Annotated in this window: 46 protein-coding genes; 23 read left to right on the forward strand and 23 right to left on the reverse strand. The window is 68.5% G+C overall.

Annotation, left to right across the window (positions count from 1 at the left end; all coding sequences use genetic code 11):
* Nucleotides 1–28 precede the first annotated feature (28 nt).
* The 4 genes from LDL21_RS26950 (at nt 29) to ileS (ending at nt 4,946) form a co-directional block, all read left to right on the forward strand.
* Nucleotides 29–331: a YggT family protein gene (locus tag LDL21_RS26950; protein ID WP_067497489.1), complete on the forward strand. Its 303-nt coding sequence runs from the start codon at nt 29–31 to the stop codon at nt 329–331.
* Nucleotides 332–391: 60 nt separating this feature from the next.
* Nucleotides 392–1,255: a DivIVA-like cell division protein Wag31 gene (wag31, locus tag LDL21_RS26955; RefSeq protein WP_225282265.1), complete on the forward strand. Its 864-nt coding sequence runs from the start codon at nt 392–394 to the stop codon at nt 1,253–1,255.
* An 86-nt stretch (nt 1,256–1,341) separates the two neighbouring features.
* The gene (locus LDL21_RS26960; protein ID WP_225282266.1) at nt 1,342–1,542 is read left to right on the forward strand and encodes a hypothetical protein; all 201 of its coding nucleotides are present in this window, start codon (nt 1,342–1,344) and stop codon (nt 1,540–1,542) included.
* Between the two features lie 269 nt (nt 1,543–1,811).
* Complete coding sequence (gene ileS / locus LDL21_RS26965) at nt 1,812–4,946, forward strand: isoleucine--tRNA ligase (RefSeq protein WP_225282267.1); 3,135 nt, start codon at nt 1,812–1,814, stop codon at nt 4,944–4,946.
* A gap of 460 nt (nt 4,947–5,406) precedes the next feature.
* Here the strand turns inward: ileS and LDL21_RS26970 are convergent, their stop codons facing one another.
* Nucleotides 5,407–6,282, reverse strand: a complete 876-nt coding sequence (locus LDL21_RS26970; protein ID WP_067497501.1) for a UTP--glucose-1-phosphate uridylyltransferase — start codon at nt 6,280–6,282, stop codon at nt 5,407–5,409.
* A 169-nt stretch (nt 6,283–6,451) separates the two neighbouring features.
* Here LDL21_RS26970 and LDL21_RS26975 point away from each other — a divergent pair, with 169 nt between their 5' ends.
* From LDL21_RS26975 to LDL21_RS26985, 3 genes are all read left to right on the forward strand, one after another.
* The gene (locus LDL21_RS26975; protein ID WP_372462230.1) at nt 6,452–7,753 is read left to right on the forward strand and encodes a DNA polymerase IV; all 1,302 of its coding nucleotides are present in this window, start codon (nt 6,452–6,454) and stop codon (nt 7,751–7,753) included.
* A 46-nt stretch (nt 7,754–7,799) separates the two neighbouring features.
* Complete coding sequence (locus tag LDL21_RS26980; protein WP_067642857.1) at nt 7,800–8,294, forward strand: WKL family lipoprotein; 495 nt, start codon at nt 7,800–7,802, stop codon at nt 8,292–8,294.
* Between the two features lie 73 nt (nt 8,295–8,367).
* On the forward strand, nt 8,368–11,598 hold the full coding sequence (locus LDL21_RS26985; RefSeq protein ID WP_225282269.1) for an arabinosyltransferase domain-containing protein: 3,231 nt from the start codon (nt 8,368–8,370) through the stop codon (nt 11,596–11,598).
* Nucleotides 11,599–12,065: 467 nt separating this feature from the next.
* Here the strand turns inward: LDL21_RS26985 and LDL21_RS26990 are convergent, their stop codons facing one another.
* Both LDL21_RS26990 and rarD read right to left on the reverse strand, forming a co-directional pair.
* Nucleotides 12,066–12,998, reverse strand: coding sequence for an ADP-ribosylglycohydrolase family protein (locus LDL21_RS26990; RefSeq protein WP_225282270.1), 933 nt, complete (start codon nt 12,996–12,998; stop codon nt 12,066–12,068).
* Between the two features lie 157 nt (nt 12,999–13,155).
* On the reverse strand, nt 13,156–14,070 hold the full coding sequence (rarD, locus tag LDL21_RS26995) for an EamA family transporter RarD (protein WP_225282271.1): 915 nt from the start codon (nt 14,068–14,070) through the stop codon (nt 13,156–13,158).
* A gap of 35 nt (nt 14,071–14,105) precedes the next feature.
* Between rarD and LDL21_RS27000 the strand changes: the two genes are divergently transcribed.
* On the forward strand, nt 14,106–16,526 hold the full coding sequence (locus LDL21_RS27000) for a cation-translocating P-type ATPase (RefSeq protein ID WP_225282272.1): 2,421 nt from the start codon (nt 14,106–14,108) through the stop codon (nt 16,524–16,526).
* 70 nt (nt 16,527–16,596) lie between these two features.
* Nucleotides 16,597–17,415: a PhzF family phenazine biosynthesis protein gene (locus LDL21_RS27005; protein ID WP_225282273.1), complete on the forward strand. Its 819-nt coding sequence runs from the start codon at nt 16,597–16,599 to the stop codon at nt 17,413–17,415.
* Nucleotides 17,416–17,475: 60 nt separating this feature from the next.
* On the opposite strand, the gene LDL21_RS27010 is transcribed toward LDL21_RS27005, so the two are convergent.
* The 3 genes from LDL21_RS27010 to lspA form a co-directional block, all read right to left on the reverse strand.
* A complete protein-coding gene (locus LDL21_RS27010; protein ID WP_225282274.1) occupies nt 17,476–18,147 on the reverse strand; it encodes a hypothetical protein in 672 nt (223 codons plus the stop codon).
* Nucleotides 18,148–18,241: 94 nt separating this feature from the next.
* On the reverse strand, nt 18,242–19,168 hold the full coding sequence (locus tag LDL21_RS27015) for an RluA family pseudouridine synthase (protein ID WP_067497526.1): 927 nt from the start codon (nt 19,166–19,168) through the stop codon (nt 18,242–18,244).
* 73 nt (nt 19,169–19,241) lie between these two features.
* Nucleotides 19,242–19,847 (reverse strand): signal peptidase II, encoded by a 606-nt coding sequence (gene lspA, locus LDL21_RS27020; protein WP_372462229.1) that lies wholly within the window; start codon nt 19,845–19,847, stop codon nt 19,242–19,244.
* A 92-nt stretch (nt 19,848–19,939) separates the two neighbouring features.
* Between lspA and LDL21_RS27025 the strand changes: the two genes are divergently transcribed.
* Together LDL21_RS27025 and LDL21_RS27030 are read left to right on the forward strand one after the other, a co-directional pair.
* Nucleotides 19,940–20,887, forward strand: a complete 948-nt coding sequence (locus LDL21_RS27025) for a hypothetical protein (protein WP_225282275.1) — start codon at nt 19,940–19,942, stop codon at nt 20,885–20,887.
* The gene (locus LDL21_RS27030; RefSeq protein ID WP_225282276.1) at nt 20,884–21,594 is read left to right on the forward strand and encodes a hypothetical protein; all 711 of its coding nucleotides are present in this window, start codon (nt 20,884–20,886) and stop codon (nt 21,592–21,594) included. Before LDL21_RS27025 ends, LDL21_RS27030 begins: the two co-directional genes overlap by 4 nt.
* Before the next feature lie 218 nt (nt 21,595–21,812).
* Here LDL21_RS27030 and LDL21_RS27035 read toward each other — a convergent pair whose 3' ends face one another.
* Nucleotides 21,813–22,661 carry a TIGR03619 family F420-dependent LLM class oxidoreductase gene (locus LDL21_RS27035; protein WP_225282277.1) on the reverse strand — a complete coding sequence of 283 codons (849 nt, stop codon included), beginning with the start codon at nt 22,659–22,661 and terminating at the stop codon, nt 21,813–21,815.
* A 116-nt stretch (nt 22,662–22,777) separates the two neighbouring features.
* Between LDL21_RS27035 and LDL21_RS27040 the strand changes: the two genes are divergently transcribed.
* Nucleotides 22,778–23,245, forward strand: coding sequence for a VOC family protein (locus LDL21_RS27040; RefSeq protein ID WP_225282278.1), 468 nt, complete (start codon nt 22,778–22,780; stop codon nt 23,243–23,245).
* Nucleotides 23,246–23,285: 40 nt separating this feature from the next.
* Here the strand turns inward: LDL21_RS27040 and LDL21_RS27045 are convergent, their stop codons facing one another.
* On the reverse strand, nt 23,286–23,693 hold the full coding sequence (locus LDL21_RS27045) for a QcrA and Rieske domain-containing protein (RefSeq protein ID WP_225282279.1): 408 nt from the start codon (nt 23,691–23,693) through the stop codon (nt 23,286–23,288).
* A 138-nt stretch (nt 23,694–23,831) separates the two neighbouring features.
* Here LDL21_RS27045 and LDL21_RS27050 point away from each other — a divergent pair, with 138 nt between their 5' ends.
* Nucleotides 23,832–25,094: a Fic family protein gene (locus LDL21_RS27050; protein WP_225282280.1), complete on the forward strand. Its 1,263-nt coding sequence runs from the start codon at nt 23,832–23,834 to the stop codon at nt 25,092–25,094.
* A 13-nt stretch (nt 25,095–25,107) separates the two neighbouring features.
* Here the strand turns inward: LDL21_RS27050 and LDL21_RS27055 are convergent, their stop codons facing one another.
* The 8 genes from LDL21_RS27055 to LDL21_RS27090 form a co-directional block, all read right to left on the reverse strand.
* Nucleotides 25,108–25,728 (reverse strand): LON peptidase substrate-binding domain-containing protein, encoded by a 621-nt coding sequence (locus LDL21_RS27055; RefSeq protein ID WP_225282322.1) that lies wholly within the window; start codon nt 25,726–25,728, stop codon nt 25,108–25,110.
* An 89-nt stretch (nt 25,729–25,817) separates the two neighbouring features.
* Nucleotides 25,818–27,746 carry an acetate--CoA ligase gene (gene acs / locus LDL21_RS27060; protein WP_225282281.1) on the reverse strand — a complete coding sequence of 643 codons (1,929 nt, stop codon included), beginning with the start codon at nt 27,744–27,746 and terminating at the stop codon, nt 25,818–25,820.
* 76 nt (nt 27,747–27,822) lie between these two features.
* On the reverse strand, nt 27,823–29,457 hold the full coding sequence (locus tag LDL21_RS27065) for a monocarboxylic acid transporter (RefSeq protein WP_225282282.1): 1,635 nt from the start codon (nt 29,455–29,457) through the stop codon (nt 27,823–27,825).
* A complete protein-coding gene (locus tag LDL21_RS27070) occupies nt 29,454–29,810 on the reverse strand; it encodes a DUF485 domain-containing protein (protein WP_225282283.1) in 357 nt (118 codons plus the stop codon). The genes LDL21_RS27065 and LDL21_RS27070 overlap by 4 nt, the downstream gene beginning before the upstream one ends.
* Nucleotides 29,811–29,946: 136 nt before the next feature.
* Nucleotides 29,947–31,692 (reverse strand): sodium/solute symporter, encoded by a 1,746-nt coding sequence (locus tag LDL21_RS27075; RefSeq protein WP_225282284.1) that lies wholly within the window; start codon nt 31,690–31,692, stop codon nt 29,947–29,949.
* 269 nt (nt 31,693–31,961) lie between these two features.
* On the reverse strand, nt 31,962–32,327 hold the full coding sequence (locus LDL21_RS27080) for a hypothetical protein (protein WP_181700610.1): 366 nt from the start codon (nt 32,325–32,327) through the stop codon (nt 31,962–31,964).
* Nucleotides 32,324–33,118, reverse strand: coding sequence for a LytR/AlgR family response regulator transcription factor (locus LDL21_RS27085; RefSeq protein ID WP_225282285.1), 795 nt, complete (start codon nt 33,116–33,118; stop codon nt 32,324–32,326). The genes LDL21_RS27080 and LDL21_RS27085 overlap by 4 nt, the downstream gene beginning before the upstream one ends.
* Before the next feature lie 25 nt (nt 33,119–33,143).
* Nucleotides 33,144–33,626: a GNAT family N-acetyltransferase gene (locus LDL21_RS27090; RefSeq protein WP_225282286.1), complete on the reverse strand. Its 483-nt coding sequence runs from the start codon at nt 33,624–33,626 to the stop codon at nt 33,144–33,146.
* 61 nt (nt 33,627–33,687) lie between these two features.
* Here LDL21_RS27090 and LDL21_RS27095 point away from each other — a divergent pair, with 61 nt between their 5' ends.
* Nucleotides 33,688–34,119, forward strand: a complete 432-nt coding sequence (locus LDL21_RS27095; protein ID WP_225282287.1) for an NUDIX hydrolase — start codon at nt 33,688–33,690, stop codon at nt 34,117–34,119.
* A gap of 4 nt (nt 34,120–34,123) precedes the next feature.
* Here LDL21_RS27095 and LDL21_RS27100 read toward each other — a convergent pair whose 3' ends face one another.
* Complete coding sequence (locus tag LDL21_RS27100) at nt 34,124–35,302, reverse strand: sensor histidine kinase (RefSeq protein WP_225282288.1); 1,179 nt, start codon at nt 35,300–35,302, stop codon at nt 34,124–34,126.
* 230 nt (nt 35,303–35,532) lie between these two features.
* Between LDL21_RS27100 and dnaE the strand changes: the two genes are divergently transcribed.
* The 5 genes from dnaE to LDL21_RS27125 all read left to right on the forward strand — a co-directional run bounded on the left by dnaE (nt 35,533) and on the right by LDL21_RS27125 (nt 44,805).
* The gene (gene dnaE / locus LDL21_RS27105) at nt 35,533–39,096 is read left to right on the forward strand and encodes a DNA polymerase III subunit alpha (protein ID WP_225282289.1); all 3,564 of its coding nucleotides are present in this window, start codon (nt 35,533–35,535) and stop codon (nt 39,094–39,096) included.
* Between the two features lie 25 nt (nt 39,097–39,121).
* Nucleotides 39,122–39,325, forward strand: a complete 204-nt coding sequence (locus LDL21_RS27110; protein WP_225282290.1) for an alpha/beta fold hydrolase — start codon at nt 39,122–39,124, stop codon at nt 39,323–39,325.
* Nucleotides 39,326–39,528: 203 nt separating this feature from the next.
* Nucleotides 39,529–41,493 (forward strand): hypothetical protein, encoded by a 1,965-nt coding sequence (locus LDL21_RS27115; protein WP_225282323.1) that lies wholly within the window; start codon nt 39,529–39,531, stop codon nt 41,491–41,493.
* Nucleotides 41,494–41,726: 233 nt separating this feature from the next.
* Nucleotides 41,727–43,478 (forward strand): malto-oligosyltrehalose trehalohydrolase, encoded by a 1,752-nt coding sequence (gene treZ, locus LDL21_RS27120; RefSeq protein WP_225282291.1) that lies wholly within the window; start codon nt 41,727–41,729, stop codon nt 43,476–43,478.
* A 76-nt stretch (nt 43,479–43,554) separates the two neighbouring features.
* Nucleotides 43,555–44,805 (forward strand): serine hydrolase domain-containing protein, encoded by a 1,251-nt coding sequence (locus LDL21_RS27125; RefSeq protein WP_225282292.1) that lies wholly within the window; start codon nt 43,555–43,557, stop codon nt 44,803–44,805.
* Nucleotides 44,806–44,821: 16 nt separating this feature from the next.
* Here the strand turns inward: LDL21_RS27125 and LDL21_RS27130 are convergent, their stop codons facing one another.
* On the reverse strand, nt 44,822–46,288 hold the full coding sequence (locus LDL21_RS27130; protein WP_225282293.1) for an MFS transporter: 1,467 nt from the start codon (nt 46,286–46,288) through the stop codon (nt 44,822–44,824).
* A gap of 143 nt (nt 46,289–46,431) precedes the next feature.
* On the opposite strand from LDL21_RS27130, the gene LDL21_RS27135 reads away from it, so the two are divergent.
* On the forward strand, nt 46,432–47,025 hold the full coding sequence (locus LDL21_RS27135; RefSeq protein WP_225282294.1) for a TetR/AcrR family transcriptional regulator: 594 nt from the start codon (nt 46,432–46,434) through the stop codon (nt 47,023–47,025).
* A gap of 9 nt (nt 47,026–47,034) precedes the next feature.
* On the opposite strand, the gene ilvA is transcribed toward LDL21_RS27135, so the two are convergent.
* A complete protein-coding gene (ilvA, locus tag LDL21_RS27140; protein ID WP_225282295.1) occupies nt 47,035–48,387 on the reverse strand; it encodes a threonine ammonia-lyase IlvA in 1,353 nt (450 codons plus the stop codon).
* Nucleotides 48,388–48,436: 49 nt separating this feature from the next.
* Complete coding sequence (locus LDL21_RS27145) at nt 48,437–48,871, reverse strand: nitroreductase family deazaflavin-dependent oxidoreductase (RefSeq protein WP_225282296.1); 435 nt, start codon at nt 48,869–48,871, stop codon at nt 48,437–48,439.
* Between the two features lie 97 nt (nt 48,872–48,968).
* Between LDL21_RS27145 and LDL21_RS27150 the strand changes: the two genes are divergently transcribed.
* Nucleotides 48,969–49,184 (forward strand): hypothetical protein, encoded by a 216-nt coding sequence (locus tag LDL21_RS27150; protein WP_225282297.1) that lies wholly within the window; start codon nt 48,969–48,971, stop codon nt 49,182–49,184.
* 4 nt (nt 49,185–49,188) lie between these two features.
* On the opposite strand, the gene LDL21_RS27155 is transcribed toward LDL21_RS27150, so the two are convergent.
* Nucleotides 49,189–52,074 carry a helix-turn-helix transcriptional regulator gene (locus LDL21_RS27155; protein WP_225282298.1) on the reverse strand — a complete coding sequence of 962 codons (2,886 nt, stop codon included), beginning with the start codon at nt 52,072–52,074 and terminating at the stop codon, nt 49,189–49,191.
* 157 nt (nt 52,075–52,231) lie between these two features.
* On the opposite strand from LDL21_RS27155, the gene LDL21_RS27160 reads away from it, so the two are divergent.
* Both LDL21_RS27160 and LDL21_RS27165 read left to right on the forward strand, forming a co-directional pair.
* The gene (locus tag LDL21_RS27160) at nt 52,232–52,588 is read left to right on the forward strand and encodes a nuclear transport factor 2 family protein (RefSeq protein ID WP_084457462.1); all 357 of its coding nucleotides are present in this window, start codon (nt 52,232–52,234) and stop codon (nt 52,586–52,588) included.
* A 28-nt stretch (nt 52,589–52,616) separates the two neighbouring features.
* Nucleotides 52,617–53,033: a hypothetical protein gene (locus LDL21_RS27165; protein ID WP_225282299.1), complete on the forward strand. Its 417-nt coding sequence runs from the start codon at nt 52,617–52,619 to the stop codon at nt 53,031–53,033.
* Nucleotides 53,034–53,069: 36 nt separating this feature from the next.
* On the opposite strand, the gene treY is transcribed toward LDL21_RS27165, so the two are convergent.
* Together treY and glgX are read right to left on the reverse strand one after the other, a co-directional pair.
* Nucleotides 53,070–55,490: a malto-oligosyltrehalose synthase gene (treY, locus tag LDL21_RS27170; protein WP_225282300.1), complete on the reverse strand. Its 2,421-nt coding sequence runs from the start codon at nt 55,488–55,490 to the stop codon at nt 53,070–53,072.
* A gap of 7 nt (nt 55,491–55,497) precedes the next feature.
* Nucleotides 55,498–57,618, reverse strand: coding sequence for a glycogen debranching protein GlgX (glgX, locus tag LDL21_RS27175; RefSeq protein WP_225282301.1), 2,121 nt, complete (start codon nt 57,616–57,618; stop codon nt 55,498–55,500).
* Nucleotides 57,619–57,671 lie beyond the last annotated feature (53 nt).

A 57,671-nucleotide genomic window follows, 5' to 3' on the forward strand; every position in this document is an offset into this window, starting at 1 on the left:
GTCGCCGATTTTGCGGCAGAGTGAACGCGTGGCCCTGTTCGCGGTTCTGTACCTCGTGCTTTTCATCTTCTGGCTGTTGTTGATCAGCCGGGTGATCGTGGAGTTCATCCGCAGTTTCGCGCGTGACTGGCGCCCGACCGGCGTGGTGGTGATCGTGTTGGAGTTCATCTTCACCGTCACCGATCCGCCGGTGAAACTGTTGAGACGCTTGATACCTCCCGTGAATCTGGGCGGTATTCGGCTCGATCTGTCGATTATGGTTCTGCTCTTCGTCGTGTTCATCCTGATGTCCATCGTGGGTAGGCTCGGGCAGCCCGTGACCTCCGTGTGACACAATGAGTCGAGAAGACCGCTTGCTAGTTCTCCAAAGACCGCGTGAAGGGATCCTTCGATGCCGCTGACTCCCGCCGATGTGCACAACGTCGCGTTCAGCAAACCGCCGATCGGTAAGCGCGGCTACAACGAGGACGAGGTCGATGCCTTCCTGGATCTCGTCGAGCAGGAGCTTTCGCGCCTGATCGAGGAGAACGCCGACCTGCGTCAGCGGGTCGCCGAGCTCGACACCGAGCTAGCCGACGCCAAGAAGAACCGCGGGTCGGCCCCGGTCGCCGCCGTGAAGGCCCCGGTCCAACAGGCACCGCCGCCGGCCCTAGAACCTATTCCGGCGCCGGTCCCGGCGGCGCCGCCCGCGCCGATGCCGGTGGCCGCGCCCGTCCGCGACAACTCGGGCCCCGACGCCAATATGCAGGCCGCGAAGGTCCTCACCCTGGCGCAGGAGATGGCCGACCGCCTCACCACCGACGCCAAGACCGAGGCCGAGAGCCTGCTGTCGAACGCGCGGGCAAACTCCGAGCGTCTGGTCGGCGACGCCCGCACCCGCTCCGAGGCGATGATCGCCGACGCGCGGCAGAAGTCCGACGCGATGCTCGCCGACGCGCAGAACCGTTCCGAGACCCAGATCCGCCAGGCCAAGGACAAGGCCGAGGCCCTCACCGCCGACGCCGAGCGTCAGCACGCGGAGATCATGGCGACCATCACCCAGCAGCGTACGGTGCTGGAAAGCCGGATCGAGCAGCTCAAGACCTTCGAGCGCGAGTACCGCGTGCGCCTGAAGTCCTACCTGGAGTCGCAGCTCGAGGAACTGGAGAACCGTGGTTCGGCCGTTCCGGTCGACGGCGGCGAGTTCGCGGGCGACACCAACGGATCGTCCAACAGTTTGGCTCCGGCCTCCTCCTTCGCCAAGGGCGCCAAGTAAACTGGAACCCGGGTCGCGCGGCGCAGCGCGTCGCGTGATTCGGGAACGCCCAGTTCGTCGGGCTGCTCGGTTGCTTGGGAGTCAGCATGCTCGTCTTGACGCTCGTTCTGGCCGCGATCGGATTCGCGCTGCTCGTGGCGGCACTCGCCACCGGTTCGGTGGCGTGGGCGTGGGCCTGCATCCTGATCTGTATCGTCGGCGCGGGCACCCTGCTGGTGAGCGCGCTGGCCGGTGGGCGACCCGAGAACGACCCGGTCCCGCCGGGGCGACATGCCCGCAAGGACTGACCGCGCGGAAATGGGCTGGACGAACCCAGCTAGAATCGACTGACACACGGCGTTGATCCGGCCATCACCGGGGAGTCTTCGGAAGAACGGCGCACTCGCGCTCAGTAGAACCGAACGGGTGAGCCCGTCACAGCTCGCAACGAGAGGCTCGCGTGCTTTCCCGGCGCGGGCAAACGGGGTGGTACCGCGGTTTCGGCGCACCTGCGCCGGCATCGTCCCCGTGCCACGGATCCGCGCCTGCGGCGCGGCGGCACGAGGAGCATTCCGCAATGGCGGACGAGACAACCACCGGTGGTGCGTACCCGCGGGTCGATTTCGGTGCCGGTTCCGGCGCGACGTTCCCGGAACTCGAAACCACGGTGCTCGACTACTGGGCCCGCGACGACACCTTCCGCGCCAGCATCGACAACCGCGACGGCAGCAGTGAGTTCGTCTTCTACGACGGACCGCCCTTCGCCAACGGCCTGCCGCACTACGGCCACCTGCTCACCGGCTACGTCAAGGACCTGATCCCGCGCTTCCAGACCATGCGCGGCAAGAAGGTCGACCGGCGCTTCGGCTGGGATACCCACGGCCTGCCCGCCGAGATCGAGGCCGAGAAGCAACTCGGCATCACCGACAAATCGCAGATCGACGCGATGGGGCTGGCCGAGTTCAACGCCGCCTGCAAGTCCTCGGTGCTGCGCTACACCAACGAGTGGCGCGAGTACGTCACCCGCCAGGCGCGCTGGGTCGACTTCGACAACGACTACAAGACCCTCGATCTCGACTTCATGGAGTCGGTGATGTGGGCGTTCAAGTCGCTCTACGACAAGGGACTGATCTACCAGGGCTTCCGGGTGCTGCCCTACAGCTGGTACGAGCAGACGCCGCTGTCGAACCAGGAGACCCGCCTCGACGACGCCTACAAGATGCGCCAGGACCCGGCGGTGACCGTCGACATGGTGCTGTCGGTACCCGCCGAACACCCCCTGGCCGCGCTCGACGGCGCCAACGCGCTGATCTGGACGACCACCCCGTGGACCCTGCCGTCCAACCTCGCGATCGCGGTGCACCCCGACGTGCGCTACGTGCATCTCCAGGCCGCCGATGGCAAGCGTTATCTGCTTGCCGCCGAACGGGTTTCGCACTACTCCCGTGAGTTCGGTGAGGAACCGGCCGTGCTCGGCGAGTACGACGGCGCCGCCCTGGCCGGGCTGTCCTACCAGCCGCCGTTCGACTTCTTCCTCGGCCATCCGAACGCACACCGAGTGCTCACCGCCGACTACGTCACCACCGACTCCGGTACCGGAATCGTCCACCTCGCACCGGCTTTCGGTGAGGAGGACATGGACGTGGCCTCGGCCAACGGCATCGAGATCGTGCAGCCGCTCGACCCGGCGGGCAAGTTCACCTCGATGGTGCCGCCGTACGAGGGCCTGATGGTGTTCGACGCCAACCCGGTCATCATCAAGGACCTCAAGGCCGCCGGAAAACTGCTTCGGCACGAGACGATCGAGCACTCCTACCCGCACAGCTGGCGTTCGGGTCAGCCGCTGATCTACATGGCGGTCCCGTCCTGGTTCGTCGCGGTCACCAAGTTCCGTGACCGGATGGTCGAGCTGAACAAGCACATCACCTGGGTGCCCGAACACATCCGCGACGGACAGTTCGGCAAGTGGCTCGAGGGCGCGCGCGACTGGAACATCAGCCGTAATCGCTACTGGGGCAGCCCGATCCCGGTGTGGGTGTCCGACGACCCGGCCCACCCGCGCGTGGACGTCTACGGTTCGCTCGACGAACTCGAGCGCGACTTCGGCGTGCGACTGGAAGACCTGCACCGCCCCGGCATCGACGATCTCACCCGGCCCAACCCCGACGACCCGACCGGGAAGTCGACCATGCGCCGGGTCCCCGAGGTGCTCGACTGCTGGTTCGAGTCGGGTTCGATGCCGTTCGCCCAGGTGCACTACCCGTTCGAGAACAAGGAGTGGTTCGACAGCCACTTCCCCGGCGATTTCATCGTCGAGTACAACGGGCAGACCCGCGGCTGGTTCTACACCCTGCACGTGCTCTCGACCGCGCTGTTCGACTCGCCGTCGTTCAAAACCGTTGCCGCGCACGGCATCGTGCTCGGCGACGACGGCCTGAAGATGTCGAAGTCCAAGGGCAACTACCCCGACGTCAACGAGGTCTTCGACCGCGACGGTTCCGACGCGATGCGCTGGTTCCTGATGAGCTCGCCGATCCTGCGCGGCGGCAACCTCATCGTCACCGAGCGCGGCATCCGCGAAGGCGTGAGCCACGCGCTGCGCCCGTTGTGGAACGCGTGGACCTTCCTGCAGCTCTACGCCTCGAAGCCCGGTGTGTGGCGCACGGATTCACCGAACGTGCTCGACCGCTACATCCTGGCCAAGCTCGCGGTGACCCGCGACGTGATGACCGAGGCGCTCGAGACCTACGACATCGCCGGTGCCTGCGACGAGCTGCGCTCGTTCGCCGACGCGCTCACCAATTGGTATGTGCGCCGGTCGCGTTCGCGCTTCTGGTCCGAGGACCGCGACGCCGTGGACACCCTGCACACCGTGCTCGAGGTGGCCACCCGGCTGGCCGCGCCGCTGCTGCCGCTGATCAGCGAGGTGATCTGGCGTGGGCTCACCGGCGAACGCTCGGTGCACCTGGCCGACTGGCCGGCCGAGTCCGAGCTGCCGCACGATCCGGAGCTGGTGGCGGCCATGGACGAGGTGCGTACCGTGTGTTCCACGGTGCTGAGCCTGCGCAAGGCCAAGAACCTGCGGGTGCGGTTGCCGCTGGCCGAGGTGACCATCGCGGCGGCCGACGCCGAACGGCTCACCCCCTTCACGGCGCTGATCGCCGACGAGGTCAATGTCAAGAAGGTCGATCTGACCACCGATGTCGCCGCGCACGGCCGTTTCGAGCTGGCCGTCAACGCCCGCGCGGCCGGTCCGCGCCTGGGCAAGCAGGTGCAGACGGTGATCAAGGCCGTGAAGGCGGGGGAGTGGTCGGAATCGGCCGACGGTGTCGTCACCGCCGCCGGGATCACGTTGCTGCCCGAGGAGTACACCCAGCGCCTGGTCGCCGCCGAACCCGAATCCACGGCCGCCCTGCCCGGCAATGCCGGTCTGGTGGTGCTGAATTCGGTGGTCACCGAGGAGCTGGAAGCCGAGGGCTGGGCCCGCGACCTCATCCGCGACCTGCAGGAAACCCGTAAGTCGCAGGGTCTGGACGTGTCGGACCGCATCACCGTGGTGCTCGACGTGCCCGCCGACCGGGCCGAGTGGGCCGAAACCCACCGCGACCTGATCGCCGGTGAAATCCTCGCGACCACACTGACTTTCGGTGCGGTCGACGCGGACGCCCCGGAAATCACCGGTGGGGTGAAGGTGTCGCTCGCCAAGGCCTGATCGGTCCGTCCGGGGTCGGCCGCGCCCGGCCCCGGACACACTTTCAGGTCGAAAATCGCAGGCTGACGGGACAGTTCGCGGAAAGGTTGCTGAATTGGTGACTTTCTCGCGCCACTTCGGGCACAATGGGTCGTGTTGCTGCCCGTGCGCATGGAACACGCTGAGGTGACAGCGACGGTTCGTGATGAGTGTCCTGTGGAAACGGGGCCGCGACGGAAGTGAGTTCACCTCCGTCGCGGCGCCGGATCGACGGGCGGCGTGCCGCGATCGGTGAGATGCCGCCCGGTAACCGACCAGTCGGCGACCCGTCGCCGGGACGAGGGGAGTCCACCTGTGCGGCGAAAAGTTCTGCGGCGCCTGCTGTTCGGATTCGTCGCGACGATCGCGACGAACCTCGTTCTCGCGGACAAACGGTGTTGACCGCTCGCCTGCGCCGCGCGGGAGCGGCGCAGGCGAACCGCTAGTCCACCAGCTGGCGCAGCAGCGGCCCGTACTCGGGATGGGCCAGCGCCGAAGCGAATTGGGCGACCAGGTAGTCGGCCGGGTTACCGGTGTCGTACCAGCGGCCCTGGATCACCTGCCCGTACACCGCGTGTTCGGCGGCGTACTTGTTGATCGCGTCGGTCAGGTACACCTCGCCGGTGCGGTGGGTGTACCAGTTGTCGGTCTGCAGCTGCAGTTCGTCGATGATGCCCGGCGTCACCACGTACCCGCCGATGGCCGCGTACGCCGACGGCGCGTCCTCCGGCTTCGGCTTCTCCATCAGCCCGGAGATGCGCAGCAACCCGTCGTCGAGGTCCTCGCGCACCACCGGCACGCCGTAGCGCTGCGACTCGCCCGGCTCCATCGGCATCAGGGCCAGCACCGGGCAGCCGGTGGACTCGTAGGCCTTGATGAGCTGCTGGGCGCGCGGTACCTCGGCGACGAACACGTCGTCGGGCCAGAGCACCAGCATCGGTTCGTCGCCCAGGTGCCGGGCGGCGTTGAGCACCGGGGTGCCGTTGCCGTACGGGCCGTGCTGGTCGAGGTAGGTGATGTGGCCCTCGCGCGATAGCTCACCCACCTCCTCCACGGCGTCGGCGTAGGCGGACTTGCCGTCGGCACGCAATTGGGCGACCAGCGCCGGGTTCGGCCGGAAATGGTCCTGGATCAGCGACTTGCCACTGGTCACCACGATGGTGATGTCGGTGATGCCGGAGGCGACCAGCTCACGCACCGTGTGCTCGATGACGGGTTTGTCGCCGACCGGCAGCATCTCCTTCGGCGTCGCCTTGGTCAGGGGCAGCAGCCGGGAGCCGATTCCCGCGGCCGGGATAACAGCCTTACGGATCTTCATCACCCGATCATCACACATTTCGAGGTGTCTGTGCGGTGCCTCGGTGGCGGCCGGGTGTCGAGGATCTGTCGGTGCGGGCGCGTACATTGCGCTCGTGAGCACCCATGTCCCGGTCGAGGCCAGGCCCGATGCGGCGGTCACCGCACGTCGATGGGTGCTGCACATCGATATGGACGCCTTCTTCGCCTCGGCCGAACAGCTCACCCGGCCGACCCTGCGCGGCAGGCCGGTGCTCGTGGGTGGGGTCGGTCAGCGCGGGGTGGTGGCAGGCGCCAGCTATGAGGCGCGGGTGTTCGGTGCGCGTTCGGCCATGCCCATGCATCAGGCGCGGCGGCTGGTCGGTGTCTCGGCGGTGGTCGTGCCGCCACGTGGGGCCGTGTATTCAGTGCTGAGCGGGCGGGTGTTCGACGCGCTGCGCAGCCGGGTACCGGTGCTCGAGACGTTGTCGTTCGACGAGGCGTTCGCCGAACCGGCCGAGCTCGCCGGGGCGAGCGTCGCCGAGGTCGAGGAGTACTGCGCGATGCTGCGCGCACTGGTCCATGCGCGGACGGGTCTCACCGCCTCCATCGGGGCGGGCACCGGGAAACAGCTGGCCAAGATCGGCTCCGGACTGGCGAAACCCGATGGGATGCGGGTGATTTCGCCGTCCGAGCAGGGCGCGCTGCTGGCCGGGTTGCCGGTGCGCAAACTGTGGGGCATCGGTCCGGTCGCCGAATCGCGATTACGCAGCCTCGGTATCGAGACCGTCGGCGCGTTCGCCGCGCTGCCGGAAGTCGAGGCCGCCTCGATCCTCGGCGGCAGTGTCGGTGCCGCGCTGCACCGGCTGGCGCGCGGAATCGACGACCGGCCGGTCAGCGAGCGTGCCGAGGCCAAGCAGATCAGCGCCGAGAACACCTACGAACGCGACATCGTCACCCTCGCCGACCTGCGCACCGCGATCACCGCCATGGCCGCCTCGGCGCATCGCAGACTCGAACGCGACGGTCGCGCCGCCCGCACCGTGGTCCTCAAACTCAAGAAGTCCGACATGAGCATCGTGACCCGCTCGTTCACGCTGCCGTATGCCACCACCGAACTGGGCACGCTGGCCGCGGCCGCGCAACGTTCGGCCATCGACCCCGCCGAATTCGGGCCGATCCGGCTGGTCGGGGTCGGTTACGGCGGGCTCACCATGGTTCGCCAGGAATCGCTGTTCCCCGAACTCGACCAGGCGCTGCCCGCCGATATCGACACCGACTCCGTCGAGGCGCCCGAGCCGGTGGCCGAACAAGCGGAACTGCCGGTGGGGCAATGGCTTCCGGGTATGGACGTGCGGCATCCGGAGTTCGGGCACGGGTGGGTGCAGGGGGCGGGCTACGGCGTGGTGACAGTGCGTTTCGAAACCAGTTCGACAGGCCCCGGCCCGGCGCGTACCTTTCCTGCCGACGAATCGGGACTGTCGCCCGCCGACCCGCTCGCCAGCCTCGACTGAGCGGCCACGCCCGGCAACCCCGCCCCTCGAACCGAAGGACGAGCAGTTGACCCACCGCAGGATCGGCCGTGTCGCGATCGCAGGTTTGGCCGTGATCACCGCACTCGGGCTGAGCGCGTGCACCGAAGACAAGCCCGCCGCCAAGACCACCACCAGTGCCAAGGCGACCACGACGACCGCCACCGACGACGCGCTGCCACCGGTGCCGTCGGTGGAGGAGCTCAACGCTCAGCTCAACACCGCGCTGGACCCCTCGGTGCCCAACGAGCAGAAGCTGGACTTCGTGCAGGGTGGCGAGGCCGATCCCGAGCTGCCGAACCGCCTGGCCGTCGCCGCCCGCGACGCCGGTGTCCAGGTGCAGGTCACCGAGGTGACGTCGTTCGGTGACAGTGTGAACGCCAAGGCGAACTTCACAGTGAACGGGCAGACGAATGTGGTGGACGTGCCGTTCGTGGCCGACGCCGGTAAGTGGAAGGTGCAGAAGGCGTGGGCCTGCACCATGCTGACGAATCTGGGTCAGCAGTCGGCCGCGTGCGTCTGACATTCCGCTGTGCTGACGGCTCCACACCGGGGCGGCTGGGGCGCGGGCGGGCGCGCGGTTAGGATCAGGCCCCGTGGTTGAGACGATCGTGCGGCAGGGGCATCCGCCCAAGGGTGCTTCGGAGCCGGTGCGACCGGGTTCGCCCGGCTGGGCGCGGGTCGTGGCGATCGTCGCCGGGCTGATCGCGGTGCTCAGCGCCGCGGCCATCCCCTTCCTTCCGGTCCGCGTCGACGCCGCGAGCGTGTCCTGGCCGCAGCAGGGCTCGCCCGCGTCGGTCGAGGCGCCGCTCGTGGCCTACGCCCCGGCCGCCCTGACGGCGACGGTGCCGTGTGCGGCATTGAGTTCGGTCGCGGCGACCGGCGGGGTGGTCGTGTCCACCGTGCCGAGGCAATCGGCCGACATGGAGAAGTACGGCTTCGTCGTCAAGGTCGTCGCCGACACTCCCGAGCGCCCCGGTCGGGTCGACGTGGTGTCGCGTTCGATGCTGGTGTGGACGGCGCCGCTGGCCGACGTGCTCGACCGGTCGTGCGCGCTCACCGTCACCCTGTCGCCGACCGGATCAACGGTCACCACAACGGGACTCGGGGAGGGCGCCACCCTCGCCGGTGATCTTCGCCCACAGGTGGTCGGGGTGTTCAGCGAGCTCACCGGTGCCGCACCCGCCGACCTGGCGGTGCGTGTGGACGTCGATTCGCGCTACATCACCTCGCCCACCTGGCCCAAGCTCGCGGTGATCGCACTGTGCGCGCTCGCGACGCTCGTCGCCCTGTTCGCGCTGCACCGGCTCGACGCCGCCGACGGCCGGTCGGCGCGCCGGTTCCTGCCGCAGCGCTGGTGGCGGCTGCGCCCGGTCGACTGGCTGGTGTTCGCGGTGCTCGGCGTCTGGCATTTCATCGGCGCCAACACCTCCGACGACGGCTACATCCTCGGGATGGCAAGGGGCGCACGCAGTTCGGGCAACATGTCGAACTACTACCGCTGGTTCAGCGTCGACGAGGGGCCCTTCTACACCCCCTACACCGACATCATCGGCTGGCTCACCCACATCTCCACCGTCAGCCCGCTCGTCCGCCTGCCCGCGCTGCTCGCCGGTGTGCTCACCTGGTGGTTGATCAGCCGTGAAGTGCTGCCGCGCCTGGGTATCGCGTTGCGGCACAGCAAGCTCGTCACCTGGACCGCGGCGCTGGTGTTCCTCGCGTTCTGGCTGCCCTACAACAACGGCTTGCGCGCGGAATTCGTTGTCGCCCTCGGTGTTCTGGTCACCTGGGTGTCGGTGGAGCGGGCCATCGCCACGCGGCGGTTGCTGCCCTACGCGGTGGCGGTGATCGTGGCCGCGTTCACCCTCACCGGTGCGCCGTCGGGGCTGATCTGCCTCGGGGCGCTGGTGGCCGGCGCGCGCACCATGACGGCGGTGATCGTGCGCCGGGCCAAGACGGTGGGCTACCTGTCGCAGCTGCTGCCGATCCTCGCGGCGGGTGTTGTCGTGCTCACCGTAGTCTTCGCCGACCGCACCCTGGCCGGTGTGCGCGAGATGTTCGCGGTGCATGAGAAGATCGGGCCGGGGGAGTCCTGGTTCTTCGAGTTCCTGCGCTACCAGTTCCTGTTGCAGATCAACGCCGACGGCTGGCTCACCCGCCGCTTCGGGGTGTTCGTGATGCTGCTCGGCCTCGTCGTGTGCGCGGCGACCATGCTGCGGCGCGGCGGGCACATCCCCGGCACGGCCGTCGGACCCACTCGGCGTCTGCTCGGCATCACCCTCGCCGCCATGGTGCTGATGATGTTCTCGCCGACCAAGTGGACACACCAGTTCGGTGTGTTCGCCGGCCTCGCCACCTGCGTCGCCGCCGTCACCGCGGTCGCCGTGAGCCCGCAGGTGCTGCGGCCCCTGCGTAACCGGGCACTGTTCGCCGCCGCGGTGTTCTTCGCGCTCGCGGTGACCTTCGTCGGCGCCAACGGCTACTGGTACGTGTCGGCGTGGGGTGTGCCGTGGTGGGACAAGCCGCCGTCGGTCGCCGGGTTCGGTGTCTCCACGGTGTTCGCCGGACTCACCGGGCTCGCGCTGCTGATCGCCGCCTGGTTCCACATCCATCCGAGTCCGTCGGCCAAGCCGACGCGGCTGAGCGGTGTGCCCGTGCTCGCGGTAGCCGCCGCGATGATGGTGCTGTTCGAGGTGGCGTCCTTCGCGAAGGCCGCCGTCGCCCAGTACCCGGCGTACTCGGTGGCGAGCTCGAACCTGAACGCGGCCTTCGGCGGTGGCTGCGGGATGGCCGACGAGGTGCTCGTCGAAACCGACGCCAACGCCTCGATGCTCGCCCCGCTCGCCGGTGACATGACCACGACCATGACGGGCGAATCGACCGGTTTCCGCCCCGACGGCGTGGCTCCCGTGCTCACCTCCGACGAGGTGGAATCCACCACCGGCCAAGCGAATTCGGTCTCCGATGACCCCGACGAACTGCGCGACGCGACCACATCGGCCGGTTCGGAATCACGCCAGGGTTCGCTGCAGCTCCCGTTCGGCCTCGACCCGGCCACCACCCCGGTACTCGGCAGCTACCGGGCAGGCACGCAGGAACCCGCCGCCCTGACCACCGGCTGGTTCCGCCTGCCCGAGGGCCCGCGCGGCCCGTTGCTCGCGGTGTCGGTGGCCGGCCGGATCCGTTCGGTCGACGCCGACGGCATCGTGCATCCCGGCCAGGACCTGACGGTCGAATACGGCACCGCCGCGCCGGACGGCACGGTACAGGTGACCGGTCAGGTGATGCCGATCGACATCGGCCCCGCGCCGATCTGGCGCAACCTGCGCGTCCCGCTCGACCAGCTCCCCGCCGACGCCACGGCGGTCCGCCTCGTCGCCGCCGACAAGGACCTCGGTCCCGACCAGTGGCTCGCGGTGACCCCGCCGCGCATGCCCCAGACCACCACCCTGAGCGCCTTGGTCGGCCGCGACACCCCCGTGCTGCTGGACTGGACAGTGGGCCTGCACTTCCCATGCCAGAACCACATGCCCACCTACAACGGCGTGTCCGAAATCCCCGAGTACCGCATCCTGCCCGACCGCAACGGCGCGACCATCACCAACCTCTGGCAGGGCCACGACGGCGGCGGCCCACTCGGCTGGACCCAACTCCTCTTCACCGCCCGCACCCTCCCCACCTACCTGAACAACGACTGGGACAAGGACTGGGGCTCCCTCGAGCAATATCTCCCTCGAGACACCACAGCCACCCCCGCCGAGATCTCGGTGAACCCCCGAACGGAGTGGGGCACTTGGACTCCCGGCCCGGTCATCACCGCCTGGTAACCCAGGACGCATGATCACCACGCTCAGGTGGATGGATTCACCCCGAAATCCGCCACAACGGCGTGGTGATCACTCGTCCAATCGGCCCATGCCCTAGAGGGCCACGCTGGTGGCGGATTTCGGGCGAAGCCCGCCCGACTACGGCGTGGTGTCGCTGGTCCTGTCGGCTGAGGCTCCGTGTGCCGCCTGGAGGGTTGCTCCCCACGTTGTGGTGGATTGATTCGGGTCGAGGCCCGCCATTAGGGGCGTGGTGACCGCTCGTCCCCAGTGGCTGAGGCCCGGTGTGCCGCCTAGACGGGTTGCTCGCCGTGCTGTGGTGGATTGATTCGGGGCTGAAGCCCGCCATCACGGCGTGGTGATCGGTTGTCCAGTGGCAGCGGCGGCCTCGATGCGCGCGGTTGCCGCCGGCGCCCAGGGCAACTGCGCGAATGTGGTCGTCGCTGGGCGGGGTTGTGTCTGCGCGGGTGTCAGGTGGTGGCGATGCGGTGGGCGAGGGTGGGGAGGTCGGTGCCGGTGAGGCCGGGGTAGCCGTGGAGGATGTCGCGCCAGCGGGTGGGGACGGCGGAGGCGCCCCAGCGGGCGCCGAGGAGGCCGCCTGCGATGGCGGCGGTGGTGTCGGTGTCGTTGCCTGCGCGGACGCACGCTTCCAGGGCGAGGGGAAGGTGGGTGGGTGCGGAGCTGTCCGTGGTGGTGATGGCCCACCAGGCGGTCTGCAGGGCGTGGACGACCCAGCCGTTGTTGGGGAAGTCGGCGGGGGTGCCGTGTTCGGCCTCGTCGAGGCGGGCGGTCCAGTATTCGGAATACGCTGAGCCGCGGACGTATTCGCGCACGCCGTCGAAGTTCGCGTGCAGTACGGCGTGCCGGATGGCGTACGTCCAGATCTTGCAGGCTTCGACCGCCTGTTCGTCGTAGTGGGTGAGCATGCCGACGCGCCCGGCCGCCGCCACGCATTCGGCGGCGTCGTCGAGGTAGGCGAGCGCCACCGGCGCCGTGCGCATCAGCGACCCGTTCCCGCCGGTCCGCCCGGTCAGCGACATCGCCGCCGCCTGCATGTCCAGCGCCGAGCTCGGCCTGATCGACAGCACCGCCGCGGTCTGGTTGCCGATATCCGGCGGATCGGTGTCGTACCAGCGAACGAATCCCTCGGCCACCGCGTCCAGGTCGATCCCCGGCCCCTGCGCCGCGGCCTGGGCGACCACCAGCGCCATCGACGTGTCGTCGGTCCACTCACCCGGCGCCCAGTTGAACGGCCCACCGCCGATCATGTCGATCACCACATCGACCCCGGGCTTGGTGAACTCGTACCCCGCCCCCAGCGCATCCCCGGCAGCCGTCCCCACCAGCACTCCGGCCACCCGATCCGCAAAGCCCGAATCCCGCACAGCATCCACCCCTTTCATCACAACAAGTCGACCCGACCGTACCGCCACACTCCGCTCGGTCGGGTCTGATAGTCCAACACCACCACCACCAACACCACCGCTGCCGTTGCTGCCGTTGCTGCTGCCGCCGCCGCAGCCGACATCGGGGTGAAATCGCGCCACAAAAGTGTGGTGGTCAGGCATCCAGGCTTTCGGCGGGCTGGGGAGTGGGGTGACGGTTGCGGTGGGCGCGGCGGAGGGCGTCGGTGGTGAAGACGGCCAGCGCGGTCCAGATGAGGGCGAAACCGATCCAGCGGGAGGGCGGCATCGGTTCGTGCATCACCGCGACGCCCCAGGCCATCTGGAGGGCGGGCGTGAGGTACTGGAGGATGCCCATGGTCGACAAGGGGACGCGCTGGGCGGCGACGGCGAACAGCAGCAGCGGGATCAGCGTGACCGGACCGGTGGCCATCATCAGACCGAAATGGGCGGGGCTGGAAGTGAACTCACTGCGCCCGGTAGCCAGCAACACGATCACGAATGCCAGCGCGAACGGGGCGGCGACCATCCCCTCGGCGGCGATTCCGCGCAGCGCGTCGAGCCGGATCACCTTCTTCACCAGGCCATAGGTGGCGAACGAACACGCGAGCACCAGGGCGATCACGGGCGGCCTGCCGTAGTCGACGGTGAGCACGACCACCGCCAGCGCACCGAGCGAGAGCGCGGCCCACTGCGCACGGGAGAGCCGTTCCCGGAAGAACACCACCCCGAACGCCACCGTCACCAGCGGATTGATGAAGTACCCGAGCGCGCACTCCACCACATTCCCGGAGATCACCCCGAACACGTAGACGCCCCAGTTGATCGAGATCGCCGCCGACGCGACCGCCGCCAGCCGCCAGGTCCGCGCGTCGATTTTCCGCATCTCCCGCAGTCGCCCGCTGAGCAGCAACACCAGCACCACGACGACCAAGGTCCAGATGATCCGCTGCGCCACCACCTCCACGGCAGACGCGAATGCCAGCAGCCCGAAGAATGCCGGAAACAGTCCCCAGATGAGATAAGCCCCCGTCCCGAAGACGACACCGGGCGGGGACGTTCTTGGCTGCATTCATCCCATGTTACGACTGACGTAGCCTATCGAGCATGTCCATATCCGTGCGGGAGACCGCCACCGGGCTCAGCGCAACAGAGGTCGAACAGCGTCGCCGTGACGGTCAGACCAACGACGTGCCCGCGCGGGCGAGCCGGTCGGTCGGCGAGATCGTTCGCGCGAACGTGTTCACCCGCATCAATGCCATCCTCGGTGTGCTGTTCCTGCTCGTGCTGTCGACCGGTTCGATCATCGACGGCATGTTCGGGCTGCTCATCGTGGCCAACAGCGCGATCGGCATCATCCAGGAGGTGCGCGCCAAACGCACCCTCGACCAGCTGGCCATCGTCGGCCAGGCCATGCCGACCGTGCGTCGCGACGGTGTCGCGAAGGAGATCGCCCCGGGTGAGGTGGTGCTCGACGACCTGATCGAGCTCGGCCCCGGCGACCAGATCGTGGTCGACGGTGAGGTGACCGAGGCCGCCGCCCTCGAGGTGGACGAGTCGCTGCTCACCGGCGAGGCCGATCCCATCGACAAGGGCGTGGGCGCGCCGGTGATGTCGGGCAGTTTCGTGGTGTCGGGTTCGGGCGCCTACCGCGCGACGAAGGTCGGCAAGGACGCCTACGCCGCCAAGCTGGCCGAAGAAGCCAGCAAGTTCACCCTGGTGCACTCGGAACTGCGCTCGGGTATCGACAAGATCCTGAAATTCATCACCTACCTGCTGATTCCGGCCGGCCTGCTCAGCATCTACAACCAGCTCGTCTCCAGCGGCGAGTCGTGGCGCCCGGCGGTCACCGGCATGGTCGCGGCCCTGGTACCGATGGTCCCCGAGGGCCTGGTGCTGATGACCTCCATCGCCTTCGCGGTCGGTGTGGTCCGCCTCGGCAAACGCAACTGCCTGGTGCAGGAACTGCCCGCCATCGAGGGCCTGGCCCGTGTCGACGTGGTGTGCGCGGACAAGACCGGCACCCTCACCGAGAACGGGATGCGCCTGGCCCGCGTCGAACCGCTCGGTTCCTTCGACGAGGCGAGCGTGCGTCAGGTGCTCGCCGCGCTGGCGGCAGACGATCCACGTCCGAACGCCAGTGTGCAGGCCATCGGCGAGGCGCTGCCCGACCGCCCGGACTGGACCGGTACGGCCGTCGCCCCGTTCTCCTCGGCCAAGAAGTGGAGCGGCATTTCCTATGGCGCCCACGGTGATTGGCTCCTCGGCGCACCCGACGTGCTGCTCGACCCGACCTCCGAGACCGCCGCGCACGCCGAGCAGGTCGGTTCGCAGGGCTTGCGGGTGCTGTTGCTCGCGCGCGGTGACCGCCCGGTCGACGCCCCCGACGCGCCGGGCCGGGTGGAGCCCGCCGCCCTCGTCGTGCTCGAACAGAAGGTGCGCCCCGACGCCAAGGACACCCTCGAATACTTCGCGAGCCAGCACGTCTCGATCAAGGTGATCTCCGGCGACAACGCCGTCTCGGTCGGCGCGGTCGCCGCCTCGCTCGACCTGCCCGGTGGATCCGATCCGGTCGACGCGCGCACCCTGCCCGAGGATCGCGATGAACTCGCCGACGTGCTCGACGGGAAGTCCACCTTCGGCCGCGTACGCCCCGACCAGAAACGGGCCATGGTCGGCGCCCTGCAGTCGCGCGGCCACACCGTCGCCATGACCGGTGACGGCGTCAACGACGTGCTCGCCCTCAAGGACGCCGACATCGGTGTCGCCATGGGCGCGGGCAGCCCCGCCACCCGCGCGGTGGCCCAGATCGTGTTGCTGGACAACAAGTTCGCGACCCTGCCGTACGTGGTGGGGGAGGGTCGACGCGTCATCGGCAATATCGAGCGGGTGTCGAATCTGTTCCTCACCAAGACCGTGTATTCGGTGCTGCTGGCGTTCCTGGTCGGCCTGGCGGGTGTGGGTTCGCAGATCTTCGGCTACGACCCCATCGGTTATCCGTTCCTGCCGCGCCACGTGACCATCGCGGCCTGGTTCACCATCGGTATCCCGGCGTTCGTGCTGTCGCTCGCGCCCAACAACGAGCGGGCCCGCACCGGGTTCGTCGGCCGGGTGATGCGGCTGGCGGTGCCCTCGGGTGTGGTGATCGGTGTCGCGACGTTCGTGGCCTACCTGATCGCGTACGCGGGCCCCGAGGCCTCGGAGACGCAGCGGGTGCAGGCCGGGACCACCGCGCTGATCACGCTCATCATGATCGCGGTGTGGGTGCTCGCGCTGGTCGCGCGCCCGTACGTGTGGTGGAAGGTGGTGCTGATCGCGGTGTCGGTGCTGGCCTATGTCGCGCTGTTCACGATTCCGTTCACGCGCGAGTTCTTCAAGCTCGACCCGTCGAATCCGAGGCTCACCCTGGCCGCGGTGGTGTGTGGTGTGATCGGCATCGTGCTGGTGGAACTGGCCTGGTGGGTGCAGGCGCGACTGGCCGGCAACGCGGGCAAGCTCGTCCCGCCGGTCGGCGCGCAGGGGGCGTGACCGGGGCCGGGCACGCCTCGAGAACCCTTGTGCCGGGCGAAGTTTCGGTGTTGGAGTACCTTTGCCGGTTATGGAGGTATTGCTGCACCAGATCGACGCTTTCGCCGACGCGCCGTTCTCGGGCAACCCGGCCGCGGTCATGCCGTTGCCCACCTGGCTGCCGGACACATTGCTGCAACAGCTCGCCGAGGAGAACAACCTCGCCGAGACGGCGTTCTATACCTCCCAATTACCCCCGGAGGCTGGCGGCCCGCCCGGTGAGTGGCCCGCGTTCCACCTGCGCTGGTTCACCCCGGCGGTCGAGGTGGACATGTGCGGGCACGCCACCCTCGCCTCGGCCGCTCAGATCATCTCCGACATCCACCCCGAACACGACCGCGTCAGCTTCTACACCCGTTCCGGTTGGTTGCACGTCGACCGCACCGACGAGGACGAATACGTGCTGAACCTGCCCGCCCTCGCCTCGGTCCAGGTCCACCCCGATCCCGTCCTGGTCGCGGCGCTCGGCGTCACCGCCGTGCGCGCCTACACCGGTCAAGACGAGATCATCGTGGTCGCCGACGAAGACGAAGTACGTTCGGCCACACCCGATTTCGCTGCCTTCCCGCAGCTGCCCCGCGGCGCGGTCCTCACCGCTCCCGGTCGCTCGAGCGACTTCGTCTCCCGCTTCTTCGGCCCCGGCGTCGGCGTTCCGGAAGACCCGGTCACCGGCTCGGCCCACGCACAGCTGGTTCCCCTGTGGGCCCGCGAACTCGGGCGCTCCACCCTCACCGCCCGCCAGCTGTCCCGCCGCGGCGGGACCTTGCGTGGCGAACTGGCCGACAACCGGGTCCTGCTCCTGGGGCGATGCAGACGGTATCTCGACGGAGTCGTCACCCTGCCGGACTGAGGCCGTGATGGAGCTGGGCGCTGGTCGAGTCAGGTGCTGAGCGGGCACAACGTGCGCGCCCTACTCGGCGGGAACGGGACCGTCGTCGGGGGTAGGGGTGATCGTGCCGGTGTTCCCCGGCAGCAGCGGGCTCACCGCGAAGCGCCCGGCGACGGCGTCGGCCGGAAGTGCTTGCACCGCACGTACTCCCGGCCTGTCGGCGAGATCGCGGAGTTGGGGGAGGGTGCCGCGCACGACGATCCCGGCCGTGCACGCGCATCCGGCCCGCAGCCGAGCGGCGCTGACCCGCACCACTGCCGCGCCGCGCCCGTCCCGGATCTGCTGCGATTCGAGCAGCCCCGCCGCCGCCTCGCCCGAGCGCACGGCGGGTTCGTCACCGGCGGGCGTGGCGACGGTGACGACCGGCGTCTGCACCCGATCGATCGGCACGTGCTGGATCACCCCGGAGATCCGCAAACCCTCGGCGATGCCCGGAAGCTGTTGTGGTGTCTGGTATTCGGTGAACGACACGAGCGCCCAGTGCGGATCGGCATCAGTGCCTTCGAGTGAGGCCCGAGCGTCGGCGAGGTAGTCGTCGACCTGCTCACCCTGGGCGGGCCCGAGCCGATCGGTCGCCACATGACCCGCCGCGTGCGGACGGGTGAACGCCACGATCAGCAGCACCACGGCCAGCACCGCCGCCGCGCCGAGCACCACCTTCGACCGTCCCGACAGGCCGGCCGAATCGTCCACGCCCGCTACTTCTTCGGGCGGGACAGTCGGCGCGACGAGATCCCCGCGGTCGTCCGGCGCCGTCGTCGACGCCGGTTCGGACGACCGCGGGTCGTCAGGCATTGCGTAATACGTCCAGGGCGCCCGCCAGGTCGGCGGGATACTCGCTGGTGATCTCGAGCCAGCGCCCGTCGGCCGGGTGATGGAAACCCAGCTGACGCGCGTGCAGCCACTGCCGTTCCAACCCGAGGCGCTTGGCCAGCGTCGGATCGGCGCCGTAGGTGAGATCACCCGCGCAGGGGTGACGGATCGCGGAGAAATGCACGCGGATCTGATGGGTGCGCCCGGTCTCGAGATGCACGTCGAGCAGGCTCGCCGCCTGGAACGCCTCGATGGTGTCGTAGTGGGTGATGCTCGGCCTGCCGTCGCCGGTGACGGCGAACTTCCAGTCGTTGCCACGCGCACGCCCGATCGGCGCGTCGATGGTGCCGCTGCTCGGATCGGGGTGTCCCTGCACGAGAGCATGGTATTGCTTGTCGACCGTGCGTTCCTTGAAGGCGCGCTTGAGCATCGTGTAGGCGTGTTCGGATTGAGCCACGACCATCACGCCGGAGGTGCCCACATCGAGGCGGTGCACGATGCCCTGCCGTTCGTGTGCGCCGGAGGTCGAGATGCGGTAACCCATCGCGGCCAGCCCACCGACCACGGTCGGGCCCGTCCAGCCGACACCGGAGTGCGCGGCGACGCCGATCGGCTTGTCCACCGCGACGATGTCGTCGTCGGCGTAGAGGATCTTCATCCCCTCCACCGGGGCCGCTTCCACGGTCAGTTCACGTTTGGGTTCGGGGAAGATCACTTCCAGCCAGGCACCCGCGGTGAGCCGGTCGGACTTTCCCGCGGCGACACCGTCGAGCTGCACCGACCCTTCCTCGGCGAGCGCGGCGACCGCCGTGCGCGAGAGACCGAGCAGCCGCGAGAGCCCCGCGTCCACCCGCATCCCGTCGAGCCCGTCGGGCACGGGCATAGTCCTGGTTTCTCTCATACTGCGTCCTCCTGCGCCTGCCGGAGGGGCGCTCCGTTCTTACGCAGGTCGCCGCCTCCTGGCTTCGACTCGGTCATGCGGTCTTCTCGGTATGTTTGCGACCGCTGCGGGTGCCATCGGGTTCGAAGCCGAAGATCGTCAGCGCGACCAGCAGAATCGCCCCGCACACGATGGCCGAGTCGGCCACATTGAACACCGGCCACCAGCCGATCGCGACGAAGTCGACGACATGGCCCTGCAGCGGGCCGGGGGAGCGGAAGATCCGGTCCACCAGGTTGCCCATCGCCCCGCCGAGCACCATGCCGAGCCCGATCGCCCACCACAGCGAACGCAAGGTGCGCCCGATGCGGATGACGCCGACCACCACGGCGGCCGCGATCAAGGTGAGCAGCCAGGTCATGCCGGTCGCCATCGAGAACGCCGCGCCCGGATTGCGCACGAGGTCCAGGCGCGCGAAGTCGCCGATGATCGGCACCGGGTCGTCGGGATCGATGTAGGCCACCGCGAGGCACTTGGTCAGCAGGTCGAGTCCGAACAGCACGGCGGCGATGATCAGCAGCGTTGTCAACCGGCGGCGACCTGGGGTTTCGGTCTCGGTCACCGCACTGGTTTCCGGTGCGTCGGCGGCGTCGCCGGTCGCGGGGACTGCGGCGTTGTCGGTTGACCGGTCTTCACTCACGTGTCCATCATTCCTTAGTCGTTCGCGGAGCCGCGTCGCGGACCGGCCGGAGTCCCAGCAGTTCCTCAGGAAGCGGTCGTACCCTGATCGCTGTGACGGTGTTGTCTAGTTCTCGCTTACCCCGCATCGCGCGCCCCGGGGTGTTTCTGGTGGCGCTCGTGCTCGGGTTCGCGACCTTCGGTGCCGGGTGCGCCGATCGGTCGCCGTCGACCGCCGATTCCGAGGGCCTCGAGCCGCTCGGCATCGGCAAGGAAGTCACCGTGCCGATCACCGCCGCGGTCGCCACCGTCGTCTCCCCGGGCGACGAGCCGCGCAGCCGGCTGCGCCCCCTCTACAGCGTGGGCGCCACCCAGGAGGTGACGTTGCGCACCGACTACCGCATCCAGCAGCAGGTCAACGATCAACCGGTGCGCGACTTCTCGCCCGCCGCGCTCACCATTCCGATGACCGCGCGCGCCGATGTCGACGGTGTGGATCTGACGGTCGGCACCGTCACCACCCCCGACCCGGCGCTGAACAAGGCGTTCACCAATGCCGACGGTTCCCAGGCCGGGCTCGCGATGAGCGATCTCGGTGCCATCACCGAACTGCGGATGGCGCCCTCACCCGAGACGCCCAACTCGGCGCGGGCCGCGCTCGAGCAAGCGTTCTATCAGGCGGTGTACCAGTCCGTGGCGTTCCCCGACGAGCCCGTCGGGGTGGGCGCGGTGTGGACCGTGCATCAGCAGATCACCGGCGGCGTCACCCTCGATCAGGTCACCACCGCGACCCTGGTGAGCCGCGACGGCGACCGGCTCACCATCGACCTGCAGGTGAACCAGACCCCCACCGGAAACGTGTGGACGCTGCCCAACAATGCGGGCGCCCTTGACATCCAGAACTACGTGATGCAGGGCGCGGGCACGATCACCGTCGATCTCGGTCTGCCGCTGCCCGTTTCGGGTGCCATCGAGGTGGGCGGTCAGCAGACCTATCACGATCCGCGCAGCGTGAGCACGCTCGTGCAGACCCAGTCGACCCGCATTTCCTGGACCGAATGATGCGTTCGGCCCTGGCCCGCGCGGTCGCGGTCGCTGCGGCCTGCACGGCGCTGGCAGCGTGCTCGTCGACGTCCGACGACTGCGGTGCGTCCTGTGCGACGACCTGGCCCGCGCCCGCCGCGGCGGCTCCCGGATCCGGGCCCGTCGTACGTGATCAGGCGCAGCTGACCGCCGGCCTGCTCGCGGCCACCGACCTGCCCGGCGACTTCACGGCGGTCCCACCGCGCAGCGCGGGCGACGACGCCGCGGTGCCCGCCGACGCGCCGACCGATCCCGCCGACTGCGGCAGGCTGCTCACACCGATCGCCCAGCAGTGGCCCGGTTCGGCCGCCGCCGCCTCGGTCCAATTCGCCGGACCGAGCTTCGCCACCATCGACATCGACGCCGCGAGCTATCCCGATACCGCCCTCGCCGCCGCGTTCGACTCGTTGCAATCCAGACCACGCCGCTGCACCAGCTACACCGGTGACGACGCGGGCGTGCGCATCGACTACCGGACCGCTCCGCTGGAGCAGCCGCCGGTCGGCGACGCGGGTTCGGCGTTCACCCTGACCGCCACGAGCGAGGGCCTGACCCTGACTTCGGCCACCTCGCTCGTTCAAGTGGGCAACACTCTCGTCCAGGTGGTCGTGACCGCTCCGGAAGAGGTCGATCCCGGCGTACTGGCCGACCTCACGGCGGCTCAGGTGCGCAAGCTGCGCGGCTGAGCGGCGACTGCCGGTCGGGCTCCACCCCTGCGCGTCCGAGGGCCGCTCGGCCGCACAGGTATAACCGGCGGCCGGAGCGGGGCCGCACGGGCTACTGGCGCGGCCGGAGCGGGGCCGCACGGGCTACTAGCTCGGCCGGAGCGGGGCCGCACGGGCTACTGGCGCGGCCGGAGCGGCGGCAGCAGGTGTGACAGGAGCGGCCGGAGTGGGCCCACTCGTCAGCCGAGCAGGCCGAGCTTTCCGCCGAGATGCGCGATGTAGCCGGTCACCTCGGCAGCGTCCCGGTCCGGCAGTCCGAAAACAACCTCTGTGACACCGAGATCGTCCCACCGAGCCAGCTGTTCGGCATTGTGCTTGCCCGCGAGCGCGATCACACGCGGGCTGCCCTCGCGCTCGGCTTCCTTCCAGACACGCTGCAACAGTTCGATTTTCGCGCCGAGGTCGTCTTCGGTGGGCGTGGTGATCCAACCGTCGGCGTGCGCGGCGAGCCAGGCGAAGGTCTTCTCGGTGCCGCCCGCGCCGAGCAGCACCGGAACTCCCGCGTGCACCGGTTTCGGCCAGGACCAGCTCGGCCCGAACTTCACGAAGTCGCCGTCGAACTCGGCCTCCTCGTTCGACCACAGCGTCCGCATGGCGTCGAGATGTTCGCGCAGCACCGTGCGGCGCTTGTTGGCCGGCACGCCGTGGTGGGCGAGCTCGTCGGTGTTCCAGCCGAAGCCGACACCGAGTTCCACCCGGCCGCCGCTGAGGTGATCGAGCGAGGCGATGGATTTGGCCAGGGTGATCGGGTGGTGTTCGGCGGGTAGCGCTACCGCCGTCGACAGCGTGATCCGGCTGGTGACCGCGGCGGCGGTGGCCAGGGCGACCCACGGGTCGAGGGTGCGCAGATAGCGGTCGTCGGGGAGCGAGGAGTCGCCGGTCTGCGGATGTGCCGCGGCCCGGACCACCGGGATATGAGTGTGCTCGGGCACGTAGAAGGCGTCGAATCCCGCCTGTTCGGCGGCCGAGGCCGCGTCGGCGGGCGTAATGCCCCGGTCACTGGTGAACAACACGATCCCGTACCGCACGCCCCGGCCCTCCTGGATAGTCAAAACTGAAACAAGTTCTACCAGGGTTCCGGTGTGGGCGACAGAGGAATAGGCTCGACGGCATCCGAGCAACACCGTCGACCCGGAGGTATCCGATGTCCGATGTGTCACCCATTCCCGCTGGTTATCCGGCAATCTGTCCCGGCATCGCCTGTGCGGGAGCCGCGGAAGCGCTCGCCTTCTACATTTCCGTCCTCGGCGCCACCGAGCGCATGCGCATGCCAGGTCCCGACGGGACGATCGTGCACAGCGAACTGCTGATCGGCGATTCCGTCCTGATGGTCGGCGACCCTGTTCCCGACATCGGTTTCGTCGACCCGAAGTCCATCGGCGGCTCGCCGGTGAACCTGATGGTCTACGTCCCCGACGCCGACGCCGTCTTCGCCGCCGCCCTCGAAGCGGGCGCCTCGCAGATCACCCCGATGGGCGACCAGTTCTACGGTGACCGCACCGGCTCCTTCGAGGACCCGTGGGGTCACCGCTGGACCGTGGCCACCCACATCGAGGACGTGTCGCCGGAGGAAATGGACCGGCGCATGGCCGAGATGATGAACGCGAGCTGAGCGCACCCGCCGGGCTCCGGTCAGGAGCCCGGCGCAACCGCTACCCGGAAACGATCGAATCCCCTTCGACCCGAACCGGTTTCGTAGGCAATGGGTTGCGTGCGGGCCCGCCACGCACCGCCCCGTCCAGCTCGAACCGGCTCCCGTGACACGGGCACACGATCACCCCGTCCTTCACCGACGTCACCTTGCACCCCGCATGCGTGCAGGTCGCCGAAAGCCCGACGAATGCCCCCGCCGTCGGCTGCGTGATCACGGTGTCGCCGACGATCACCCCACCACCCACCGGAACGTCCCCGGTCTTGGCCAACGCTGTCCCCGGCGCGGCAGGCGCCCCCGTCGACCCCGACCCGCCCCCGTCCCCACACGCAGGCACCACCGCCGCCGCGGCCAACACCCCGGCCCCCGCCACCACGCTCCGCCGCCCCACCACAACATCACCGCTCATCGCCGCCTCCTCGAACCTCGAGCGGCCCATTCCGCTCTTTCCCCAGACAACGGCATCACCACCTGTCCGGTTCGAAACGACACTCTGGCGAGGCTCTTATTAAAGGTTATCGGCTAACCTTTAATAAAGGAGGAGCGGATGGCAGAGCTACTGCGGTGCCACTGGTCGAGTTCGCTGGACCGTGGTGGTCTTTCCCGTCGTGACCGGAGTGCGGGGACCTACCACGCCTACCTTCCAGATCCGCTCGTAGGGCGATCTTTCCTGCTCGACGGGGGAACGAGTGCCGATGTCGCCGATGCTGAGGTCGCGTTGGCCCGGCTCGACCGTGATGCTGCGGCATTGTCCGACACGGAGGTGTTGTCCCGGCTGTTGTTGCGGGCCGAGGCCGTCGCGTCCTCCCGGATCGAGGGTCTGGAAATCGGAGCGCGACGGTTGTTGCGCGCGGAGGCCGCGGCAATCCTGAACGAGTCGACCGATGTCACCGCCACCGAGGTGCTCGCCAATATCGAGGCGATGGCCACCGGTGTGCGATCGGTCGGCAGCGGAGAGCAGATCAGCACTGCGGTGCTGCTCGACGCGCATCGACGACTGCTGGCGGGCACACGGGTGGCCGCACACGGCGGGCGGTACCGGGATCAGCAGAACTGGCTCGGGGGCAGCTCGTACAACCCGTGCTCCGCGGTGTACGTGCCTCCACCCGCGGATCGGGTGCCCGACTTGATGGAGGACTTGATCGAATTCGTCAACACCGACGACCTGCCCGCCGTCGCGCAGGCAGCGATCGCCCACGCCCAGTTCGAGACGATCCACCCGTTCGTCGACGGCAACGGCCGCACCGGGCGAGTGCTGATCCACCTCGTCCTGCGGCGTCGCGGTCTCTCGGAGCGGGTCGTCGCCCCAGTCTCGCTGGTGCTGGCCACGTCCATCCGCAGCTATATCGACGGGCTCACCGCATTTCGGCATCTCGGCCCACCGGATACGGCTGCCGCGATGGACGGAGTGAATACGTGGATCGGTCGCTTCGCCGCCGCATGCAGCCGGTCCGTGGCCGACGCGATGATCTTCGAGTCGCGCACGGCCGCTCTGCTGGCGAGCTGGACGGATCGACTGGCGCCGATGCGCGCCGATTCCGCGGTGGCACGGTTGCTGCCGCACCTCGTCGGGGCACCGATCGTCACTGTCGCGACTGCGGCTGCCCTCGCCGATCGCAGTTTTCCCGCGGCCAATGCCGCCATCGACCGCTTGGTCGAGGCGGGCGTCCTCCGCCAGCTCACGGTCGGGCGCCGCAATCGCGCCTTCGAGGCACCCGAGGTGTTCGAGGCCTTCGGTGCGCTCGAACGGTGCCTGGCGAATCCCGAGGGGTCGACCCGTTCGCCGCATCGCCCGGTGCCGCGCACCTGAGTGCCGCGCAACGCTATTGGAGGCGGAACTCGACCATGGCGATGGCGTCGTCGAGGGCTGTCGACAGGTGGGTGAGGCGGGTGTGGGGGTCGGGGGCGGTGAGGGCGGATTGGCGGTCGGTGAGGGAGATGGGGAGGGCGGCGGCGAGAGTGTAGGAGCGGGTGGTCGGGTCGGTGGGGAGCTGGTCGAGGGGGGCCGACGGTGGTGGGTGGCGGATGCCGCTGCGCAGGGCGAGGCGGGTGGTGAGGTCGTGGAGGCGGGTGGCGCGCTCGCGCAGGTCGTCCAGCAGGGCGGTGTCGTCGGCGCCGGGTTCGTCGGGCCAGACCGAGGTTTCGGCGCGGGGGTAGGGGTCGTCGGGGAGCCACTGCTGAACCCGCAGGCGTTCGGTGCCGAGGCAGCGCAGACGGAACCGGTCGCCGGGCAGTTCGGTCACATCGGTGATCTGGGCGAGCACACCCACGTCGGTGCGCACGTCGCCACCGCCGACTTCGCTGCCACGTTCGATCAGCACCACGCCGAACTCCGGTTCGCGACTGCCGTCGAGACAGTCGCGAACCAGCGCCACATACCGTGGCTCGAAGATCTGCAGGGACAACGGCTCACCGGGCAGCAGCACGGTACCCAGGGGGAACATCGGAATCTCCACGGTCACAGCATGCCCGTTTGGGTCACGTTGTCCGTGTTCGGACTCGCCGGGGAGCCGAGAGCCCTGGTCCCGGGCGCTCATGCCTTGGCGATCGCCTCGAAGACGGCGGGGTCGACGAGGGTCGAGGTGTCGCCGAGTTCGCGTCCTTCGGCGATGTCGCGTAGGAGGCGGCGCATGATTTTGCCGCTGCGGGTTTTGGGGAGTTCGGGGACGATGTGGATTTCGCGGGGTTTGGCGATGGGGCTGATCTGTTTGGATACCTCGGCTTTGAGGGTGTCGGCGAGGGTGTCGTCGGGGGTGGTGGAGCCGGTGAGGATGACGAAGGCGACGATGCCTTGGCCTGTGGTGGGGTCGGTGGCGCCGACGACAGCGGCTTCGGCGACGGCGGGGTGGCCGACGAGGGCGGATTCGACTTCGGCGGTGGAGATGCGGTGGCCGGAGACGTTCATGACGTCGTCGACGCGGCCGAGGACCCAGAGGTCGCCGTCGGTGTCGAGTTTGGCGCCGTCACCGGCGAAGTACCAGCCTTCGGCAGCGAAACGCTGCCAATAGGTTTCGCGGTAGCGGTCCATGTCGTTCCAGATACCGCGCAGCATCGACGGCCACGGCTTGTCCAACACGAGCAGGCCCGACGCGTCGGCGCTCAGCGGTGATCCGTCGTCGTCGACGACATTCGCCGAAACACCGGGCAGCGCACGCATGGCCGCGCCGGGCTTGGCAGCGGTGACGCCGGGCAGCGGCGAGATCATGATGGCGCCGGTCTCGGTCTGCCACCAGGTGTCCACGATCGGAGTCTTGTTGTCGCCGAACACTTCCCGGTACCAACGCCACGCTTCGGGATTGATCGGTTCGCCGACCGAGCCAAGCAGACGCAGCGACGACAGATCGTGGGCGTCGGGGATCTCACGACCCCACTTCATGAAGGTGCGGATCAGCGTGGGCGCCGTGTAATAGATGGTGACGCCGTACTTTTCGATGATCTCGAAGTGGCGGTGCTCATTGGGGGAGTTCGGGGTGCCTTCGTAGACGACCTGGGTGGCGCGGTTGGCCAGGGGTCCGTAGACGATGTAGCTGTGTCCGGTGACCCATCCGATGTCGGCGGTGCACCAGTAGACGTCTTGTCCGGCCTTGTGATCGAAGACGTTGTGGTGGGTGTAGGCGGTCTGGGTGAGATATCCGCCGCTGGTGTGCAGGATGCCCTTCGGCTTCCCGGTCGTGCCGGAGGTGTAGAGGATGAACAGTGGATGCTCGGCCGGAAACGCCTGCGCCTCGTGCGACGGCGATGCGGTGGAAACCGTTTCGTCCCACCACAGATCACGAACCTCGGTCCACGGCACATCCAACCCGGTCCGGCGCACCACCAGCACATGCTCGACGCTGGTCGGGTCGTCACCGAGCGCCTCGTCCACGGCGTACTTCAACGGCGCGGGCTTACCCCGCCGCCACTGCCCGTCGGTAGTCACGATCAGCCGCGCCTGCGCGTCGTCGACCCGCTGACGCAGCGCGCTCGGCGAGAACCCGGCGAACACCACCGAATGCGTGAGCCCCAACCGCGCACACGCCAGCATCGCCACGATCGCCTCGGGCACCATCGGCATGTAGATGGCCACCCGATCACCGGCGACGAGCCCGAGCGCGCTGAAAGTGTTGGCCGCCCGGCACACTTCGTCGAGCAGTTCCTGATAGGTGATCGCCCGCGAGTCGCCCGGCTCACCCTCCCACAGGACGGCGACCTGGTCGCCGTGCCCGTCGAGCACATGCCGGTCGAGGCAGTTGTAGGCCACGTTCAGCTCGCCGTCGGCGAACCACTTCGCCACCGGTGCGTCAGACCAGTCCAGTACCTGGGTGAACGGCGTGTGCCAGTGCAACCGGCGCGCCTGCTCGGCCCAGAAGCCGTCGCGGTCGGCGTCGGCCCGCTCGTAGAGGTCGGCGGTCGCGTTCGCCTGGGCGGCGAACTCCGCACTCGGTCCGAAGCTGGTCGCGGGATTGGTCACTGCGCCGGTCACAACAATTCTCCTTCGAAACACTCAGGGGGACAGCCCGTTCCGGTGGGACGAACCACCGGAACGGGCGTGGGGGACATCAGTGCGAGATCGCCTTCTCCGCACCGACGCCGGTCAGGGCACGTACTTCCATCTCCGCGGCCTTGCCGAGGTCGACCTTCTCGCCGCGCCCACCCAGATAGGTGCCGACCACACCGAGCACGAACGCCAGCGGGATGGACACGATGCCCGGGTTGGACAGCGGGAACCAGTGGAAGTCGGTCCCGGTGATCATCGAGGTCTTGGTGCCCGACACCGCCGGGGAGAACACGATGAGCACGATGGTCGAGATCAAGCCGCCGTACATCGACCACAGCGCGCCGGTGGTGTTGAACCGCTTCCAGAACAGCGAGTACAGGATGGTCGGCAGGTTCGCCGCCGCCGCCACCGCGAAGGCCAGCGCCACCAGGAACGCGATGTTCTGGCCGTTGGCCAGGATGCCGAGGCCGATCGCGAGCACACCGATCACCACGGCGGTGATCCGCGAGACCCGCACCTGCTTGCGCTCGTCGACGTTGCCCTTCTTGATCACGCTGGCGTAGATGTCGTGCGCGAACGACGCCGACGCGGTGATCGTCAGACCGGCGACGACGGCGAGGATGGTCGCGAACGCCACCGCCGAGATCACACCGAGCAGGATCACGCCGCCGAGCTCGAAGGCCAGCAGCGGTGCCGCCGCGTTCTGCCCGCCCGCCGCAGCCAGGATCTTGTCCGGGCCCACGATGGCCGCCGCGCCGTAGCCGAGCACCAGGGTGAACAGGTAGAACGCGCCGATCAGACCGATCGCCCACACCACCGAGCGTCGAGCCTCTTTCGCGGTCGGCACCGTGTAGAAGCGCATCAGGACGTGCGGCAGACCAGCGGTGCCGAGCACGAGTGCCAGACCCAGCGACAGGAAGTTCAGCTTCGACATCTCGCTGCCGCCGTACTGGGCGCCGGGGGCGAGCACATCGCGGCTCGCGACGGCCTTGTTGGCCGACTCGCTCACCGATTCCTGTGCGGCACCGAGGATGTCGGACAGATTGAACCCGAACTTGGCGAACACCATCACCGTCATCAGCGCGGCACCGGCGATCAGCAGGACCGCCTTGATGATCTGCACCCAGGTGGTGCCCTTCATCCCGCCGACGAGCACATACACGATCATCAGCACGCCGACGATCGCGATGACCACCGATTGCCCCGCACGCGAGGAGATGTCGAGCAGCAAGGCGACCAGACCGCCCGCACCCGCCATCTGCGCGAGCAGGTAGAACAGCGACACCGTGAGCGTGGTCAGCGCGGCCGCGGTGCGAACCGGGCCCTCCTTCAACCGGAAACTGAGCACGTCGGCCATCGTGAATTTGCCGGTGTTGCGCAGCATTTCGGCCACCAGCAGCAGCGCGACCAGCCAGGCGACGAGGAATCCGATCGAGTACAGGAACCCGTCGTAGCCGTAGACGGCGATGGCGCCTGCGATACCGAGGAAGCTGGCCGCCGACAGGTAGTCACCGGCGATGGCGATGCCGTTCTGCGGTCCCGAGAACCCGCGACCACCGGTGAAATAGTCCGCGGCACTGGCGTTGTTGCGGCTGGCCCGGATCACCACGACCATGGTGACCACCACGAACAGTCCGAAGATAGCGATATTGGCGACGGGGTTACCCACCGTCGTATCCGCGGCGAGAATGCTCATGCGCGGTCCCCTTCGAGTTCTTCCCGGATGGCCGCGGCCCGCGGATCCAGCTCACGGTTGGCGAACCGGACATACGCGCCGGTGATGACGAAGGTCGTGACGAACTGCGCGAGGCCGAGCAATAGTCCGACGTTGATATTGCCGAAGACCGGTGTGGCCATGAAGTCGTGCGCGTACGCGCCGAGCACCACATAGGTCAGGTACCACACCAGGAACAGTGCGGTCATCGGGAAGACGAAGCGGCGCAGCCGGTTCCGCAGATCCTGGAACTGCGGGCTCGCCTGCACGGCGAGGAATTCGGCGGCACTCGGCGGGCGCCGGTCGGGCGCTTTTTCGGTGTCGGTTTCGGTCATGCCGGGGTCCTAGCGTGAAGGGGGAGGTGCTCTGTGATGACGGTAGGGCGCACGGCGTTCTGTGGTGTGGGTCACTCGGTGAAGGTGCTCACCTGTGCGGTGAACGGTCGTCGGCGTGCGGTGAACGGTCGGCCGGTCAGCGGTCGACCGGGTTGCGGTCCGCGCCCATCCCGAGCCGTTCCGGTGCGTGCATGCGCAGGAAGATGCCCGCGACGACCCGCCCCTCCGGCCGCTTGCCGAGCAGGCTCACCACGACGGTCACCGCGAAGGCCAGCGGCACGCTCACCGCGGCCGGGTAGTCGACGATCGCCGTCGCCCAACCGTCGGCCACGTCGGTCGGGACCCCGCCGAGCACCGCGACCACGGTCGCCCCGCCCGCGGTGACAGCGCCGACGAGCATGCCGCACGCCGCGCCGGTGGCGGTGAGCCCACGCCACCAGATGCCGAGCACGAGCAGCGGGCACAGCGTCGAGGCGGCCACCGAGAACGCGAGCGCGACCGTGCGCGACAGGTCGAGCGAGGCGACGGTGAGCGCGAGCGTGAGGGGAACGAGCCCGGCGACCAGGGCTGCCGCCCGGAAGTCACGGATCCTTCCGCGCAGCACATCGGTGCTGAGCACCCCGGCCAGACTCACCAGCAATCCCGACGACGTGGACAGGAACGCCGCGATCGCTCCGGCCGCCGCCAGCGCGGTGAGCACCTGACCACCGAGCCCGCCGAGAACGGCACCCGGTAACAGCACGACCGCCGCGTCCGAGGCGCCGGTGATGAGCAGTTGCGGAACGTACAGCCGGGCGAAGACGCCGAGCAGGATCGGGAACAGATAGAACAGGCCGACCAGACCGATCACAGTGAGCGCCGTGCGCCGCGCGGACGGTCCGTCCCGGTTCGTGTAGAAGCGGACGAGCACGTGCGGTAGCCCCATGGTGCCGAGGAAGGTCGCGACGATCAGCGAGAACACCTGGTACCGGGGATGATTCCCGCCGAAGCCGCCACCGGGTTCGACCCAGCCGGTGCCGTCGGACGGTGCGCCGGCGACGACCGGTACCGCCGAACCGGGTGCCAAGAACAGCTCGGTGCCTTCGGCCAGGGTGTGGTCACCCGGTGTCAGCGTCACCTGGCCTGCGGTGTTCTGCCCGTCGAGGGTGCCGTGCACGGTGACCACCTGGGAAACGTCCAGGTGCACAACCACATCCGTGGTGATGTCGACGGTGGTGAGCCGGTCGACCGTCGGCGGGGCCGGGGTGCCGAGCGGGCGTTCGTCGGCGAGGAAGTGCAGCCCGAGGACAAGGGCGGGGATCGCGACGGCGGTCAGTTTCAACCAATACTGGAAGGCCTGCACCAGCGTCACCGAGCGCATCCCGCCGCCGATCACATTGGCGAGCACGATGGTGCCGACCGCGACCGCGCCCACCCAGGCGGGCACCCCGAGCAGCAGGTGCAGGGTCAGGCCCGCGCCCTGGAACTGGGGAATGAGGTACACCGCGCACACCACGACGACCACCCCGGCGGCCATGCGCCGCAACCGGATCGAACCGAGCCGGAACTCGGCGAAGTCGGGGACGGTGTAGGCGCCGGAGCGGCGAAGGGGAGCGGCGACGAACATCAGCAGACCCAGGTAGCCCGCCGTGAACCCCACCGGGTACCAGAGTGCGTCGGCGCCGTACTTGGCGATCAGTCCCGCGACGCCGAGAAACGACGCGGCGGAGAGGTATTCACCCGAGATGGCCGCCGCGTTCCAGCGTGAACCGACCGTGCGGGAGGCGACCAGGAAGTCCGACGTCGTGCGCGACAGCCGGACCCCGTACAGGCCGATGCCGATCGTGGCCAGAGCTGCGAGTACCAGCGCCGCCACGGTGAGCATCGGAATGCCCGAGGTCATCGGGAGTTGCCTCCGCGTGATGTCGAATCCCGCACCGCCGTGCCCGTCGTCGCGGGGGAGACGGGGCGACTGTACCGACCACCAGCATCCAGCGGTGGCCCAAGCGATCGCCGACCGCTCGCGCCGCTCGGCTTCTGGCGAGGCCTGCGGTGGTTCGCGGCGGCGCAGGCCACGTGCGGCGATGACATCGGCGCAGGTGAGCTCTCCCCGGGGGCCTCGCAAGTTGTGCCGCGGCGCGACCGCGATTTCGGTACCCGAATACGCACGGCTCAGTCACCTGCCAGTTCGAGGAAGTCGTCCTCGTTGCGCTGGGCCAGCCGGACATACACCCGACCCACGGCGTACAGCAGCGGGAACGCGAGGAGGCCGAGGATCAGCCAGGGGAGGCGGATACCGAGGACGGTCGTCGAGGCGACGGCGTCGATCCCGAACAGCAGCGGCAGCGCACCGAATCCGGCGACGACCACGAAACCGAGGCGAAGGGCGAGCCCGAGCTGGGCGCGGATCAGTCCGCCGATCAGCGCCGCCCCGAGATCGGTCTGCTCCACCACCTCGGTGCGGGTACGCACCCGACGCGCACCGCGCCGCTGCGCGAGCACTACCCGCTCGCGCTGTGGCCGTTGCGGACCGGTCATCGCTGCGACCAGTTCTGCCGTGGCCCGTGCACGAGGCGCTGTTTGAGTTCCCGCACCTGCCGCCTGCTCACCGGCAACTCCACCGCGCCGGACGCGCCTTCCGCGCGCAGGCAGACAACCGTGCCGCTTCCCGTGCTGCGCAACCCGGTGACCAGCCGTAACGCCACCAGGTACGACCGGTGCACCCGCAGGAAACCCGCACCCTCCCAGCGTGATTCGAGGGCAGTGAGCGGGATGCGCACCAGGTGCGACCCGGTCCTGGTGTGCAGGCGCGCGTAATCGCCGTCGGCCTCCACCCAGGCCACATCGGCCCGGTGCACCAGTGTGGTGACCCCGCCGAGTTCCACCGGGATCACCTCGCTCGGATGCGTCTGCTCCGGGGGCGAAGCCGGCACCGTCGCCCGGGCCGCCGCGATCCGCCGCACCGCCTCGGCCAGCCGCGCCGCCCGCAACGGTTTGAGCAGGTAATCCACGGCCCCCAGATCGAACGCGGCCACCGCGTGATCGTCGTGCGCGGTCACGAACACCACCGCCGGTGGCTCGGCAAACTCCGACAGAATCCCCGCCAGTTCCATCCCCGTCAGCCCCGGCATGTCGATATCGAGAAACACCGCATCGACCGGATGCGCCCGCAACACCCGCAAAGCCCCCGTCGCCTCGGACGCCCCGTGCACTTCCCCCACCCCGACCTGCTCGTTGAGCAGATACACCAGCTCGTCGAGCGCGGGCTTCTCGTCGTCGACAGCCAGCACCCGCAGAGCGGTCGAAGCGTCATCAGTGTTCCAGGTCACAGCCCGCTCATCGTAGCGGCTGGATTCAGACGCCGACCACGTACCGCCGCGCCTGCCCGAGATCGGTCTCGACGATCCCCTCCAGGACGCCGCCGTTGCGTTCGATCGTCCGCGCCGACGCGACATTGTCCTCGGCGCAGATGAGCACGATCCGCTCGAGACCGTAGTTCCGCGCCTCACCGAGCATCCGCCCTAGCGCCCATGTACCGAGCCCCCGCCGCCGAGCAGACGGTCTGATTCCGTACCCGATGTGCCCGAATTCGCCGCATTCGAGCTTCATGGCGATCCCGCCGAGCACCCGATCACCTTCGACGATCCACCGGTAGACGCAGCGATCGCGATCCACTTCGGTCAACCGGCGCACCCAGGCCTCGAACCCTCGTACAGACCGGACCTCGTCTTCCGCCAGCAGCCCGAATCCGTCCTCCTGGACACCCGCTCCCCACTCGTCGTGGGCATCCAGCCACGCCGTATGCCAATGCACGTGCGGCACGATCAACTCGGGCATACCGCAGGTTAGCGCGCGGTCGAGGCCTGCTGAGGACAGTTTCGTCGGGCACAATATGGTTGTGCGTGAACCGCGAATCCGAGTGGCCGCGTATGTGATTCGCGTGGGCGGTGGCCCGGAACTGCTGGTGTTCGACCACGCCGGAATGCCGGAAGCCGGAACGCAAATTCCGGCAGGCGGCGTCCACCTCGGTGAGCGGCTCGAGGAAGCGGTCCTGCGCGAAGTCTTCGAGGAAACGGGGCTGCGTGAGGTGTCGATCGTCGAGGAACTCGCGGTGGACGACCGGGCACATCCTGTGACCGGGCAGCAGCGGTCGACGACCTACTTTCATCTACGCGCCGGCCCGGAAACGCCTGATTCGTGGCTGCACCGGGTGGAAGGCGAAGGCGTGGACAGCGGGATGTTGTTCGCCTGCCGCTTCGTGGGGTTGCCGCTCGACGAGCCACTGGCCGACCATCAGGATGCCTGGTTGTCGTTGCTGACTCGGCCGTGATGAGTCAGGCCCGGATTCCGGGGCGGAACTTGGGGACTCGCATGCTGACCTTGGTGCCCGCGCCGGGGGCGGTTTCCACGACGAGGCCGTAGTCGTTGCCGAAGGCGGCGCGGAGGCGGTCGTCGACATTGGACAGGCCCACGTGGGCGGCTTCGCCGGTGCGGGTCGGGCCGGAGGTGTCGACGGCGTCGAGGGCGCCGGAGCGCAGCAGGTCGGGGTCCATGCCGATGCCGTCGTCCTCGACGCTGATGAGGCAGTCGGTCCCTTCGTCGCTGGCTACGATGCTCAACTGCCCGCCGTGTCTGCCGCCGCCGAGCCCGTGCCGCACCGCGTTCTCGACCAGCGGTTGCAGGGCGAGGAACGGCAGGACGACGCCCAGCACCTCCGGGGCGATCCGTAGCCGCACATCGAGCGCGTCACCGAAACGGGCTTGCTCCAACGCCAGATACCGTTCGATATTGCGTAATTCGTCGGCCAGCACGGTGAATTCGCCCGCCGCCCGGAACGAGTACCGGGTGAAGTCGGCGAATTCGAGGATCAGTTCGCGCGCCCGGTCGGGATCGGTGCGCACGAACGAGGCGATCGTATTGAGCGCGTTGTAGATGAAATGCGGGCTGATCTGGGCGCGCAACGCCCGCACCTCCGCCCGGTCGACCCGGGCCCGCGAGGCATCCAGTTCCGCCAATTCCAACTGCCCACAGGCATACCGCGCCACCTCGGCCGCCGCACCGAGCATCCCCGGCCCCGGCTTGCCGGTGATCACCATCCCGAGCGCACCGACCGCCGCCCCCACATCGGTCAGCAACGGTTGCGCGATCAACGTGTGCTCGTCACCGTCGACCAGCACCGGCCGCTCCGAAGCGATGGCCCGCCGCGCCGCCGCACCGAAGGACCCCAGCATCCCCGTATGCGGCCCGTCCCACGCCAGCAGCACCCCCTCCGCATCGGCGACCCCCAACCCCTCCGCCGCCGCCAACGTCCGCAGATGCGGCGCCGCCGCCCGCGCCGACTCCTCGGTCAACCCCCGCCGCAACGGCACCGCCGCCAACGACGCCGTATGCAACGCCTGATGCACCGCCCGCTGCGCGGGAGTCGTCACCACCCGCTGCGTCCGCCGCCAGATCAACAGCACGACCATCGCCATCGCCACCACCACCGCGACAGCGACCACGAAGGTGGTCATGGATCGATCCGCTCAGCCCGCACGCTCCGATTATGACCGTGACCGCACGCCGTCGACGTCTCCGCCGCCGGGATCCGACCGGCGGAAAACGGACACCGCCGAGGACGCGCCGGTGACCTTGACCACGACACGCCGGACCATTGCCAGGCGGAGGCAGGGCGCCCGTGTGGCACGGGAAAACTTGTCGTACCCACATGCCTAGAATGCCAAGGCCAACCCCCGTCGACACCATGGGAGGAAGGACCGTCTTGGCTTCGTCCGGATCGTTCGTTCACCTGCACAACCACACCGAGTACTCCATGCTCGACGGTGCGGCGAAGATTTCGCCGTTGTTCGCGGAGGCGGAGCGGTTGGGGATGACCGCGGTCGGGATGACCGACCACGGCAACATGTACGGCGCTTCGGAGTTCTACAACTCCGCGAAGAAGGCGGGCATCAAGCCGATCATCGGCATCGAGGCCTACATCGCGCCGGGTTCGCGGTTCGACACCAAGCGTGTGCTGTGGGGTGATCCGTCGCAGAAGAGTGACGACGTCTCCGGTTCCGGTGCCTACACCCATATGACGATGGTCGCCGAGAACGCGACCGGTCTGCGGAACCTGTTCAAGCTGTCGAGTCTTGCCTCGATCGAGGGTCAGCTCGGTAAGTGGGCGCGGATGGACGAGGAGATCATCGCCCAGCACGCCGAGGGCATCATCGCCACCACCGGTTGCCCCTCGGGTGAGGTGCAGACCCGTCTTCGCCTCGGGCACGAGCGTGAAGCCCTCGAGGCCGCCGCGAAGTGGCAGGAAATCTTCGGTAAGGAGAACTTCTTCCTCGAGGTGATGGACCACGGTCTGTCGATCGAGCGTCGTGTGCGTGAGGGCCTGCTCATGGTGAGCAAGCAGCTCGATATCCCCCCGCTGGCCACCAACGACTGCCATTACGTCACCAAGGACCAGTCGACCAATCATGAAGCGCTGCTGTGCATTCAGACCGGCAAGACGCTCTCGGACCCCACCCGCTTCAAATTCGACGGTGACGGCTACTATCTGAAATCAGCCGAGGAGATGCGTGCCATCTGGGACGCCGAAGTCCCCGGCGCGTGTGACAACACCGAACTCATCGGCGAACGGGTCCAGCCCTACGACGAGGTGTGGCAGCACCGCGACCGGATGCCGATCTTCCCGGTCCCCGAAGGCCATACGCAGGCCAGCTGGCTGCGAAAGGAGGTCCTCGAGGGCCTGGATCGCCGCTTCCCCGACGGTCCGTCACGCGAATACCTCGACCGCGCCGACTTCGAGCTCAAAGTCATCTGCGACATGGGGTTCCCCGCCTACTTCCTCGTCGTCGGTGACCTCATCAAGCACGCACTCGAAGTCGGTATCCGCGTCGGCCCCGGCCGTGGTTCGGCCGCCGGTTCGCTGGTCGCCTACGCGATGGGCATCACCAATATCGACCCCATCCCGCACGGTCTGCTGTTCGAGCGATTCCTCAACCCCGAGCGCGTGTCGATGCCCGATATCGATATCGACTTCGACGATCGCCGCCGCGGTGAGATGGTCCGCTACGCCACCGAGAAGTGGGGCAGCGACCGGGTGGCCCAGGTCATCACGTTCGGCACCATCAAGACCAAGGCCGCGATCAAGGACTCCGCGCGAGTCCTGTTCGGCCAGCCCGGTTTCGCCATCGCCGACCAGATCTCCAAGGCGCTGCCCCCGCCGATCATGGCCAAGGACATCTCGGTCGCCGGCATCACCGATCCCGACCACGAGCGGTACAAGGAAGCCGCCGAGGTCCGCGAACTCATCAGCACCAACCCCGATGTCGCCAAGATCTACGAGACCGCGAAGGGTCTGGAAGGGCTGATCCGCAACGCGGGCGTACACGCCTGCGCGGTCATCATGTCCTCGGAGCCGCTCACCGACGCCATCCCGGTGTGGAAGCGCGCCCAGGACGGCGCGATCATCACCGGTTGGGACTACCCGTCGTGCGAGGCCATCGGCCTGCTGAAGATGGACTTCCTCGGCCTGCGCAACCTCACCGTCATCGGTGACGCCCTGGAGAACATCAAGGCCAACCGCGGCATCGATCTCGACATGGACAACCTGCCGCTCGATGACCCGGCCACCTACGAATTGCTCGCCCGCGGCGACACTCTCGGCGTGTTCCAGCTCGACGGCAGCGCCATGCGCGACCTGCTCCGCCGCATGCAGCCCACCGGCTTCGGCGACATCGTCGCGGTGCTCGCGCTCTACCGTCCCGGCCCGATGGGCATGAACGCCCACAACGACTACGCCGACCGTAAGAACGGGCGGCAAGAAGTCAAACCGATCCACCCCGAACTCGAAGAGCCGCTGAAAGACATCCTGGCCGACACCTTCGGCCTGATCGTCTATCAGGAACAGATCATGCAGATCGCGCAGAAGGTGGCCGGGTACTCGCTCGGCCAAGCCGACATCCTGCGCCGCGCCATGGGTAAGAAGAAGCTGTCGGTGCTGGAAGAGGCCTATGCCGGCTTCCGCGAGGGCATGCTCGCCAACGACTTCTCCGAACCGGCCATCAAGGCGCTGTGGGACACGATCCTCCCGTTCGCCGGTTACGCGTTCAACAAGTCGCACGCCGCCGGATACGGCCTCGTCTCGTTCTGGACGGCCTATCTGAAGGCGAACTATCCGGCCGAGTACATGGCCGGTCTGCTTACCTCCGTCGGTGACGACAAGGACAAGGCCGCGGTCTACCTGTCGGACTGCCGCAAGATGGGCATCACGGTGCTGCCGCCCGATGTCAACGAGTCGGAGCAGAACTTCGCCTCGGTGGGCAAGGACATCCGTTTCGGTCTCGGCGCGGTGCGCAATGTCGGCGCCAACGTGGTGTCCTCGATCATCGCCGCCCGCAAGGAGAAGTCGAAGTTCACCGACTTCTCCGATTACCTGAACAAGATCGACGCCACGGCCTGCTCCAAGAAGGTTACCGAATCCCTCATCAAGGCAGGCGCTTTCGACTCGCTCGGGCATCCCCGCAAGGGCCTGATGCTGGTGCATTCCGATGCGATCGACGCGGTGATGTCGACGAAGAAGGCCGAGGCGATCGGCCAGTTCGACCTGTTCGGCGGCATGGACGACGCCGACGAGTCGATGGCATCGGTGTTCAACGTGAAGGTGCCCGACGACGAATGGGAAACCAAACACAAGCTGGCCCTGGAGCGGGAGATGCTCGGCCTGTACGTGTCGGGCCACCCGCTCAACGGCGTCGAACACGTCCTCGCCGCCCAGGTGGACACCCCCATCCCGGCCATCCTGGAAGGCGACGTCAAGGACGGCGCGCAGGTGACCATCGGCGGCATCCTCGCCTCGGTGAACCGCCGCATCAACAAGAACGGCCTGGCCTGGGCCTCCGCCCAGCTCGAGGACCTCACCGGTGGCGTGGAAGTGCTGTTCTTTCCCCAGTCCTACTCGGTCTACGGCATGGACGTGGTCGAAGACGCCGTCGTACTGGTGAAGGCCCGTGTCTCGGTACGCGACGACCGCATCTCCCTGATCGCCAACGACCTCGTGGTGCCCGACCTTTCGGCGATCGGCGTGGCCAAGCCCGTGTCGGTGGTCATGACCACCCGCATGTGCACGCCGGACAAGGTCAAGGAACTCAAGAAGGTCCTCTCCCGCCATCCCGGAACGTCCGATGTGCACATCCGCCACGTCGGCGCCAGAGAAAAGACCACCATGCTCAAGCTCGACGACGCCTGGCGGGTCTCACCGTCCTCGGCGCTGATGGGCGACCTGAAAGCACTACTCGGGCCGGGCTGCCTGGGCTGAGCCCGATGATGTGATCCGCCGAGCAATGACGGACGCGGTAGTGCAATTCCTCGACGCCGCACGCATCGATCGCGCCTCCTTCGTGGCGCATTCGATGAACGGCGCACTGGCTGTCGAACTGGCCGCCCGCTACCCCGAGCGAGTTGATCGTATGGGCGAACGCGACACCTGGGTGCCGGTGCGGCAGGCCGGTGAGGTCGCCACCCGGCGCTCCCTGACGCGAAGCTGACCCTCGTCCCCGACGCGGGCCACATGCTCCACGAAGACCAACCGCTTCGCTTCACTACCGCGGTGCGCGAGTTCCTCTGAGAGGACGGCTGTTCGCCCGATCAGGAGAACTACCGAACTTCCGGACGCTATCTGGTGCCGACACCCAGGCCCCGGCGGGGTGATGGCCGGATAGAGGCGAACGGGCTAGCGTCGAAAGGCGTGATGTCTGTGACGCTGCTCGACTCGCCCGCATCGGCCGCGTCGTCTGCGCACAGGCAGCGATTGTCTGTGCGTGTGGTGGTCGGCCTGGCTGTCGCGCTGATTCTCGCCCAGTTGGTTCTGCGGGGCTGGGTGGCGTTTTCCGGCTTCTTCTACTGGGACGATTTCATCCTCATCGGACAGGTCAGCAGGCACCCCCTGTGGTCGGCGGAGTTGTTGCTGACCAGTCACGATGGGCATGTGATGCCGTTGGCGATCGCGTTGACCTGGCTGGTGACGAAGGTGGCGCCGCTGAGCTGGCCCTTCGCGGCGGCGGTGCTCGTCGGGTTGCAACTGCTCGCCTCGCTCGCGGTGCTACGGCTGCTCGTCGTGCTGATGGGATGGCGGGCGCGGGTGCTCGGACCGCTGCTGTTCTACCTGTTCGTGCCCTTGACCGTGCCCGCGTTCGCCTGGTGGGCGGCGGCGGTGAACGCCCTGCCGTTGCAGATCGCGCTGGCCTGGGTGAGCGCGGACGCCGTCCTGCTGGCGCGGACGGGCAGGCGTCGCCACGCGATATCGGGTGCTCTCGTCTCGGCTATGGCCTTGCTGTCGTTCGAGAAGTCGATCGTCGTGCTACCGGTGGCGTGCGCGGTGGTCGCGTTGTCGGCGCATGTCGCGGGGCGTCCCTGGCGTGATGCGGTTCGTCGCGGGGGAGCGCTCTGGGTGGCGGGCGGCGCCGTCTTGCTCGCCTGGGCCGCTGTGTTCCTGTTGGTCATCCAGCGCCCGCGCGGGCTGACCGGGCCCGAAGATCCCGGCGCGCTGCTCAGCCGGGCGCTGTCGGACGGATTGGTCCCCGCCTTGTTCGGTGGTCCGTGGCGATGGGAACGGTGGCAACCGGCCACGCCCTGGGCCGACCCGCCAGGCCTGGCCGTCCTCATCTGTTGGCTACTGCTGATCCTGTTGGCGGCGTGGACAATTCGCTCCCGGGCGCGGGTGACTGCGGTCTGGTTGTGCGCTGCGGCCTACGCCATCGCGACCATAGCCCCGGTGATCGTGCTGCGCGACGGGCCCGGCACCGCCGCCCTGCTACTCCAGTCCATGCGCTACTTCGCCGACTTCGCCGTGATTGCCACAATCGCCCTTGCGCTGATTCTGCAGGCACGGCGTTCCGCTGTCGCGCAGGAGGATTCGTCACCCGACCGTCGCGGGTCCGACACGGCGGACGCTCGTCCACGCACCGCAGGCATGTTGCCGCGCAGCCGTTTCCGGTTCAGGACCGGCTCGGTCGGAGGGTCCCAGCCGAGCGAACGCCTGCGAACCGGCCCGACATCGCGCATCCCGAGAGACCTGCCCACCTCGACGCTGTTCGCGATACCCGCCGTCCTCTTCCTGCTGAGCAGCGTCATCTCCACAATCACCTTCACCCGGTCATGGGAACCGAGCCCGGCGCGCACCTACATCACCGGCGTGCGCGCGGCCCTCCCGACAGCGACGGACGCCCCACTGCTGCCGCAGGAAGTCCCCTGGAATGTCTTGAACCCGTTGGCTTTCCCGCAGAACATGACCGACCACGTCCTCGCTCCGATCGCGACGCCGACAACGTTCGCCGCAGCCACTCCGACGCTGCGGATGATCACCGACACCGGCGACATCGTCGACGCGTATGTCTGGTGGAACCGCGCCGTCACCCCGGGTCCGGAACCGCAATGTGGCCACCGAGTGCGCGGCAGCACCTCGATCCCCTTGGACGGTCCCATGCAGATCCGCGACTGGACCGCCCAGATCAACTACTTCGCCGACCGTGACGGCCGGATCGCGGTGTCCTTCGAAGGCGACACCGAAACCGTCGCCGACGTGCGACAGGGCCTGAACACGGTGTACGTCCGGCTGCTCGGCGGCGGCGACGCCCTGCGGGTCAGGCCGCTCGAGCCTGAACAGTCGCTGTGTGTGGGGGTGGGACCGGTCGGCGTCGCCGCCTTCCCGCGCTGACCGGACTACCCAGGATTCATGGCGCCCCGGCGCAGGCATTTCTTGCCGAGTTGCGCGGCGGCCGGCACGAACACGATGCCGCTACCACCCGACGCCACAATGACATGGTCACCCCGACCGCAGCGGCGACTCTGATCCGACTCGCCGGGCGCACCGAAGCCGATGCTGGGCATCGCGACCGATCAGCAATCGTTGCCCGGGCGTGCCGCCGCGTGCCGTGCGATGCTGACTCCATGAGGCAGTTTCGGGTGTGGGCGCCGGAGGCGAGCGCGATGCGACTGCAACTCGAGGGGGTGGTCCACCCGATGCGCCGCAACGGCGGCGGCTGGTGGTCAGTGCGGGCCGAGGCAGGCCAGGGTGCGGAGTACGGCTTCCTCATCGACGACGACCCGACGGTGCTGCCCGACCCTCGCTCACCACGTCAGCCCAACGGCGTCCACGCCCTGTCCGCCGTCCACGACCTCGACACCGCCGTCTGGACTGATCGGTCCTGGACCGGCAGACAACTGGCCGGCTCGGTGTTCTACGAACTGCACATCGGCACCTTCACCCCGGAAGGCACCTTCGACGCCGCGATCGAACGCCTCGACCATCTGGTCGAGCTCGGCGTCACCACCGTGGAACTCATGCCGGTGAACGCCTTCGACGGCACCCACAACTGGGGTTACGACGGCGTGCTCTGGTACGCGGTGCAGGAAACCTACGGCGGTCCCGACGGCCTGCAACGCTTCGTCGACGCCTGCCACGCCCGAGGCCTCGCCGTCTGCCTCGATGTGGTCTACAACCACCTGGGCCCCTCCGGCAACTACCTCCCACGCTTCGGGCCCTACCTCACCGCCGGCCGCAACACCTGGGGTCAGAGCGTGAACCTGGACGGCCCCGGTTCCGATGCGGTGCGCCGCCACATCATCGACAACGCCCTGCGCTGGTTGCGCGACTTCCACATCGACGCCCTCCGCCTCGACGCCGTCCACGCCCTCGTCGACCACACCGCCACCCACCTGCTCGAAGAACTCGTCGTCGAAACCACCGCGCTCTCAGGACATCTCGGCCGACCGCTCACCCTCATCGCCGAAAGCGACCTCAACGACCCACGCCTGATCACCCCGCGCGCGGCAGGCGGCTACGGCCTGACCGGTCAGTGGAGCGACGACCTCCACCACGCCGTGCACACCGCTGTCTCCGGCGAAAGACAGGGCTACTACGCCGATTTCGGCTCACTGGCCTGCCTGGCCCAAACCCTCACCCACGGGTTCTTCCACGCCGCAACCTATTCCAGCTTTCGGGGCCGAACCCACGGCATCCCGATCCGCCGCGACCTGATTCCGGGAAGCGCCCTGCTCGGCTACACCTGCAACCACGACCAGATCGGCAACCGCGCCGTCGGCGACCGCCCCAGCGACTACCTCACCCCCGGCCAGCTGGCGGTGAAAGCGGCTCTGGTGCTGCTGTCCGCGAGCACGCCCATGCTGTTCATGGGCGAGGAATGGGGCGCGCGCACCCCGTTCCAGTTCTTCACCTCCCACACCGACCCCGTCATCGGCGCCGCGACCGCCGACGGCCGTCGCGCCGAGTTCGCCGCGCACGGCTGGGCCACCGACGACGTCCCCGATCCCCAGGACCCCGCCACCTTCACCCGCTCGAAACTCGACTGGACCGAACGCGGCCGTGAACCGCATGCCCGGCTACTGGCCTGCTATCGCGCCCTGCTCGCCCTGCGCAAGTCGCGACCCGAGTTCGGTGATCCCTGGTTGGAACGGGTCTGGGCCGACTACGACGAGAGCGCCCGCTGGTTCGTGCTGCGACGCGGCCGGATCTCGGTGGTATGCAACCTGTCCGAGGACGAGGCGGTGATCCCGGTGTACGGCCGGGTGCTGCTGGCGTGGGCGCCGGCGACAGAAAATGAAGGGGGAACTCTTGTTTCGGGTCACAGTTTCGTCGTGCTCGAAGAAGGGGAGGGCACGGGGACGGTGGTCACCGACTGATCTCACGCGGCCACAGCTCGGCCACGGTGCGCGGGAGATCGTTGCCGAGGCGACATAACGGTCGTACGGTTGAGCAATGAGCAACGAGGCTTACGGGCAGGACAGTGCTGCCCTTCCGACCGGTGTGGGCGGTTATGCGCCGGCCGGTTTCGGTCCGCTGGTGCGCGCTTTCGCCGCCCTGATCGGACATCGGCGCGACGCGGGCGGCGCCATCGCGATCTACCGGCACGGCGAACCCCTGGCACACCTGTGGACCGGCAGCGCGGGCGATCAGCCCTGGTCGGCCAACACCGGTTCGATCGTCTTCTCGGCGACCAAGGGTGTCACCGCCACCGTCATCCACCGCCTCGCCGACCGCGGGCTCCTGGATTACCAAGCGCCGGTCGCCGAGTACTGGCCTCGCTTCGCAGCGCACGGCAAGGGCGCGATCACCGTGGCCGACGTGCTCACCCACCGTTCCGGGCTGTCGTCGCTGTCCCCGATCGCCGACAGCGCCCAGGAACTCCTCGACCACGAGCTGATGGAAGACCGGCTGGCCATGGCCAAGCCCGACCGGCTGCTCGGCGTCCCCACCTACCACGCGCTCACCTACGGCTGGCTGCTGGCGGGTATCGCGCGCTCGGTCACCGGTCGCAGCATGAGCGACCTCATCCGCACCGAGGTCACCGACCCGCTCGGGGTCGAGGGGTTCCACCTCGGCCGTCCGGCGGCGGGTTCGTCGACCGAGTACGCCCGCCTCGCGGGCACCCACCTGCGCCTGGCCGGGCACCCGGTGGCCGCCGGTTTCCTCAACCGCGTGGGCTTCCGCATCCCCGGCGCGCTCGGCGCGGCGGCTCGTTGCCTGTACCTGACCGGCCTCAACGGCATCCTCGACGGCGAGGACCCGCCGATTCTCGACACCGAGATGCCCGCAGGCAACGGCGTCGCCACCGCTGCCGGACTCGCCCAGCTCTACGCGGGCCTGGCCGACGGCGTCACCCTCGACGGGTCACCGTTCCTGCGCCCCGAAACGCACAAGCTGATCCGGCGCGTGCAGACCTACCGCCTCGACCACGCCCTGTTCTACATGCCGATGATGTGGCATCTGGGCTACCACTCGATGCCCGCGCCCGGTGCGCGCACAGCCTTCGGCCACATCGGTCTCGGCGGATCCTTCGGCTGGGTCGACCCGCGCTCGGGACTGTCGGTCGGCTTCGTCCACAACCGCCTCGACCAGGCGCTGCTGCCCTACGACCAGTTCGCCATGGGCTGGCTGCTGCCGCTGGTGATGTCGGGCGTGCGCGCCACCCGCGACCGCGGGCAGCGCGTCGACCGGGTCGCCGCCTAGTCACCGCCCTTGCCGGTTACTCGGCGAGGGCGCCGGCGAGGTCCGATTCACGGTCTTCGCGTACGGATGTGGCGGCCGGTGGCTTGCTCTGCGGGATGAACACCGCGACCACAGCCGCCAGCGCGATGGCACCCGCGGCCAGCCAGAACGCGGTGGTGAAGCCTGAATCCGCGGGCAGCGCCGTCCCGGCGACGACACTGCCCGCCAGCACGGTGGCCGCGACCTGCGACCCGATCGATGACCCCACCGACCGGATCAGCGCGTTGACACCGGTGCTCTCTGCGGTCTTCTCGGCGGGCACCGCGGACATGATCAGATTCGGCATGGCCGCCATCCCGAGGCCGATGCCGACGAAGGTCACGACCGTGAACCCGATGACAGCTCCCTGGGAGCCGTGCGCCAGCGCCAGCGCGGCGAATCCGGCGGCGGCGGTGAGAGCGCCGAGGACGAGCGGCACAGCGGCGCGGACCCGACCGACGAGACGCCCGGCGACGACCGCGGCCGCCAGCATGGCGATCGAACCCGGGATCATCAGCAGACCGGACCCGGTGGCGTCCATGCCGAAGCCGTACTCGCCGGTGTCGGGGGTCTGCGCGAGCTGGGGGATGAGCGAGAACACCGCGAACATGCCCGCGCCGAACAGCAGCATGGCGATATTGGTGATCAGCACGGTCGGACGCCGCAGCACGTGCATGTCGATCAGCGGGTCGCCGACGCGGGTCTCGAACGCGACGAAACCGATCAGGACGACCAGACCGCCGAGGACGAGGCCGAGGGTGCGCGCATCGGTCCAGCCCCACGTCGAGCCACGACTCAGCGCGAGCAGCGGCATGGTGAGGCCGATGCTGAGCAGCGCGATGCCTGCGAAGTCGATCCGCGTGGGCGTCGGGATCGACCGCTCCGGCACCCGCAGCACGCCGACCAGCGCGATCGCCGACATGATCGCGCCGGACCAGAACACCCACTGCCAGGACAGGTGATCGATCAGCAGGCCACCGATGAGCAAGCCGCCGCCCGCGCCGATCCCGGCCAGCGCCGAGATGAGACCCAGTGCGCCGCCGCGCTTCTCGGCGGGAAATGTATCGCCGATGATGCCGTAGCACAGCGGGAAGATGCCACCGCCCGCTCCCTGGACGACCCTGGCGGCCACGAGCACCCAAATCGAAGGTGCCAGCGCCGCGGCCACGCTGCCGAGCGCGAACAGACCGAGCGCGATGACGAGCAACTTCTTCTTGCCGTACATGTCACCGAGGCGGCCGAAGACCGGGGTGAGGATCGCGGCCGAGATCAGGTAGGCGGTGAGCACCCATCCGACATCTGCCGTGCTCGCGTGCAGTTCGTGGCCGAGGATCATGATGCCGGGCACGATCGCGGTCTGGGCGAGCGCGAACGCGGCGGCGGCCAGGGCGAGGAACACGAGATTGGTGCCGAGTCCCCCTGAGTCGTGCGGGGCTTCGGACTCTCGGGTCGTCTGATCGATCATGGGGAGCTCACGCCTCCGTGTGGTTCCGCGCGGTAAGTGGACCTTGCAGTCCGTATCGAGAACTATACTGGACCCTGGAGTCCGTTTATTGAAGAGGGTGAGGCTGTGACTGCCATGACCGTCCGATTCGGCACAATCGCAGAGTGACTGCTCCCGAGTGCGACCCGACGACCGACCACGACGTCGACTGGTCCACCAAGCGATCAGATGCCAGGCGCAATCACGAGCGCGTGGTGGCGGCGGCCGTCGAAGTGTTCGCCGAACACGGCATCGAGGCGACGATTCCGCAGGTCGCCGCCCGCGCGGGCGTCGGCAAGGCGACCGTGTACCGCAGCTTTCCGACCAAGGACGCGCTGGTGCAGGCGGTGGCGCAGTATCAGCGCGCCTGGTTCTATCGCCGTGGCCTCGCCGCCCTGGAACAGCTGAACGCCGGCGGTGACCCCTTGACGATCCTGCGCGACCTGCTCGCCGAAACCGTCGAACGCCTAGCCAACGACCGGGCCCTCGCCGAAGCCCTGCCCGAGACCGCGAAGCCGTCGCCCGCGGGCGAGGAATCGTTGGAGTCGATCATCCTCGCGGGCCAGCGGCAAGGGGTGATCCGCGAGGACGTCACGGCCCGCCACGTGCGCGTACTGCTCGGCGGTGTCGCGGGCAGTCTGTTCCGGCAGCAGGAACGCGACCCCGAGCAGTGGCGGATCTACGGCGAGCTGATCTTCAACGCCGTGAAGAAGGCCTGACCGGCCTCACTAGGTGAGGTAGCGGTACGCGGGTGAGCCCGGCTCCAGGCGTTCGGCCTGGATCGGGGACTCCTCGATGCGGTGCAGCAGCGAGGCCAGGTCGTCGGTGGCGCCGAGTTCGATGCCGACCAGCGCCGCCCCGGTCTCGCGGTTGTTGCGCTTGACGTATTCGAACATGGTGATGTCGTCGTCGGGCCCGAGGACGTCGTCGAGGAAGCGGCGCAGCGCACCCGGTTCCTGCGGGAAGTCCACCAGGAAGTAGTGCTTGAGCCCGCGATGCACCAGGGACCGTTCGATGATCTCGCCGTAGCGCGACACATCGTTGTTGCCGCCCGACACCAGCACCACCACGGTAGAGCCCGGGTCGATGTCGATCTCGGCCAGCGCCGCCGTCGCGAGCGCGCCCGCGGGCTCGGCGATGATGCCCTCGTTCTGGTACAGGTCGAGCATCGCCGTGCAGATGGCGCCTTCGTCGACCTGCATCATCCGGAAAGACGCTGTGCCGGTGGGGGATTGGGTGGTGGTGAGCAGCGGGAGCGAGGCGTGCGATACGACCCGGCCGCCGAACGACGTCGCCGCCTGATACGGCAGGTCACCGATGCGGCGCACGGCGGCGCCGTCGACGAACGGGTCGATCTCGGGCAGGGTCACCGGGCCGCTGGCCACCAGCGCCGCCGTCATCGAGGCCGCGCCCGCGGGTTCCACGCCGAGCAGACCGGCGCCCGGCGCGCGCTCGCGCAGGTAGGTGCCGATGCCGGCGAGACAGCCGCCGCCGCCGACCGGCACGACGACGAGATCCGGTGCGGTACCGAGTTGTTCGAGGAATTCGGCGGCGATGGTGCCCTGGCCCGCCGCGGTGCGCGGGTCGTCGAACGGGGGAACCATGGTCGCGCCCGTGCGCGCGACGTCGTCGGCGGCGGCCGCGGCCGCGGCGTCGTAGGTCTCGCCGACCGCGATCAGCTCGACGAACTCGCCGCCGTGGACGCGGATGCGGTCACGCTTCTGCTTGGGGGTGGTCGTCGGGACGTAGATGCGTCCGCGCACGCCCATCGCCTGGCAGGCGAAGGCCACGCCCTGCGCGTGATTACCGGCGCTGGCCGCGACCACACCGGCGGCGCGTTCGGCGTCGGTGAGCTGCACCATCAGGTTGTAGGCGCCGCGCAGCTTGTAGGAGCGCACGGCGGTGAGGTCTTCGCGCTTGAGATACACCTGCGCGCCGGTGCTCGCCGAAAGGCGCGGGCTGTACTGCAGGGGTGTCGGCTCGATGATGTCGGAAATTCGCTGCGCGGCCGCATCGATCTCGTCCGCGGTGAGCGGCGGACGGGTCAGGGAAACTTCGGCGACGTCAACGGTGGAGGACACCCGACAATGCTACCGAGGCAGCCACGGGTGTCCGGCGTCGGCGGGGTCCTCAGCGGGGCGTCAGTACGAAGACCGGGATCTGGCGGTCGGTCTTCTTCTGGTATTCGGCGTAATCGGGCCAGACCTGCACCGCACGGTCCCACCACAGCGCCTTCTCCTCGCCGAAGACCTCGCGGGCGGTGTAGTCCTTGTTGACCGTGCCGTCGCGCAGCTCGACGTGCGGTTCGGCCTTGATGTTGTAGTACCAGACGGGGTGCTTCGGGGCGCCGCCCAGCGAGGCCACCACGGCGTACTCGCCGTCGTGTTCGACACGCATCAGTGGTGTCTTGCGCAGCTTGCCGGTCTTCGCGCCCTTGGTGGTGAGCAGGATGACCGGTTTGCCTTGCAACGAGGTGGCCTCGGCACCGCCGGAGGCCTCATAGGCCTCCGCCTGCTCGCGCGCCCAATCGGAAGTGCTCGGTGCGTACTCTCCTGTCAGTGGCATGACCAGCACAACGACGGTTCCGGCTGTGATGTTCCCGACCCCACCCGAAGGTGAGGTTTCGGTGGCCCGAACTCTTGTTTGCGCCTATCCTGTGTGCATGGCAGTGGTGACCCCATCGACAGCATCCGCGACGGTCGACGTCGCCGGCGTCGCGTGGCCGGTCTACAAGCTCGAGGCGCTGGTCGCCGGGCTCGTGGTCGCCGCGCTGCTCCTGCTCGTCGTCGGATCGCCGCAGGTCGCCGTGCTCGCCGCCGCGTCGGTCGCGGCCATTCGCTGGGTCGTCGGCGCCGCGAACACACATCCCCGGAGCTGACCGGTCACTCGAGGTCGAGCGCGCTCAATTCGCCGCGCGACACCACGCCCAGTTTCGGATAGGCCTTGTACAGGTGATGCCCGACCGTGCGATGACTCAGGAACAACCGGGCGGCGATCTCCCGATTCGACAGTCCTTGCGCGGCCAACCGGACGATCTGTGATTCCTGTGGAGTGAGCAGGCTCAACGGTCCGTCGTCGGCCCGGGCGGTTGTCCCCACACCCAGGGCGCTCAACTCGGTTCGGGCTCGGTCGAGCCAGGGCGCGGCACCGAGCCGATCGAAGATGTCGGCACATTGTTCGAGTTGCGTGCGGGCATCGACTTTGCGTTTGTCCCGGCGGAGCCATTCGCCGTAGAGGAGGCGGGTCCTGGCCTCGTCGAAGGGGCGATTGCCGACGAGGGCGGTGCGGAAATGCGGTTCGGGGTCCTCGGCCAGCAGCGCCTGCCCACGTGCCGCCAACGCGCCGATCCACTGCTGCTCGGCACGCTCCGACCACTCGATGAGCCTGGTCAGGGCCTCGTTTGCGCGGTCCGTCGCGCCGAGGCGGACGGCGACTTCGATCTGATCCGGCAGCGTGCGCAGGCCGATCACGTGGTGACGCGCGGGTTCGATCGTCATGTGTTCGAGTTCGGCCTGTGCCCGGTCGAGTTTGCCCTCGCCGAGCGCGAGCAGTCCCCGAGCCGCATGGGCCCACGACGCCCCCACCGCCATCGGCCCGCCGAGCTGATCGGCTACCGCGTTCTCCGCCTCGGCGTGGCAGCGCTGTTCGTCACCGTGCAGCGCCGCCAGGTAGGCGAGGAAGGCATGCAGCTGGCTGACCCACTGCGCCTGCCCGATATCGCGGGCGATCCCCAACCCTTCCTCGGCGGCGACCCGGCTCTCCCGTGGCCGCCCACCGAACAGCTGGCATTCGGCACGAAAGAACAGCAGCGGTGCGAGCAGGGCGATGCGCCCCTGCTCCCGGCACTCGGCGATGAGTTCGGCGGCTACCTCGTCGACCTGGTCGTCCTGACCGACGACGAGCCCACTACCGCACAGCTGCACCAGGTCGGCGGGGTTGTCGGCGCCTGTGGCGCGCGCGGCGTCGACGACGGCGCGCAGGTCCGTGGTGCGCCTGCCCGACACCGAACCGGTCAGATAGCGCGCGATCGGGGTGGCCGGGTCGTCCTCCGCCAACCGCAACGTCGTCAGGAACCCGGCCACCTCGTCGAGCTCGGCAGGACCGAGATACCAGGCCGTGTGCACGGCCCTGGTGAGAATGCGGGCGGCGGTTCCCGGGTCGTCCGCGCGCGCCGCACGGGCCGCCGACATGAACCGACGATGCGCGGAACCCGGTGTACCCGAAGCGAACTCGGCTTGCGCACGCACCAGCTCGAGCCGCTGGCCGTACTCGCCACCACCATCCTGAGCGGCCGCGCGCTCGGCCAGCCGCGCAGCCTGCTCGCTGAGCCCGGCCTCGGTCGCCGTCTCGGCGGCCAGCACCAGCCGCCGCACCCGCGCCGCACTGTCGACGCTCAGCGCCGCCGCCCGGTCGTAGGCCGCGACCGCCCCGTGAAAACCCGTGCGGCGACGCGTCCGATCGGCGGTGTTCTCCAACGCGGTCGCGGCCTCCTCGTCGGGCCCTGTCGCCGCGCAAGCCAAATGCCAGGCCCGCAGATCGGCATCGTGGTCATCGGGGAGTGCCCGAGTACCAAGGTCGATCGATCCGTCGGTAGCGGTCGCCGAGCCGTGGGTGCCGGTCGTTGGGACCGCGGTGTCGGTTATCGGGCCGTGGGCACCGTTCGCCGAAGAGGTGATGACAGTCGTCGAGCTGCCGGTACCGGCGCCGTCGAGCCCAGTGGGCGAAGGCGCCGCGAGATCTCCTGCCACCGATGTATGCGCTGTCGGTGCGTAGGCGGCGGCGAGCGCGCGGTGGGCGGCGAGTCGCTGGGTCAATGCCGCACCCTGGTAGACCGCCGAGCGCAGTAGCGGGTGGCGCCAGGTGAGTCGTCCGGTGTCGAGGTCGATCATGTCCGCGTCCTGTGCCGGTTGCAGGTCCGGCAGTCCCGCACCGAGGGTGGTGGCGGCCTGCAGTACTCGCCCGATGTCCGCCGTGCCCGCCGCGGCGGCGACCAGGAGAACGGTGCGCGTGGTGGCCGGGAGCCGGGCGATGCGGCTGTGGAAGGCCAGTTGCAGCCGCTGGGTCAGGGGGAGTGGGTTCGCCGCATCCACGTCGCCCGCACCGACAACCAACGGAAGTTCCAGCAGGGCAAGGGGATTCCCACCCGACTCGGTGAGCAAACGGTAGCGGGTGGCCGGTGGCAACCGGGTCGCGCCCGCATCGAGCAGTGCGGCGGCCGCCTCGGGCGCGAGACCGGACAGGGCGAGCTCCGGCAGCCCGGGCGCCGGGAAATCGCCAGGACCGGTGCGCGTGGCGAACAACATCACCACCCCCTCGGCATCGAGCCGGCGGGCCGCGAACAGCAGGGCGTCGGCGGTGGCCTGATCCAGCCAGTGCGCGTCGTCGACGATGCACAGCAGCGGTCCGTCGGCGGCTTCCTCGGCCAACAGCGTCAGCACCGCGAGGCCGATGAGCATCCGGTCGGCCGGTGCGTGCTCGCCGAGGCCGAAGGCCGCCTCGAGTGCGTCGCGCTGGCGGGGCGGCAGCTGCCCGACCAGTTCCATGCCCGGTTTCACCAGTAGATGCAGTGCGGCGAAGGGCAATTCGGCCTCGGATTCGATACCCGCGCTTCGCACCGTCGGAAGCCCCTGCGCCGCAGCATAATCCAGCAGAGCCGACTTCCCGATGCCTGCCTCACCGCGGATCACGAGGGCCGCGCTGCGCCCGGCACGCGCATCGGCGAGCAGGTCGTCGAGCATGGCCTGTTCGGCGTCGCGTCCGTGCAGCATGTGCTCAACCGTATCGCCGTACCGGCGATGACAGTAGCCGCGTCGCGAAAGTACCTATAGGCGACTGATTCGCCGACCCCCACTCAGCCCATAACGTTGGTGTCATCGCAGAAACAACGAGCGAAACACCAGCTCAGAGACTATTTCGGAGGTCGAGATGAACACCGTCGTCGCGCAGTACCTGGAAGCCTGGAACACCCGCGAGCCCGGCGCCCGCCGCTCCGCGGTAGCCCGGCTGTTCACCCCGCAGGTCGGCTACGTCGACCCGATGGTCGCGGTGAACGGACACGCCGAACTCGAAGCCGCCATCGCCGGCGTGCAGACCCAGTTCCCCGACTGGACCTTCCGGCTGGCCGGCCCGGTCGACGCCCACCACGACCAGGTCCGCTTCACCTGGGGTCTCGGCCCCGCCGACGGTGACGCCGTGGTGATCGGCTTCGACGTCGCCGTCCTCGTCGACGGTCGCATCGACCGCGTCTACGGCTTCCTCGACCACGTTCCCGCCGCCGCCTGAAACCCCTTCACACACCAGGAGATCCGCCATGACCACCGCCACCCGCCCCGGCCGTCTGTCCACCCTGCTCACCTCCGGGGAGAACCTGCTCCGCCTGTCGCTGCGCACCGATGCCGTCGTCACCGGCGCCAACGGCATCGCCTATCTCGCCCTCGCGGTTCCGCTCGAGCGTCTGCTCGGCCTCGACACCACCGCGAGCCTGGCGATCGGCGCCTTCCTCACCGCCTACGGCCTGGCCGTCGCCGTCATCGGTGCCAGGTCGCCGATCAACCGGACCGCCGCGGCCGGTGTCGCGATCGGCAACGCCGCCTGGGTGCTGGCCAGCCTCGCCGCGGTGGTCACGGGGGCACTGAACCTCACGACTGTCGGCGCGGTCTGGGCCGTGATGCAGGCGATGACGGTCGGCGCCTTCGCCGCACTGCAGTACCTGGGCCTGCGACGCTGAACCGGACGCGGGACCGCCGAGGCGGTCCCGCGTTTCTCAGCGCACCAGCAGCGCGACCGGTAACCGGGTGAACAACGTGTCGAGCCGCACGGTGCCCGAATAGGTGTTGCCGGTCAACCTGTCGGTCCAGGTGCCTTCGGGCAGGGGCAAGGTGGTGTCGGTCCACCCCGTCGCGGCCAATCCGACCGAATGCCGGGTGGCCGCGACGATCACCTCGGGCGATTCCCCGGCGGGCCCGCGCCCGTAGGCGACGAGCCGGTGCGCGTGCTCGCCGACCGCGTAGAACGGCCGATACATCCCGCCGACGAAGCATTCCGGCCGCTCCCGCCGCAACCACAGCGCGTAGGCGACCACCCACATCTTCGCCGCGCCCGTGGTGTCCAGAGTCGGTGTGTCGGTGAGGGATTGGAGCATTCCCGCTCGCACCGCGAAGTTCACCGGTCGCCGGTTGTCGGGGTCGACCAGCGAGTCCTCCCACACCTCGGTGCCCTGATAGATATCCGGGATCCCCGGTGCGCACAGCTGCAGCAGCTTCTGCGACACCGCGTCCGACCAGGCATGCGGTGCCAGCTCGTGCGCCAGATCGCCGATCCCGGTGCCGACCGGCCCGTCGATCACCGCGTCGAGCCAGGCGTGCACCGTCGACTCGAACTGCGCGTCGGGTTCCTCCCACGACGTCTTGGTCCCGGCCTCCCGGATCGACTTCTCCGCGAACAGATGCAACCGATCACGCAGCCCCGGCACCGACGACGCGGGCCGCCCGTCGGCGGGCCACACCCCGAACATGTTCTGCAACAGGAACAGTGCCGTGGCACCGTCGGGCGCCGGGGTGGTTTCGAGCCAGCCACGCACCCGCTCCGACCAGAGCTCGGCCACCTGCGAGAGCACGCCGATCCGGGCGCGCACATCCTCACCGCGCTTGGTGTCGTGCGTCGACAGTGTGGTCATGGTCGCCGGCCAGCGCTGCGCGCGCTCACTGTTGGACAGGTGGAAATCGTTGACCGAATGGCCGAACCGCGCCGGGTTCCCACCCACTTCCTGCAGTGACACCAACCGCGCACCCTGATAGAACATGGTGTCCTCCACCGCTTTCGCGGTGATCGCCCCACACACCTGGTTGAACCGCGTCGCCGCCTCCCCGCCGACAGCCAGCGCCGTCACCAGCACCGACAGCGGCGCCGTGAGTTCGGCGTTGCGCTTCTCCACCTCCGCGACCACCGCCGCGGTCATCCCGGCCAGCGGTGCGTAATCCACCCGGTACACGGGCATGAACGCCAGCACCTCGATGGTTGCGTTGCTCACGGCAAGGGTGTCGAAACTGCCCGCGTTGCCGTCGCGTTTGATCGCGGCGACCAGCCGCCGGATCTCCGGTGCCAGAATGGTTTCGGCGACCGCCCGTTTGATCCGGTGCTCGGTCTCGCCGAACCAGGCGCGATCGCTGCCGTGCCCGGCCACCTGTTGTGACAGCTCGGTGAGCGCGGGTTCACCGGCCGGATCGATGAGCACCCCGCCCACGTCGGCCAGTGCGTCGTACCCCGTGGTGCCGTCGATCGGCAGGGTGGCGTCGAGCGGTTCACGATTGGCGAGGATCTTCTCGACCAGCAGCAACCGCTTGGGCCCGATCAGGCGACGCAAACGTGTGAGATAAGCACTGGGATAGGCCAACCCATCCGGGTGATCCACCCGGACACCGTCGATCAGGTCGTGTTCGCACCAGGCGGCCAGTTCCCGGTGCGTCGCCTCGAACACCTCCGGGTCCTCCTGGCGGACGGCGGCCAGGCTGTTCACCGCGAAGAACCGTCGATAGGTGCACACCCCGGCCTTCCAGCTCACCAGCCGGTAGTGCTGGCGGTCGTGGATGCGCAGCGCATTGTCACCGTCGGTGCCGGGTGCGATCGGGAACCGCAGATCGTGCAGCGCGAGCATCGGCTCGGGACCGGATCGGTCGACGGTGAGCGCGGCCGGATCGTTCTCGTTCTGCAGCACCGGCAGCGCCAGCCGCCCGCCCGCACCGTTGCTCGGACTCCAGTCGATGTCGAAGTACCTCGCGTACGGCGACTTCCGGCCCAGCCGCAGCACATCCCACCACCACGGATTCTGCTGCGGATCCCCGACTCCGACGTGGTTGGGCACCAGATCGACGATCAAACCCATTCCGCGACTGCGCACTTCGTCCGACAGCGCTTTGAGTCCCGCGGGCCCACCGAGTGCCGCCGACACCGTCGTCGGATCGGTGACGTCGTACCCGTGCGTCGACCCATGTGCCGCGGTGAGGATCGGGGACAGGTACAGATGCGAAATCCCCAGCTGCTGCAGGTATTCGGCAATGGCCCGGGCATCGCCGAACGTGAGCGCGTCGGGACGCAACTGGAGGCGGTAGGTGCTGCGCACCGTGCTCGGGCGGATCGGCGCGCGGTGCAGCCGGGTCAGGGGATCGGTCACGTAGGTCTCGGTCATCGTCTCGCTAGGCGGTTCGGCGCAATACGAGCAGGCAGCGGCTGGGAACGGGCAGCACCGACGCCGCCGCATGAACTGCTTCGGCGGCACCGGTGGGGGTCGAACAATCCAGGGCGAGCGCCCATTCGGCACCGAACTCCGGCTCGGGCAGCACGAAATCGAGCGCTTCGTCGTGCGCATTGAAGCACAGCAGGAACGAGTCGTCGCTGATCCGTTCCCCGCGCGGGCCGGGCTCGGGAATGCCGTCGCCGTCGAGCAGCACGGCGAGGGATTTGCCGAATCCGCTGTGCCAGTCGTCGGTGGTCATCTCCGCCCCGGCGGGCGTGAACCAGGCGATCTCGCGGCGATGCCCCTCGCCGTCGGCCGGGCCAGGGGCGAGGAAGCGGCGACGCCGGAAGATCGGATGCTCGGTACGCAACGCGATCACCGAGCGGGTGAATTCGATCAGGTCCGCGTTCTTCTGCGCCAGCGACCAATCCATCCACGCCAGCGGCGAGTCCTGGCAGTACACATTGTTGTTGCCGAGCTGGGTGCGGCCCATCTCGTCACCGTGGGCCAGCATCGGCGTGCCCTGGCTCAGGATCAGCGTCGCCAGCAGATTGCGCTGCTGACGCGCCCGCAGTGCCTCCACCTCGGGGTCGTCGGTCGGTCCTTCGACACCGCAGTTCCACGAGCGGTTGTGGCTTTCGCCGTCGCGGTTGTCCTCGCCGTTGGCCTCGTTGTGTTTCTCGTTGTAGGACACGAGGTCCCGCAAGGTGAATCCGTCGTGCGCGGTGACGAAGTTGATGCTCGCGCCGGGCCGTCGCCCGGTCGGCTCGTACAGATCCGACGACCCGGTGAGCCGGGAGGCGAACTCACCCAATGTCGCCGGTTCGCCGCGCCAATAATCGCGCACCGTATCGCGGTACTTGCCGTTCCACTCCGTCCACAGGCTGGGAAAGTTGCCAACCTGATAACCGCCCTCGCCCACATCCCACGGCTCGGCGATGAGCTTCACCTGACTCACCACCGGATCCTGGTGCACGAGATCGAAGAATGCGGAAAGCCGGTCCACATCGTGCAATTCGCGCGCGAGCGTCGCGGCGAGGTCGAAGCGGAAGCCGTCGACGTGCATATCGAGAATCCAGTAGCGCAGCGAATCCATGATGAGTTGCAGAGTGTGCGGATGACGCACATTGAGACTGTTGCCGGTGCCGGTGAAATCCTTGTAGTGCTCGGGGTTGTCGTCGTCGAGCCGGTAGTAGGCGGCATTGTCGATACCGCGCAGGCTCAGGATCGGCCCCAGATGATTGCCCTCGCCGGTGTGGTTGTAGACCACATCGAGAATCACCTCGATGCCCTCGGCGTGCATCGCCCGCACCATCGCCTTGAACTCGGCGACCGCGGCGTCCCCGGTGCGGCGGGAGGCGTACTCGTTGTGCGGGGCCAGATACCCGATGCTGTTGTAGCCCCAGTAGTTTCGCAGCCCCTGATCGGTGAGCACGTGATCGTGGAAGAACTGATGCACCGGCATGAGTTCGATCGCCGTGACACCGAGCGCTTTCAGATGCCCGATGATCGCCGGATGTGCCAGCCCCGCATAGGTGCCGCGTAGTTCGTCGGGGATGTCGGGGTGCGTCATGGTCATGCCCTTGACGTGCGCCTCGTAGATCACCGTCTCGTGGTACGGCCGATTCGGCGGCCGGTCGTTGCCCCAATCGAAGAAGGGGTTGATGACCACCCCGGTCATGGTGTGGCCCAGCGAATCCAGGCCGTAGGTATAGAGCGAGGGGTCGTTGACGAACTCGCCGTCGAAGGCCTTGCCGTACGGGTCGAGCAGCAGTTTGCCCGGATCGCAGCGCAGCCCCAGCTCGGGCTCGTAGGGCCCGTGGACGCGGAACCCGTAGCGCTGACCGGGAACGACCGACGGCAGATAGGCGTGCCAGACGTAACCGTCCACCTCGTCCAGATCCACCCGCGTCTCGGACCCGTCCTCGCCGATCAGGCACAGCTCCACCCGGGTGGCCACCTCGGAGAACACCGAGAAGTTCGTGCCCCCGCCGTCGTAGGTGGCACCGAGCGGGTAAGCCGTGCCCGGCCACACGCTCAACGGCGTCACCTCACCAGTCCGGTCGTTGGGGCTCGACATGCTACGACAGTAAAGGAATCCGCGTGCTGACCGCGCGTGCTCGCGCTGGGTGC

This window comes from Nocardia rosealba (genome assembly GCF_020216065.1).
GTDB lineage: Bacteria > Actinomycetota > Actinomycetes > Mycobacteriales > Mycobacteriaceae > Nocardia > Nocardia rosealba.

Excerpts from the sequence above, each read along its gene's own strand:
- wag31 (WP_225282265.1), top strand. The coding sequence starts at position 392 with ATGCCGCTGACTCCCGCCGATGTGCACAACGTCGCGTTCAGCAAACCG.
- LDL21_RS26960 (WP_225282266.1), top strand. The coding sequence starts at position 1,342 with ATGCTCGTCTTGACGCTCGTTCTGGCCGCGATCGGATTCGCGCTGCTC.
- ileS (WP_225282267.1), top strand. The coding sequence starts at position 1,812 with ATGGCGGACGAGACAACCACCGGTGGTGCGTACCCGCGGGTCGATTTC.
- LDL21_RS26970 (WP_067497501.1), bottom strand. The coding sequence starts at position 6,282 with ATGAAGATCCGTAAGGCTGTTATCCCGGCCGCGGGAATCGGCTCCCGG.
- LDL21_RS26975 (WP_372462230.1), top strand. The coding sequence starts at position 6,452 with ATGGACGCCTTCTTCGCCTCGGCCGAACAGCTCACCCGGCCGACCCTG.
- LDL21_RS26990 (WP_225282270.1), bottom strand. The coding sequence starts at position 12,998 with ATGAAAGGGGTGGATGCTGTGCGGGATTCGGGCTTTGCGGATCGGGTG.
- rarD (WP_225282271.1), bottom strand. The coding sequence starts at position 14,070 with ATGCAGCCAAGAACGTCCCCGCCCGGTGTCGTCTTCGGGACGGGGGCT.
- LDL21_RS27000 (WP_225282272.1), top strand. The coding sequence starts at position 14,106 with ATGTCCATATCCGTGCGGGAGACCGCCACCGGGCTCAGCGCAACAGAG.
- LDL21_RS27005 (WP_225282273.1), top strand. The coding sequence starts at position 16,597 with ATGGAGGTATTGCTGCACCAGATCGACGCTTTCGCCGACGCGCCGTTC.
- LDL21_RS27015 (WP_067497526.1), bottom strand. The coding sequence starts at position 19,168 with ATGAGAGAAACCAGGACTATGCCCGTGCCCGACGGGCTCGACGGGATG.
- LDL21_RS27030 (WP_225282276.1), top strand. The coding sequence starts at position 20,884 with ATGATGCGTTCGGCCCTGGCCCGCGCGGTCGCGGTCGCTGCGGCCTGC.
- LDL21_RS27040 (WP_225282278.1), top strand. The coding sequence starts at position 22,778 with ATGTCCGATGTGTCACCCATTCCCGCTGGTTATCCGGCAATCTGTCCC.
- LDL21_RS27045 (WP_225282279.1), bottom strand. The coding sequence starts at position 23,693 with ATGAGCGGTGATGTTGTGGTGGGGCGGCGGAGCGTGGTGGCGGGGGCC.
- LDL21_RS27050 (WP_225282280.1), top strand. The coding sequence starts at position 23,832 with ATGGCAGAGCTACTGCGGTGCCACTGGTCGAGTTCGCTGGACCGTGGT.
- LDL21_RS27055 (WP_225282322.1), bottom strand. The coding sequence starts at position 25,728 with ATGTTCCCCCTGGGTACCGTGCTGCTGCCCGGTGAGCCGTTGTCCCTG.
- LDL21_RS27065 (WP_225282282.1), bottom strand. The coding sequence starts at position 29,457 with ATGAGCATTCTCGCCGCGGATACGACGGTGGGTAACCCCGTCGCCAAT.
- LDL21_RS27070 (WP_225282283.1), bottom strand. The coding sequence starts at position 29,810 with ATGACCGAAACCGACACCGAAAAAGCGCCCGACCGGCGCCCGCCGAGT.
- LDL21_RS27075 (WP_225282284.1), bottom strand. The coding sequence starts at position 31,692 with ATGACCTCGGGCATTCCGATGCTCACCGTGGCGGCGCTGGTACTCGCA.
- LDL21_RS27080 (WP_181700610.1), bottom strand. The coding sequence starts at position 32,327 with ATGACCGGTCCGCAACGGCCACAGCGCGAGCGGGTAGTGCTCGCGCAG.
- LDL21_RS27090 (WP_225282286.1), bottom strand. The coding sequence starts at position 33,626 with ATGCCCGAGTTGATCGTGCCGCACGTGCATTGGCATACGGCGTGGCTG.
- LDL21_RS27100 (WP_225282288.1), bottom strand. The coding sequence starts at position 35,302 with ATGACCACCTTCGTGGTCGCTGTCGCGGTGGTGGTGGCGATGGCGATG.
- dnaE (WP_225282289.1), top strand. The coding sequence starts at position 35,533 with ATGGGAGGAAGGACCGTCTTGGCTTCGTCCGGATCGTTCGTTCACCTG.
- LDL21_RS27110 (WP_225282290.1), top strand. The coding sequence starts at position 39,122 with ATGACGGACGCGGTAGTGCAATTCCTCGACGCCGCACGCATCGATCGC.
- LDL21_RS27115 (WP_225282323.1), top strand. The coding sequence starts at position 39,529 with ATGTCTGTGACGCTGCTCGACTCGCCCGCATCGGCCGCGTCGTCTGCG.
- treZ (WP_225282291.1), top strand. The coding sequence starts at position 41,727 with ATGAGGCAGTTTCGGGTGTGGGCGCCGGAGGCGAGCGCGATGCGACTG.
- LDL21_RS27125 (WP_225282292.1), top strand. The coding sequence starts at position 43,555 with ATGAGCAACGAGGCTTACGGGCAGGACAGTGCTGCCCTTCCGACCGGT.
- LDL21_RS27130 (WP_225282293.1), bottom strand. The coding sequence starts at position 46,288 with ATGATCGATCAGACGACCCGAGAGTCCGAAGCCCCGCACGACTCAGGG.
- LDL21_RS27145 (WP_225282296.1), bottom strand. The coding sequence starts at position 48,871 with ATGCCACTGACAGGAGAGTACGCACCGAGCACTTCCGATTGGGCGCGC.
- LDL21_RS27150 (WP_225282297.1), top strand. The coding sequence starts at position 48,969 with ATGGCAGTGGTGACCCCATCGACAGCATCCGCGACGGTCGACGTCGCC.
- LDL21_RS27155 (WP_225282298.1), bottom strand. The coding sequence starts at position 52,074 with ATGCTGCACGGACGCGACGCCGAACAGGCCATGCTCGACGACCTGCTC.
- LDL21_RS27160 (WP_084457462.1), top strand. The coding sequence starts at position 52,232 with ATGAACACCGTCGTCGCGCAGTACCTGGAAGCCTGGAACACCCGCGAG.
- LDL21_RS27165 (WP_225282299.1), top strand. The coding sequence starts at position 52,617 with ATGACCACCGCCACCCGCCCCGGCCGTCTGTCCACCCTGCTCACCTCC.
- treY (WP_225282300.1), bottom strand. The coding sequence starts at position 55,490 with ATGACCGAGACCTACGTGACCGATCCCCTGACCCGGCTGCACCGCGCG.
- glgX (WP_225282301.1), bottom strand. The coding sequence starts at position 57,618 with ATGTCGAGCCCCAACGACCGGACTGGTGAGGTGACGCCGTTGAGCGTG.